The 53,586-nt window shown below is 53.5% G+C and carries 51 protein-coding genes; 34 read left to right on the top strand and 17 right to left on the bottom strand.

Annotation, left to right across the window (positions count from 1 at the left end):
• The first annotated feature begins 313 nt into the window (after window positions 1-313).
• Entirely contained in the window at window positions 314-2,143 is a 1,830-nt protein-coding gene (locus tag VMT71_00695; GenBank protein ID HVN22457.1) for an aldehyde ferredoxin oxidoreductase family protein, read from the top strand.
• Window positions 2,144-2,167: 24 nt separating this feature from the next.
• Complete coding sequence (locus VMT71_00690) at window positions 2,168-2,815, top strand: class I SAM-dependent methyltransferase (GenBank protein HVN22456.1); 648 nt, start codon at window positions 2,168-2,170, stop codon at window positions 2,813-2,815.
• A 68-nt stretch (window positions 2,816-2,883) separates the two neighbouring features.
• Here the strand turns inward: VMT71_00690 and VMT71_00685 are convergent, their stop codons facing one another.
• From VMT71_00685 to VMT71_00675, 3 genes are all read right to left on the bottom strand, one after another.
• Entirely contained in the window at window positions 2,884-3,327 is a 444-nt protein-coding gene (locus VMT71_00685; protein ID HVN22455.1) for a universal stress protein, read from the bottom strand.
• Window positions 3,328-3,457: 130 nt separating this feature from the next.
• Complete coding sequence (locus tag VMT71_00680; GenBank protein HVN22454.1) at window positions 3,458-4,333, bottom strand: tetratricopeptide repeat protein; 876 nt, start codon at window positions 4,331-4,333, stop codon at window positions 3,458-3,460.
• Between the two features lie 279 nt (window positions 4,334-4,612).
• A complete protein-coding gene (locus tag VMT71_00675) occupies window positions 4,613-4,945 on the bottom strand; it encodes a hypothetical protein (protein HVN22453.1) in 333 nt (110 codons plus the stop codon).
• A gap of 207 nt (window positions 4,946-5,152) precedes the next feature.
• On the opposite strand from VMT71_00675, the gene VMT71_00670 reads away from it, so the two are divergent.
• The gene (locus VMT71_00670; protein HVN22452.1) at window positions 5,153-7,288 is read left to right on the top strand and encodes a bifunctional (p)ppGpp synthetase/guanosine-3',5'-bis(diphosphate) 3'-pyrophosphohydrolase; all 2,136 of its coding nucleotides are present in this window, start codon (window positions 5,153-5,155) and stop codon (window positions 7,286-7,288) included.
• Here VMT71_00670 and rpmB read toward each other — a convergent pair.
• Complete coding sequence (gene rpmB, locus VMT71_00665; GenBank protein ID HVN22451.1) at window positions 7,285-7,476, bottom strand: 50S ribosomal protein L28; 192 nt, start codon at window positions 7,474-7,476, stop codon at window positions 7,285-7,287. The genes VMT71_00670 and rpmB overlap by 4 nt on opposite strands.
• A 298-nt stretch (window positions 7,477-7,774) precedes the next feature.
• On the opposite strand from rpmB, the gene acs reads away from it, so the two are divergent.
• From acs to VMT71_00650, 3 genes are all read left to right on the top strand, one after another.
• Window positions 7,775-9,754, top strand: coding sequence for an acetate--CoA ligase (gene acs / locus VMT71_00660; GenBank protein ID HVN22450.1), 1,980 nt, complete (start codon window positions 7,775-7,777; stop codon window positions 9,752-9,754).
• A 130-nt stretch (window positions 9,755-9,884) separates the two neighbouring features.
• Window positions 9,885-10,427, top strand: a complete 543-nt coding sequence (locus VMT71_00655) for a flavodoxin family protein (protein HVN22449.1) — start codon at window positions 9,885-9,887, stop codon at window positions 10,425-10,427.
• Window positions 10,424-11,200 (top strand): ATP-binding protein, encoded by a 777-nt coding sequence (locus tag VMT71_00650; GenBank protein ID HVN22448.1) that lies wholly within the window; start codon window positions 10,424-10,426, stop codon window positions 11,198-11,200. Before VMT71_00655 ends, VMT71_00650 begins: the two co-directional genes overlap by 4 nt.
• A gap of 102 nt (window positions 11,201-11,302) precedes the next feature.
• Here VMT71_00650 and VMT71_00645 read toward each other — a convergent pair whose 3' ends face one another.
• The gene (locus VMT71_00645) at window positions 11,303-12,094 is read right to left on the bottom strand and encodes a 50S ribosomal protein L11 methyltransferase (protein HVN22447.1); all 792 of its coding nucleotides are present in this window, start codon (window positions 12,092-12,094) and stop codon (window positions 11,303-11,305) included.
• Window positions 12,095-12,265: 171 nt separating this feature from the next.
• Between VMT71_00645 and VMT71_00640 the strand changes: the two genes are divergently transcribed.
• From VMT71_00640 to VMT71_00610, 7 genes are all read left to right on the top strand, one after another.
• A complete protein-coding gene (locus VMT71_00640) occupies window positions 12,266-12,454 on the top strand; it encodes a MoaD/ThiS family protein (GenBank protein HVN22446.1) in 189 nt (62 codons plus the stop codon).
• Complete coding sequence (locus VMT71_00635) at window positions 12,451-13,419, top strand: TIGR00269 family protein (protein HVN22445.1); 969 nt, start codon at window positions 12,451-12,453, stop codon at window positions 13,417-13,419. Before VMT71_00640 ends, VMT71_00635 begins: the two co-directional genes overlap by 4 nt.
• Window positions 13,419-14,810 carry a GAF domain-containing protein gene (locus VMT71_00630; GenBank protein ID HVN22444.1) on the top strand — a complete coding sequence of 464 codons (1,392 nt, stop codon included), beginning with the start codon at window positions 13,419-13,421 and terminating at the stop codon, window positions 14,808-14,810. Before VMT71_00635 ends, VMT71_00630 begins: the two co-directional genes overlap by 1 nt.
• Complete coding sequence (locus VMT71_00625; protein ID HVN22443.1) at window positions 14,807-15,844, top strand: rod shape-determining protein; 1,038 nt, start codon at window positions 14,807-14,809, stop codon at window positions 15,842-15,844. The genes VMT71_00630 and VMT71_00625 overlap by 4 nt, the downstream gene beginning before the upstream one ends.
• A gap of 124 nt (window positions 15,845-15,968) precedes the next feature.
• Window positions 15,969-16,340 carry a hypothetical protein gene (locus VMT71_00620; GenBank protein HVN22442.1) on the top strand — a complete coding sequence of 124 codons (372 nt, stop codon included), beginning with the start codon at window positions 15,969-15,971 and terminating at the stop codon, window positions 16,338-16,340.
• Between the two features lie 284 nt (window positions 16,341-16,624).
• Complete coding sequence (locus VMT71_00615) at window positions 16,625-16,834, top strand: hypothetical protein (protein HVN22441.1); 210 nt, start codon at window positions 16,625-16,627, stop codon at window positions 16,832-16,834.
• 159 nt (window positions 16,835-16,993) lie between these two features.
• Window positions 16,994-17,860 (top strand): formyltransferase family protein, encoded by an 867-nt coding sequence (locus tag VMT71_00610; protein ID HVN22440.1) that lies wholly within the window; start codon window positions 16,994-16,996, stop codon window positions 17,858-17,860.
• 182 nt (window positions 17,861-18,042) lie between these two features.
• Here the strand turns inward: VMT71_00610 and VMT71_00605 are convergent, their stop codons facing one another.
• The 8 genes from VMT71_00605 to VMT71_00570 form a co-directional block, all read right to left on the bottom strand.
• Window positions 18,043-19,212 carry an ATP-dependent 6-phosphofructokinase gene (locus VMT71_00605; protein ID HVN22439.1) on the bottom strand — a complete coding sequence of 390 codons (1,170 nt, stop codon included), beginning with the start codon at window positions 19,210-19,212 and terminating at the stop codon, window positions 18,043-18,045.
• Window positions 19,213-19,343: 131 nt separating this feature from the next.
• Window positions 19,344-19,754, bottom strand: coding sequence for a hypothetical protein (locus VMT71_00600; protein ID HVN22438.1), 411 nt, complete (start codon window positions 19,752-19,754; stop codon window positions 19,344-19,346).
• 272 nt (window positions 19,755-20,026) lie between these two features.
• Window positions 20,027-21,334, bottom strand: a complete 1,308-nt coding sequence (locus tag VMT71_00595) for a TRAP transporter large permease (protein HVN22437.1) — start codon at window positions 21,332-21,334, stop codon at window positions 20,027-20,029.
• Window positions 21,335-21,336: 2 nt separating this feature from the next.
• Window positions 21,337-21,822, bottom strand: coding sequence for a TRAP transporter small permease (locus tag VMT71_00590; GenBank protein ID HVN22436.1), 486 nt, complete (start codon window positions 21,820-21,822; stop codon window positions 21,337-21,339).
• Between the two features lie 272 nt (window positions 21,823-22,094).
• Window positions 22,095-23,126, bottom strand: coding sequence for a TRAP transporter substrate-binding protein (locus VMT71_00585; protein ID HVN22435.1), 1,032 nt, complete (start codon window positions 23,124-23,126; stop codon window positions 22,095-22,097).
• A gap of 209 nt (window positions 23,127-23,335) precedes the next feature.
• On the bottom strand, window positions 23,336-25,609 hold the full coding sequence (locus tag VMT71_00580) for a xanthine dehydrogenase family protein molybdopterin-binding subunit (protein ID HVN22434.1): 2,274 nt from the start codon (window positions 25,607-25,609) through the stop codon (window positions 23,336-23,338).
• Window positions 25,610-25,612: 3 nt separating this feature from the next.
• The gene (locus VMT71_00575; GenBank protein HVN22433.1) at window positions 25,613-26,326 is read right to left on the bottom strand and encodes a (2Fe-2S)-binding protein; all 714 of its coding nucleotides are present in this window, start codon (window positions 26,324-26,326) and stop codon (window positions 25,613-25,615) included.
• Window positions 26,310-27,332, bottom strand: coding sequence for an FAD binding domain-containing protein (locus VMT71_00570; GenBank protein HVN22432.1), 1,023 nt, complete (start codon window positions 27,330-27,332; stop codon window positions 26,310-26,312). The genes VMT71_00575 and VMT71_00570 overlap by 17 nt, the downstream gene beginning before the upstream one ends.
• Before the next feature lie 206 nt (window positions 27,333-27,538).
• Between VMT71_00570 and VMT71_00565 the strand changes: the two genes are divergently transcribed.
• The 14 genes from VMT71_00565 (at window position 27,539) to VMT71_00500 (ending at window position 44,415) form a co-directional block, all read left to right on the top strand.
• The gene (locus VMT71_00565; protein ID HVN22431.1) at window positions 27,539-28,729 is read left to right on the top strand and encodes a CoA transferase; all 1,191 of its coding nucleotides are present in this window, start codon (window positions 27,539-27,541) and stop codon (window positions 28,727-28,729) included.
• Window positions 28,730-28,843: 114 nt separating this feature from the next.
• Complete coding sequence (locus tag VMT71_00560) at window positions 28,844-29,626, top strand: electron transfer flavoprotein subunit beta/FixA family protein (protein ID HVN22430.1); 783 nt, start codon at window positions 28,844-28,846, stop codon at window positions 29,624-29,626.
• A gap of 8 nt (window positions 29,627-29,634) precedes the next feature.
• Window positions 29,635-30,609, top strand: coding sequence for an electron transfer flavoprotein subunit alpha/FixB family protein (locus VMT71_00555; GenBank protein HVN22429.1), 975 nt, complete (start codon window positions 29,635-29,637; stop codon window positions 30,607-30,609).
• A 32-nt stretch (window positions 30,610-30,641) separates the two neighbouring features.
• Window positions 30,642-31,937, top strand: coding sequence for an FAD-dependent oxidoreductase (locus VMT71_00550; GenBank protein HVN22428.1), 1,296 nt, complete (start codon window positions 30,642-30,644; stop codon window positions 31,935-31,937).
• 53 nt (window positions 31,938-31,990) lie between these two features.
• Complete coding sequence (locus VMT71_00545; protein HVN22427.1) at window positions 31,991-32,266, top strand: 4Fe-4S dicluster domain-containing protein; 276 nt, start codon at window positions 31,991-31,993, stop codon at window positions 32,264-32,266.
• 20 nt (window positions 32,267-32,286) lie between these two features.
• Entirely contained in the window at window positions 32,287-33,054 is a 768-nt protein-coding gene (locus VMT71_00540) for a GntR family transcriptional regulator (GenBank protein ID HVN22426.1), read from the top strand.
• A 114-nt stretch (window positions 33,055-33,168) separates the two neighbouring features.
• Window positions 33,169-35,265: a hydantoinase/oxoprolinase family protein gene (locus VMT71_00535; GenBank protein HVN22425.1), complete on the top strand. Its 2,097-nt coding sequence runs from the start codon at window positions 33,169-33,171 to the stop codon at window positions 35,263-35,265.
• A 2-nt stretch (window positions 35,266-35,267) separates the two neighbouring features.
• A complete protein-coding gene (locus tag VMT71_00530) occupies window positions 35,268-36,989 on the top strand; it encodes a hydantoinase B/oxoprolinase family protein (GenBank protein HVN22424.1) in 1,722 nt (573 codons plus the stop codon).
• A 145-nt stretch (window positions 36,990-37,134) separates the two neighbouring features.
• Window positions 37,135-38,424, top strand: coding sequence for a phenylacetate--CoA ligase (locus VMT71_00525; protein ID HVN22423.1), 1,290 nt, complete (start codon window positions 37,135-37,137; stop codon window positions 38,422-38,424).
• A gap of 176 nt (window positions 38,425-38,600) precedes the next feature.
• A complete protein-coding gene (locus VMT71_00520; GenBank protein ID HVN22422.1) occupies window positions 38,601-39,563 on the top strand; it encodes an FAD binding domain-containing protein in 963 nt (320 codons plus the stop codon).
• Window positions 39,564-39,734: 171 nt separating this feature from the next.
• The gene (locus tag VMT71_00515) at window positions 39,735-40,205 is read left to right on the top strand and encodes a (2Fe-2S)-binding protein (GenBank protein ID HVN22421.1); all 471 of its coding nucleotides are present in this window, start codon (window positions 39,735-39,737) and stop codon (window positions 40,203-40,205) included.
• 140 nt (window positions 40,206-40,345) lie between these two features.
• A complete protein-coding gene (locus tag VMT71_00510) occupies window positions 40,346-42,616 on the top strand; it encodes a molybdopterin cofactor-binding domain-containing protein (GenBank protein ID HVN22420.1) in 2,271 nt (756 codons plus the stop codon).
• A 228-nt stretch (window positions 42,617-42,844) separates the two neighbouring features.
• Window positions 42,845-43,147, top strand: coding sequence for a hypothetical protein (locus tag VMT71_00505; protein ID HVN22419.1), 303 nt, complete (start codon window positions 42,845-42,847; stop codon window positions 43,145-43,147).
• A gap of 275 nt (window positions 43,148-43,422) precedes the next feature.
• Window positions 43,423-44,415: a hypothetical protein gene (locus tag VMT71_00500; protein ID HVN22418.1), complete on the top strand. Its 993-nt coding sequence runs from the start codon at window positions 43,423-43,425 to the stop codon at window positions 44,413-44,415.
• Window positions 44,416-44,549: 134 nt separating this feature from the next.
• Here the strand turns inward: VMT71_00500 and VMT71_00495 are convergent, their stop codons facing one another.
• From VMT71_00495 to VMT71_00485, 3 genes are all read right to left on the bottom strand, one after another.
• The gene (locus VMT71_00495) at window positions 44,550-45,185 is read right to left on the bottom strand and encodes a SprT family zinc-dependent metalloprotease (GenBank protein HVN22417.1); all 636 of its coding nucleotides are present in this window, start codon (window positions 45,183-45,185) and stop codon (window positions 44,550-44,552) included.
• 112 nt (window positions 45,186-45,297) lie between these two features.
• Window positions 45,298-45,852, bottom strand: coding sequence for an HDIG domain-containing protein (locus VMT71_00490; GenBank protein HVN22416.1), 555 nt, complete (start codon window positions 45,850-45,852; stop codon window positions 45,298-45,300).
• A gap of 72 nt (window positions 45,853-45,924) precedes the next feature.
• The gene (locus VMT71_00485; GenBank protein ID HVN22415.1) at window positions 45,925-46,113 is read right to left on the bottom strand and encodes a hypothetical protein; all 189 of its coding nucleotides are present in this window, start codon (window positions 46,111-46,113) and stop codon (window positions 45,925-45,927) included.
• A gap of 141 nt (window positions 46,114-46,254) precedes the next feature.
• On the opposite strand from VMT71_00485, the gene VMT71_00480 reads away from it, so the two are divergent.
• Together VMT71_00480 and VMT71_00475 are read left to right on the top strand one after the other, a co-directional pair.
• Window positions 46,255-46,617: a nitrous oxide-stimulated promoter family protein gene (locus VMT71_00480; GenBank protein HVN22414.1), complete on the top strand. Its 363-nt coding sequence runs from the start codon at window positions 46,255-46,257 to the stop codon at window positions 46,615-46,617.
• Window positions 46,618-46,729: 112 nt separating this feature from the next.
• Complete coding sequence (locus VMT71_00475) at window positions 46,730-48,076, top strand: radical SAM protein (GenBank protein ID HVN22413.1); 1,347 nt, start codon at window positions 46,730-46,732, stop codon at window positions 48,074-48,076.
• Between the two features lie 19 nt (window positions 48,077-48,095).
• Here VMT71_00475 and VMT71_00470 read toward each other — a convergent pair whose 3' ends face one another.
• Window positions 48,096-48,407: a hypothetical protein gene (locus tag VMT71_00470; protein HVN22412.1), complete on the bottom strand. Its 312-nt coding sequence runs from the start codon at window positions 48,405-48,407 to the stop codon at window positions 48,096-48,098.
• Between the two features lie 230 nt (window positions 48,408-48,637).
• On the opposite strand from VMT71_00470, the gene VMT71_00465 reads away from it, so the two are divergent.
• The 5 genes from VMT71_00465 to VMT71_00445 form a co-directional block, all read left to right on the top strand.
• Complete coding sequence (locus VMT71_00465; protein ID HVN22411.1) at window positions 48,638-49,651, top strand: zinc-dependent alcohol dehydrogenase family protein; 1,014 nt, start codon at window positions 48,638-48,640, stop codon at window positions 49,649-49,651.
• Window positions 49,652-49,885: 234 nt separating this feature from the next.
• Window positions 49,886-50,491, top strand: a complete 606-nt coding sequence (locus VMT71_00460) for a methyltransferase domain-containing protein (protein ID HVN22410.1) — start codon at window positions 49,886-49,888, stop codon at window positions 50,489-50,491.
• A gap of 19 nt (window positions 50,492-50,510) precedes the next feature.
• Window positions 50,511-51,137, top strand: coding sequence for a DsbA family protein (locus VMT71_00455; GenBank protein ID HVN22409.1), 627 nt, complete (start codon window positions 50,511-50,513; stop codon window positions 51,135-51,137).
• Window positions 51,130-51,351 (top strand): hypothetical protein, encoded by a 222-nt coding sequence (locus VMT71_00450; GenBank protein ID HVN22408.1) that lies wholly within the window; start codon window positions 51,130-51,132, stop codon window positions 51,349-51,351. Before VMT71_00455 ends, VMT71_00450 begins: the two co-directional genes overlap by 8 nt.
• Before the next feature lie 130 nt (window positions 51,352-51,481).
• A partial coding sequence (locus VMT71_00445; protein ID HVN22407.1) for a PAS domain S-box protein occupies window positions 51,482-53,586 on the top strand: 2,105 nt, incomplete at its 3' end.

Raw genomic sequence — 53,586 nt, 5'->3', positions numbered from 1 at the left:
TGGCTGCGACCGGTCGCTGCATAAAACGCCCTGAGACGCCGGATGATCTTACCGGTACGATCGTTTTTCTTGCTTCCGACGACAGCGACTTTATAACGGGGCAGACGATCATTGTCGATGGCGGTTCGGCGCTGAACTGAGGGAAAAAACAGACCGCTACGCTCGGGCGATGGAGGGTAGAGGCACGGAAGCGAAGAATGAAGTGCTAAAGGTCTTGTGCTTCTCTGCATAGCGGCCGTCTCAGTGAGAGCAGCGAACGATTGTCCGAGTCGCACAAATGTGCGACGGTCTGGTAATTACGAGGAGGAGTTGCATGTATGGTTACGCGGGAAAGATAGCTTGCATCGATCTTACGACCGGGAAGATCGATGCAGAGGATCTGCCGGAGGATATTGCGAGGAAGTATCTCGGCGGGAAGGGTCTTGGGGCTTACCTGCTCTATACGCGGCTGAAACCTCACACCGATCCCTATGCTCCGGAAAACATCCTGATCTTTGCCGCTGGTCCCATCACCGGCACCTCCTTTCCGTGTTCAGGCAGGGGCGCCGTGATTACGAGATCGCCGCTGACAGGGACATTTCTCGATTCGTACGCCGGGGGCAGCTTCGGCCCGTGGCTCAAGCATGCCGGCTATGATGCACTCGTCATTACCGGCAAGGCACATGCTCCTGTCTATATTTTTGTAGATGACGAAGAGATCTCGATACATGAAGCGGCTCATCTCTGGGGTTTAACCACAATAGAAGCCGAAGAAAAGCTAAAAACAAAACTGCAGGTCGAAAAGGAGGGCAGGGTCAGTGTTGCCACCATCGGCCCCGCGGGCGAGAGATTAGTCCGTTTTGCCAATATTTCGAGTGAGGGAAGGCATTTCGGCCGCGGCGGCTCGGGTGCGGTCATGGGGTCTAAGAACCTGAAGGCGGTGGCATTAAGAGGCTCCAGGAAGGTCGCCGTCGCTGACCCGGAGGCACTGAAAGCGGTCAAGAAGCAAGTTTTTAAGATCCTTTCGGAGCATCCCCAGACGAAGAGAGGCGGAGCCTTTCCCGGTATCGGTACCATGAGCACAATAGATGTCACGCACACCACGGGCACGCTGCCGACCAGCAACTGGAGGGAGAACACGTTTGATCATACGGATGCCGTAAATTCGAGCGCCTTTGTCCCGTACAAGACTCAGACCCGGGGCTGCTATATGTGTCCCATAGGTTGCAGCAGGATAGTGAAGATGACGGCATTCGGGACCGAATATGAAAACGAAGGACCTGAATATGAAACAATGTATGCCTTCGGTCCGCAGTGCGGGATCGCCGACCCCGCGGTCATAAACGCTGCAGATAGACTTTGCGAGGAGTACGGGATGGATACCATCACCTGCGGCGTTACCGTCGGCTACGCTATGGAGTGCTACGAGAAAAAGCTGATCACAAGAGAGGAAACGGGCGGCATTGATGTTGCCTTCGGCAATGGCGAGGCGGTGTTAGCGCTGGTACACCTCATCGGCAAGAAGGAAGGGATTGGCGCTATTCTTTCAGAGGGCACGCGAAGAGCCTCGCAGGAAATCAAAGGCTCCTCCGGTTTCGCTATCCATGTTAAAGGACTGGAACTGCCCGGCTACGATCCCAGGGGCATGAAAGGACAGGCTCTCACGTACGCGCTCGCAGACAGAGGCGCATGTCATGTGCGGTCGAACACGCTGAGAACAGAACTCTTGATGCCGGGCGCAGACCGGTATACCTACGAGGGCAAGCCATTGATGGTGAGCGAGCTGCAGCTCACCTACGCGATCTATGATGTCCTTATCTCGTGTGCCTTCGGTGGTTTCGCGATTACGCCGCCCGATTTTGCGCGGGCAGTGGCGGCTATCACGGGATGGGCATTCACTCTGGAGGATCTGCGCATGGTGGCGCAAAGAGTATGGAATCTCACGCGCCTCTTCAATGTGAGGGAGGGCTTCGGGAGAAAAGACGATATGCTTCCTGAAAGGCTCTTTAGCGAGGCGTCTTCGAAAGGCCCCTCAAGCGGTCAGACTGTCGACAGGAAGATATTCGACAAGATGCTCGATGAATATTACGCAATTGTAGGGTGGGATGTGACTACCGGCGTACCCACAACGAAAAGGCTGGAGGAACTGGGAATTGAGAAATGAGGGAACAACGGGAGGTGGCCTCACGTGGATTGGAACGCCGAGTACGGGAAGAAGGGAAAGATTTGGGGAGACGCGCCGAGCGAGTTGGCCTGCGAGGCGGTGAAGCATCTAGGAAAGCGCTCGAGCGGCCTCGAGGGCGCTACGCTCCTTGACATAGGCTGCGGGTACGGCCGCGATTCTTTCTACCTGTCAGATCAACTCAACGTGCATGTGATCGGGATCGAGAGATCTGCTAACGGGCTTGCGCTCGTCGGTAAGGATCCGAAGAAGGACAAAGTGCGTTTTATCTGCTGTGACTTCAGCGACATAACGGAAATGCAAACCTTTGATCTGTTGTTTGCGTCAAACCTTTACCACACCATGCGACCCGGAGACAGGCTGATGTTAAGGGAAAAGGCTGCGCGGCTTCTGAAACAGGGCGGATATTTCTTCCTCAATGCGCTGTCAGTCAATGATAAAGAAGAGTATGGAAAAGGCGACATTGTCGAGGGAGAAAGCCATTCATTTGTCAAAGGGAAATATTCACATTTTTTCACAGAGAGGGAGCTCAGGCAAGATTTCGGCGCCTTCCTTGAACAGGAGTTATACGAACTTGAATATGAGGAGCACAGGAACGAAGGCAGGAACCACCATCACGTTTCCTGGATCATCATTCTAAGGAAGGCCTGCTAGATTCCTAACGTATACTATTTGGAATCGATCGCTTCAAAAACGGGTCATCCGAGATCCGCGCCCGTTCTTTACTTCGCGACCAGCACCGGGCACTTGGCTTCTTTCACCACGTTTTTTGTCACACTGCCGATGAGGAATCTTTCAATGCCTGACCTGCCAAGAGGGGCGATCACTATGAGATCGATCTTTTTCTCCTGTTGTTCCTTCAGTATTTCGTCCGACGGAAAGCCTCTTCTGACTTCGGTAATCACTTCCACTTCCTTCGCTGCGGGGAATTTTGCGAGCTGTTTCTGAAGATTTTGCTGGGCGGCAGATGTCATCCCGTTCTCCATTTGGCGCATCAGTTCGTCACTCAGGCAATAGTCAGCCGCACACTGATGCATTGCCTCATGAATCACGTGCAGGAGATAGAGCTTCGCTTTACCCTCCTTTGCGATTTCGAGAGCCTGTTTTAACGCCATGTCTGAGTGCTCGGAAAAATCGGTCGGAACGAGAATACTTTTCGCTGTCATCGGCTAAGACCCCCTCCTGAGAAAGTTTGCTCCGTTAGTGGTAAGGTAATTCGCCGGAAGGTATTTTGTCAATCGAGGCTGCTACCCGGCTTTTCGAGTGCCCGCTCCCACGCTTTTTGCTTTTTCGCTCTTAGTTCATTACTTCGTCCATCAAGAGCCCGTGCTCATTGAGAAACTCCTCGGCCTTGGCATGACCGAGCCCGGCGGCACACCTCATGTCTTCGACTGCCTGGCCGACGCTCCCGAGCACCAGATGAGACATGGCACGGTAATAGTAAACATCCCTGTTCTGCGGGTTCAAATCGAGAGCTGCGTCAAAGTCACGCTTTGCGAGCTGGTACTTGCCCAGCTTGGCGTAAGCGATTCCCCTGTTGCAGTAGAGTTCCGGCAGGTGGAGCGCCAGTTCCAGCGCTGCCCCATAATTCTCAATAGCTTCACGCGGCCTGTTGGTCTTCTGACAGAGCACACCCCGATTGTAGTAGACATGGGCGAAGCTTGGGTCGAGTTTCAGCGCTTTGTTATAATCCTCCAGCGCATCCTCGAAGTTACCAAGAAGGAACCTGGCGAGGCCCCGGTTGTAGTAAACCTCAGCAGTGTCTCCGTTCAGTTCTATCGCCCTGTTGAAGTCCTCTATGGCAAGGCCGGGCTTGTTGACCAGCCCATAGGCACTGCCGCGAACCACATAGGCCTTGTGATCTTTGGGCCGCAGTGCTATGGCCTTGTCGCAGGCTTTGATGGCCTCCTCGTAATCAGCAATGGAGCAGAGGGAGTAAGCCAGGTCTATGAAAAGTTCCTGATCGGGTACACCCAATTGGATGGCCCTGTCATAGTCCCTTATTGCTTCCCGGAAAAGACCAAGGAGTGCGTACGTGTCCGCCCGCTTGTGGTATGCCTCAGCGTTCTTGAAGCCTGCTTCAATGGCCCTTGTATAGGTCTCAACTGCTTCCATGTATTTGCCCTCCTCTCTGAGGGCGCAAGCTTTTTTGAAAATGCGTTGGCCTGCCATAGTTTTTCCTGAGGATGATGCGAAGCAAAAACTGTACCATGACAATCGAGGTTACCATGTGCCTGGCAGGGCTTTGGACCATTCGGATTTTTGTGCTGTGAGCCTATAGAGCGAAGATTCGTCTTGCCTTCTTTTCTAGTACCTATGCCCGAGGGAAAAGATTTCCATTCTGGTGGGCCAATTCTGCCCCTTGATCACGCGAACGCCCGCGTCGACACGAGGTATGCGAAAGCTGGGCCGTTCTCCGGCCTATGCTGCTGACTGAGCGGTGTGTACTGGCTACTCTTTTTGCGGGGGATGTAACGTTCTCACTTCTTCTATTTCCCGCTCGATGTCGTTTATCTCCAGTTTCATTCTGGTAATAGAAGCCATTCTTTCCGAAAGAAAGGGCGCCTCCAAGGTGAGCGGTCTTGCCATAGCATATTCGCCGTAGACATACTCACCGATCTCCGTATAAAGCTTCTGGATTTTCCTCTGAATTTTTAAGACGTCCATTCTTCGCTTGGCTATCTTAGCCTGCTTTTCCACGTTAAAGGCTATCTCGCCCGCAGTCTCCTTGAGCGTTTTCAGGCCTTCCTCAGTCTTCTTCTTCAGCTCGTCCATCAATGCCATTGTATCCCCCCTCGAAAACAGTGATCAGCGATTAGTGGCCAGCGTATAGGGCGACAAAATCCCCGTTGGAGTCGCGAGTTACGGGTTCCGTGTTAAAGGGAAAGATCGGATTACGCTGCGGCTGCACTTTTTTACCCGTAACTCTAAATTCGTAGCAAGGTTTTCGGTCACCGAACTCTGTCCGTTTATAGTATACTAATACGGCAGATGGTCCGCTTCAACGACATAGTTGAGGAGATTCTCAAGTACAATCCCCAAGCTGATGTAGACCTGCTCGAGCGGGCGTATGTCTTATCCGCGCAGGTGCACAGGGGAGCCGTCAGGCTTTCCGGAGAACCTTACCTTATTCACCCTCTTGAAGTTGCTTTCATGCTGACGAAGATGAGTCTGGATGTACCGAGCGTGGTCTCAGGCCTTCTTCACGATACCGTCGAAGATTCGTACCTTACCAAGGAGCAGCTGAAGGAGTATTTCGGGACGGAAATCGCCGAACTGGTGGACGGTGTTACCAAGATCAGCAGGATCGAGGTACAGAGTTCTGAAGAATCGCGCGCTGAAACCCTCCGCAAGATGATCCTGGCAATGAGCAAGGATATACGGGTGATCCTGATCAAGCTCGCTGATCGATATCATAATATGCAGACACTGAAATTCCTTTCTCCTGAGAAACAAAAGGAGATAGCTCGCGAGACCCTCGAAATTTACGCGCCGATTGCCCATAGGCTCGGCATTGAGTGGATGAAGGGCGAGCTGGAAGACCTTGCGTTTAAATACCTCGATTCAGATGAGTACAAAACCCTAAAAGAGAACATTGCCAAGAGGAAGAAAGAACGAGATGCTTACATCAGCGAGGTCAAGGAACTCCTCAAAAACCGGCTGGCCGAAGTCAACTTAAAGGCTGAGGTGTCAGGCCGGGCAAAAAGACTCTACAGTATTTACAGGAAGATGCTTCAGGATGACCTGAGTCTTGATGAGATTTCAGACATCACCGCATTCCGCGTGATCGTGGCTACCGTGAAAGAGTGTTACGAGGCGCTCGGCTACATACATGCGCTCTTTAAACCGATCCCCGGAAAATTCAAGGACTATATAGCGTTACCCAAAGCCAATATGTACCAGTCGCTTCACACTTCTGTCATAGGCCCCCATGGGGAGAAGATAGAGATTCAGATACGGACCCCGGAAATGCACCAGATCGCGGAAGAGGGCATTGCCGCCCATTGGAAGTACAAGGAGGGCACTGTTTTTGACCCCAAAGAGGACAGGGTTTTTGGCTGGCTGAGAAGGGTCATTGAATGGCAAAAGGAACTGAAGGACAGCAAGGAGTTCCTGGAAATATTCAAAATCGACCTTTTCCCGGATGAAGTCTACGTGTTCACGCCCAAGGGAGACGTGAGAGAGTTGCCAAAAGGGGCGACGCCTGTCGATTTCGCGTACGCGATCCATTCTGAGCTGGGGCACCGATGCGTAGGTGCGAAGGTGAACGGAAAAATGGTGCCGCTTCGAACGCGACTTCAAAGTGGCGATACGGTGGAGGTGCTCACAAACCCGACGCACAAGCCCAGCAAAGACTGGTTGAAATTTGTTGTTACCTCAAAGGCCAAAACCAAGCTCAGGCAATGGATCAAGGAAGAGCAGCGGGGACGCAGCATCGAATTAGGCAGGACGCTCATCGAGAAAGAAACGGCCAAACATGGTTTGAACTTCTCGAAAATGCTGAAATCGGGCGAACTGGAGGCGCTGGCCAAAGAATTCAGTTTCGACACGACCGATGACCTTTTTGCCGGCGTGGGCTACGGCCTGTATACAGCTCTGCAGGTGCTCGGTAAAGTGTTGCCCGAGTCTGAAAAGGTCAGCAAGATCACCAAAATCATAAGCTCGATAAAGAGGGGTAGGGGTGATGCGGTCAAGATAAAAGGAATCGACGGATTGGTGGTCAGGTTTGCCAAATGCTGCAATCCCATACCGGGTGACAATATTCTCGGCTTCATCTCGCGCGGAAGGGGGCTGACGGTTCACCTTGCCGACTGTCCCAATGTGCATGCGTATGACGATCAGCGGAAGGTGGAAGTCTCATGGCAGGATAATAAAGACTACGCTTACCCGGTGAAGCTGCGCGTGCAGGGCGGGGACAAGAAAGGCCTGCTTTCAGAGGTAACAAATATTATTTCTGCGGGTAAGGCGAATATTCTGAACGCCCAGGTGATGACCTATCCCGACCGTACGGCCACGAGCATCTTCGAGATTGAGATCGTCAACGCCGCACAGCTCCAGAAGATCGTCAAGTCGATTCAGAAAATAAAAGAGGTGAGGTCAGTCGAAAGAATGAGGAGTAACCCCTAGCTTGCCTTGGTAATAAGCCCTTTCTTGATGCACTTTGTGCAGACCTTCGCCTTCACAGTTGAACCGTTCTTGACTATTCTCACCATCTGCAGGTTGGGTAGCCATTGCCTCTTGGTCTTGTTATTCGCATGACTGACGTTATTGCCTACCTGCTTCCCTTTGCCGCATATGTCACAGACCCGTGCCATAACGATCTCCCATCATTAATTACTGCCCGAAGCACCTGCAGCCGGGCTTACGAACAGCGTGAAGGGGTAAGTTTACTAGGTAATGTGCCTAAAGTCAACAGGTTTGCGTTGCCGGGTGCACGCGGACCGCTGGCGCCCTGTTTTCCATCGAGTGAGCGCCCTCGGGATTGTTTGTGATAATATGCACAATATTTTGTTGACAAAGCCCTCGATTTAAAATACAACATTACTTAACTTGTGACTTCCGTAACACTTCCGTAGCAAGTTGTTCGGAAATAAATACAATGAGGAGGCAGGTATGGCAGAGCAAAAAACCATCACCAGCATGATGGCGGAAACCCGTACATTTCCGCCCAGCGCAGAATTCGTGGCCCAAGCTTATATAAAGAGCAGGGCAGAGTACGAGAAGCTCTACAAGCAGTCAATGGACGACCCCGAAGGCTTCTGGGGCGGCGTTGCATCAGAACTGCACTGGTTCAAGAAGTGGGATAAGATCAACGAAGAAGACTTCCAGGATGCAAAAATCAAGTGGTTCCTCAATGGCAAAACCAACATCGCATACAACTGCCTTGATTACCAGGTCGAGAAGGGAAAAGGCGATAAGGTAGCCATCATCTTCCAGGGCGAGCCTGATGAAGATGCGAAAAAATACACCTACAAGGACATGCTGAGAGAGGTCTCCAAATTTGCCAACGTCCTTAAGAAAAAAGGCGTGAAGAAGGGTGACAGGGTTGCCATCTATCTGCCCATGATCGCTGAGCTGCCTATTGCTATGCTTGCCTGCGCGAGGATTGGGGCAGTGCATACAATCGTGTTCGGCGGCTTCTCCGCAGAAGCTTTGAGAGACAGGATTATTGATGGTGGGGCAAAGATTCTGGTCACCGCTAACGGTTACTGGAGATCAGGCAAGATGGTCAGCTCGAAGGCATCTGCCGACCAGGCCCTTGACCTTTGTGAGAAGGCAGGCCACAAGGTTGAACAGGCTATCGTGGTGAAAAGACTCGACAAGTTTGATGTTCCCATGAAAGCGGGAAGAGACTCGTGGTGGCATGAAGAGATGGCTGGTGCAGATGACAAGTGTCCTGTGGAGCAGATGGATGCTGAGGATCCTCTCTTCATTCTCTACACGTCAGGGTCTACCGGCAAGCCGAAAGGTGTTATGCACACCGTAGGCGGCTACATGGTCTATACGTATCTCACCTTCAAGTGGATATTCGACTACAAGGACAAGGATATTTTCTGGTGCACCGCCGACATCGGCTGGGTAACCGGGCACTCCTACATTGTGTACGGTCCTCTCAGCAACGGCGCAACATCGATCGTCTTCGAGAGCGTTCCCACCTTTCCGCAGCCCGACAGGTTCTGGCAGATCGTCGAGAAATTCAAAGTCAGCATTTTCTACACGGCGCCGACAGCCATCAGGGCGATCATGAGGGAAGGCGATCAGTGGCCTGCAAAGAGAGACCTTTCTTCGCTGAGACTCCTTGGTTCTGTGGGCGAGCCGATTAACCCGGAAGCGTGGATATGGTACTACAAGGTGATCGGCAAGGAACGCTGCCCGATCGTGGATACCTGGTGGCAGACAGAAACGGGCGGCATCCTGATCACGCCGCTCCCCGGCGCCTGGTTCCTCAAGCCCGGTTCGGCAACACTGCCCTTCCCGGGCGTCGCGGCAGAAACGATACGGCAGGACGGAACCCCGACGGCGGTTAACGAGGGCGGCTACCTGGTTATTAAGAGATCATGGCCCGGCATCATGAGAGGCGTGTACGGTGAGCCGGACAGATTCAAACAGACGTACTTTGTGCAGTACCCGGGCGTCTATTTCACGGGTGACGGCGCAAGAAAAGACGAAGACGGCTATTTCTGGCTGATGGGACGCGTCGACGACGTGGTCAATGTGTCCGGGCACCGTATCGGCACGGCCGAGGTCGAGAGCGCGCTTGTTTCGCACAAGTCGGTTGCAGAAGCAGCAGTCGTTGGATTCCCGCACGATCTGAAGGGCGAGGATCTCTACGCATTCGTCATCCTGAAGGCCGGCTTCTCGCCGAGCGATGATCTCAAGAAAGAACTCGTCGCCCACGTGAGAAAAGAGATCGGGCCGATCGCATCCCCTGGAAAACTGCAGTTCTCCCCTGGTCTGCCCAAGACGAGGTCGGGCAAGATCATGAGAAGAATCCTGAGAAAGATCGCCTCCGGCGAGATTGACCAGTTGGGCGATACCACGACGCTGGCTGATCCGTCCGTTGTGGACGACCTGGTAAAGCACAGGCTGTAGTTTGCATACGAAGTGCATTAAAAGGGGCATCCTCGGATGCCCCTTTTTGTCTTTTGCGCCTGGATCATTTGACCGCTTCAGTGGCGCCACTCTATAATAACTAATCATTCCTGAAACGGAGGTGCTTTGAATGAAAACAGTAATTCTCTTCGGAAGCCCGCGAAAAAAAGGCAATACGCGACGGCTCGTCGATGCGTTCTCCGAAACCATGAAGAAGAACGGCCATGATGTCAGGCTTCTTAACCTGAACGACATGAATGTGCGCCCCTGCCAGGGGTGCCTCGCGTGCGCCAAGGAAGGTAAATGCAGAATCAACGACGACATGAAGGATTTGCGAAAATATATGATGGAATCGGAGCTTATTGTATATGCGACGCCGACGTACTGGTGGGGCCCCTCTTCCCAGTTGAAGCTGGTGATTGACCGCTCGATCGTTTTCTTTGACGAGAATATGGATTCGAGAATCAAAGGCAAGAAGGTTATCACCCTGATGACTTGCGCGGATAAGTCTCTTGACACGTTCAGCCCTGCCCTCGACTCGTTCAAAAGAACATTCGATGCCCTGTCGATGACCTATCTCGGGGGTGTTGAGGCTGCGGGTTGCGAAGGAATGGGGGAAGTGAGTAAGAAAGCTTTGGAACAAACGAGAAAACTGGCAGCGTCTTTAACATGAAAGAAGATACTAAAGGCCTCTCCTACTTTGTCACCAAGAAGGTGGGGAAGGCTATATGGGACTACAGGATGATTCAGGATGGCGATCGGATTTTGATCGCGGTCTCCGGGGGAAAAGACAGCCTTTCTCTTCTCAGGATCATGAAGGAACGGATGAAGTTCGTGCCGATACAGTACGAAATAATCGCGTGCCACGTGGACATGGGCTTTGAATGGATAAGAACAGATCTGTTGACCAGACACTTTGAAGACGAGGGCGTGCGCTATGTAATGACCCATCCCACGGATCCTTTGCATAAAGAGGGCGAAACCTTCGGCTGCTTCTGGTGCAGTTGGACCAGACGCAAAAGGTTCTATGCTGTGGCGAAAGAACTGGGTTGTTCCAAGATTGCCTTAGGACACCACATGGACGATATAACGGAAACGCTTCTCCTGAATCTTCTCTTCAACGGGGAGATTTGTACGATGAGGCCCTATCAGGAGATGTTCGGAGGCGAAGTAGCGTTGATCAGACCCCTGGCTTACGTGGAAGAGCAGGAGCTGGTGAGACTCGCCGAACGACTTGATCTCCCGGTCATCAAGTCTCGATGCCCTCACGCGAAGACGTCAAAGCGCAGACTCGCGAAAAGCTTGATACAGGAGGCGGAGCAGCACAGCAGGGCTGTTAAGAAAAATCTTTTCAGGAGCTTGCAGCGAGTGCGCAAGGAGTACCTGCTCGGCTATGAAAACATACCGGTGACACCGCGCTCAGGCAGGGCGAATACGAAATCTTAAGCGCCAAGCCCGAAAAAACATCGAACCTCAAATACTTACTTAGAAATGTTGGTTTTCAATTTTTGAACATTTGGATCTGTTTGGAATTTAGAAATTTGAACATTAGAGTTTGCTCTTAAAGAGGTGGCTGAACCAGAAGTTATCAGCCCAGGTGTCAACGAGCGTTAGCCTTTCTCTCAGGCGCTCAGATATTTTGTAACTCTCGCTGGCGAGGAGACCTGAAAGCAGGTAATACCTCTTCGTGTAGAAGGCTTCGAGTCGCGTTATCTCATCTATGACCGCATAGTGCATGTTGGCAACGAGGAGTTCGGCCGGAAGGCACACGAGATCCAATGCATCAGCCATGACGATGTGCATCTGTTCCGTGACGCTGTTGAGGCGCCTGTTCAAACGTGCCATCTCAATCGAAAGGTTATTGTTGTCAACAGCGCAGGCACGCATTGAGCCCAACTTGAGACAGACTATCGAGAGCAGGCCTGTACCTGTGCCCAGGTCGAGCACTGTTTCGGGTGCTGAGTGACTGAATAAATTCTGAAGGAGCAGCAGGCAGCCCTTGGTGCTTGGGTGATATCCCGAACCGAATGCCATGCCGGGATCAATGCAGATGTGCAAGCCCTCACTCTTCGACGGAGTTTCCCACGGGGGATGAAGCGTTATGTTGCCCACCTTAATCATGCGGAGCGGTGCACCCGACTCCCAGTCCTCATGCCTGATGGTCAACTCAGAACGAATGGGTATCGAAAGTTTTTCCAGGTACTGTCGCTTTGGTTGTTTGAAAAATAGAAATGAGTATCCCGATTCCTTCCAGAATCCGACATAGTCTGCATCCTTGATCCCCGCAATCTCACGACTCAGGTCTCCTTTGAACTCGTAAATGTAGATGAGATCGTACATGCCGGGACAGTCAACCGTAAGCAGTGAGCGTAAGCAGTAAACCGCTTGAAATATACTATAAATAACAGACGAGATCAGCTTCTAGCACTGCTTACTGCCTACTGCTCACTGCTCACGAGCACTTGTAACTGTTCTTTGACTTACCTCTCTCGTTGTGCTATCTAATTGCCAATGAAAGTGGCGTGGGAAGGGAAAATATACGAGGTTGATAAACCGCTGACTGCGGGTAAGCTTCTGGAAAAATTTTCGTTGAACCCTGAAGCCCATATTGTTGTGGCAAACGAGAGGCTGGTCACCGAAGACTCCAGGCTCTCTCACGAGGACAGCGTAAGAATAATCAGGGTGATATCAGGCGGATGAAGTGCAGGGTATGCGGCAAGGAAGCAAACATACGCCTGAGTGCCTACAATACAGCCCTCTGCGCTGAAGATTTCCTGGCCTTTTTTGAGAGGAGAGTTGCTCGCACCATCCAGAAGTATAAGCTGATCACGGAAGCAGATGTGCCTCTCGTAGCGGTGTCAGGGGGTAAGGACAGCCTCTCTCTCTGGTATATCCTCGACAGCGCGGGCTTCCCCGCCGACGGCATATACATCGATCTGGGTATCGACGAGTACTCACACATCTCTTTCGATAAGGCGAGGATGATGGCCGCCCGTCTGGGTAGAAAGCTCTACAGGTTTTCACTGCCCGCGCTCTTTCGCAAAGGCATCGGCGATCTTTCAAAGCTCATGAAGAGAGCGCCGTGTTCTCTGTGCGGCGTGTTGAAGAGATACCTTATGAACAAAGCGTGCCTCGATTGTGGTTACACAGTGCTTGCCACAGGCCACAATCTTGATGATGAAGCATCTGCGCTCTTCGGCAATCTTCTCTACTGGAAAGAAGAGTACCTCTTCAAGAAGGACGTCGCACTGCAGGGAAAGGGCGATTATCTCGCAAAAAAAGTGAAGCCGTTCTTCCTGTGCTCCGAGAGAGAGGCAGCAGCGTATGCCTTGCTTCGGCAAATAGATTATGTGTATGAAGAGTGCCCCTATTCGATCGGTGCGAAAAGCCTGCTCTACAAGGAGTTGCTCAACAAGATAGAAATGACCTCTCCTGCGACGAAGATCAGGTTCGTGAAAGGCTATCTCGATAGAGTGAAAGAACAGGAAGTGCGAGTCGATCCCAAAAGGTGCGCACGCTGTGGCTATCCTTCGTACACAGATATTTGCAATGTCTGCTCGCTTTTTGAGCGATTCGGGACGGGAGACGGGCTTCACGTAGAGTGTTATGGGCAGACGGGTGAAACCCCCGGGCAGGAGACTTCATTCGAGGCTGACCGCGTGTGATGAGCCTGATAGATAGTTTTACGGAACTTGTTTTTAACGTGTATGAGGCGTTCACTGTAGCCTTGCTCATCAAGCAGGAAGAGAATTTTCGCTGTTTTTCCTCGGTTACTTTTGCGAAAAGTTTTGACCGCAGTCGATCCATCCCCATCGAAAGCTCGCTTGCTGGCTGGGTGCTCAAGCATAATGAGCCTCTCATCATCCCCAACTTTGACAAGGACGAATCGACCCTTGGATACTATGGATCCGAGGAAGGCATAAAATCGTTTATGGCGTACCCCCTGAGCGCCCAGGGGGTCATCGTGGTGGACAGCAAAAAGCGCTACGTCTTCACCGATAAGGAAAAGAAGCTTCTTGGCCATTTCGTGACGATGATAGGAAAGGAACTGGAGAGGGAAAAGAGGTTGCAGGAACTTGAAGACAAGAACGAGGAACTTTCCATCGAGCGCAGGATTATCCGGTTCCTTCTGTCAACTGATCCTTCGGGAGTACTGCTCGAAGAGATACTGGACGAATGCCTCGCGCTGTGCCGTGCGGATTTCGCCTTTATCGGCCTGGAACGGAACGGCAAACTTGTGGTTGTCGACTGCGCAGGGAGTCAAGCCGCGAGCCTCCGGCGAAAGGAATGCCCGGTGACAGGGACCATCGCTTCCATGGTGCTGCAGGGAAAGAAGGAGCTTCTCCTTCCGCATGCGAGCGGTTACCTCAGGGAAAAACCACTCCTTTCAGCGGATGAAGATATGAAGGCAAAGCAATTCTTCGGGTTTCCCCTTCTCTTCGATGAAGAGGCATTCGGTCTTACCGGTTTTGCGACGCTCTCGGATGTGGTTTTAAGGGATAGCGTCATAGGCCTGCTGAGAGACATCTCTTCGCTACTGTCGCTCTATTTTATCCGGACGTGGACGAAGGGAACTCTCGAGAGAGGAAGGCACGTTGATCCGGTAACAGGTGCGCTGCTTTTTGCCTCATTCTTCAAGAGCGCTGAGGCGTGGATCGAAGAGCGAAAGGATTTCTCACTGGTCTCTGTGAATGTGCCGGGTTTCCATCACTACAACCGGATGCTCGGCGTAGAGGCTGCCGAGAGGGTGCTCAGGAGAATAGCGCAGAGCGTCAAGGAGTGTCTGGGCAAGGCAGCGCTTGTGACGAGGGACGGGGGAAGCCATTTCTACGCTGTCACCCGGGACCCTCACGCGCTGGAGCCGGAAAACCTTGCACGCGTGCTCAACTATACGATCCAGAGTGCTATGGCAGACAGCAGGATTGAACCAAAAGGGGCTTTGCAGATAGGCGTGGTCGAGTTTCCGGGAGATGGCTTGGACCTCTGGGGACTGCTTGACCGGGCGGATGAAAGAGGAGAACGACACTCTTATACCAATAAGGGGGCACACGTATGAGTTTTATTTCAAAGCTGATGAGCATGGTTTCTTCATTCTCTACACATTGCGCCATGGACCTCGGTACGGCCAACACGCTGATCTACCTCAAGGGAGAAGGTATCGTCCTGAACGAACCGTCTGTCGTCGCGCTCGAGAGGGACACCGGTAGAGTCATTGCCGTGGGGCGGGAGGCAAAGGAGTTCATTGGTAAGACCCCTCAGCACATCAGCGCTATACGGCCGCTGAAAGACGGCGTGATCGCCGACTTCGATGTGGCCAAAGCGATGATAAAGTATTTTCTGAATGTGGTCAAAGAAACCAGGAAGATTTCCAAGCCGAAGATGGTGGTCTGCGTACCGTCCGGAATCACGCAGGTCGAGAAAAAAGCGGTTGTCGATGCCTGTTTCCAGGTAGGCATCCGGGATATTCATCTTATCGAAGAGCCGATGGCGGCTGCGATCGGGGCCAGCCTGCCCATCGAGCTTCCGAAAGGTAACATGGTGTGTGATATCGGGGGTGGCACCACCGAGGTGGCCATCATCAGCCTTTCTGCGAATGCATATAGCGAGTCCCTGCGCGTCGCCGGTGATGAAATGGATGAAGCGATTGTGAGGCACCTCCAGAAAAAGTATCAGGTTGCGGTGGGTGTGAACGCTGCGGAGAGAATCAAAATGGAGGTCGGGTCTGCGTATCCGGGTAGTGCTTCCGGAACGACAAACGTGGTGGGCAAGGACCTTGTCAATGGTGTTCCCAAAACCATAGCGGTTACAGCCGACGACGTGAGGGAAGCTATAGAAGAACCAGTGGAGGCGATCATTGACTCGGTGAAAAGAGCGCTGGAGAAACTTCCCCCGGAGCTGGTGTCAGACCTGCAAGATTCGGGATTGGTCTTGACCGGCGGTGGCGCGCTTCTCAGAGGACTGGATAAGAGGATATCTGAACGCACAAGCCTTGTGGTTCACGTGCCGGAGGACCCCCTGATCTGCGTGGTGATGGGAAGCGGCAGGGCGTTGGAAGAGATACAGAGGTACAAAAAGGTGTTTATTAATTAGTCGTGCACGGGAGCCGGGCTGGCTTAACCCAAGGTACTAACCGGTTGTTCCTACAAAAAATAGCCTTCGGATCGGTTGACTTTTTTTATGGGGCTCTGATAACCTAGTATATGAAGGTTATGGAATGATGAAACAGCAATTCGAGCCAGTCTTTAATACCCCCAACAGTGCAGGCCAATCCAAAGCAACCTGCAAGATTCTGCCGTTCAGAAAGCCCGATTTTCGGCGGTCACCCGAGCACGATGAAGCGGTTTCCCCAGATTTGACAATAGAGCCTGAGAACGATTGCTGTCCGGTAGAAGAAAGGAGTTTTATTCCGGTCTTTTCCTCGGAGCATTCTAACGTAATTCCCTGCCACGCCTGGGTTGAGAGGGCGGAAGAGCCCTCTGAGACCGTTTCCCCTCACGCGCACAGGTGGTTTAAGAAGGCACTGCTGCTGGGTGCATTTACTGCGTGGACTGTGGCGGCCATCGCCATAAGTATCGCTCTCGGCTAATACTCGTACGGATTCAAGCGTATACCTTCGTTGCCCTTACAGGATGCTGCGCTATCGCTGCGTCGCTTTTCCTCGACGTACTTTAGTACGCCTCCGGCAAGCTCCTCGCTGCCGCCTCGGTCTCCATCCTGAACCCGTACGAGTATTAGGCCGGATTCCAAAGAGCGAAGGAGATTGCTGATTAGCTTCATTGCCGCAACTCTCTCAACAGCCAAACTGGCAAAGTGCTTATGTATGCTGGGAAACCGCCGATAATATAAGCTAGAGATACCAAAAGGTGGGGTATGAAGATAAGTAATCTGTCTGGAGGACTCGGGATTTTTGATATCATGGCTCGCCACGGTACTGCATTGATACCAAACAGACCAAGGGTTCAACGAGATCCGAAAATGGTCAAGGTGAATAATTCCGAAGCCAAAGAGAAGAGCGGGACCTCCACGGACAAAAACCAGGACTCAATCCGGAAGGTTAACAAAACTCAGACAGGCCGCTAAGCATAGGGCCGGCTTGTGAGCAAGCCCGAGCGTGTTTCACTCGCAGGCATTACGTAGACTCTGCTCCAGCGTCTCTCCTTGACACACAAATAACCTTTTTGTTATTCATAACATGTTCATTGCAGAACGTTTCTACTGAATACCAACGAGGTGTGAAGCATGGCGACAAAGCTTATTTACGATCCTTCTTCCGGGCCCATGAAGTATGCGTGCGGCGTTTCAGGGTCCGGTACGAATTACGACAGAATATATGAGCGGAATCCCGGCATCTACCATGTTGTCTTCAGCAATGCACCCGGTTGCGTAGCTGTGGCGAAAGCTGTGGAACGAGCGGTTCCCATCGCCTTGCTCGACTCACGGAAATATTTCAGAGAAATGTGGGCGCTCGAAAAGGTCCCGAGGTACGGTGTCGAGAGAAACAGCTATGACATGGCACTGATGACGCTTGTCGAACAGATACTCGATGGCCGCCCGGACCTGATCTGCCTGGCCGGTTACGATCTCTGGATAGGGGAATGGATGGCCAACAGATACTTTCCAACCATTCTTAACGTACATCCAGGTGACGCAAGAAAATATACGGGGCTGGGATGGAGGCCCACTGCCAAGGCAATACTCGCGGAAGAAACCGGTGTGCGATCGACGGTATTTTTTGTGGACAAGAGCGATGATGGTGGGCCCATACTGATCCAGTCAAAATCGTTGCCGCTATCAAGGTGGGACAATGAATTGCGTGACATAAGAAAATTTGCCGAACGATGCGATGCAAGGACGATCGAGCAATTTAGAACCGCAGCGCAGGAAGAGGCAAGTAATCTATTTAGAGCGCTGGAGCAGGTTTCTACATCTATTCAGGACGTGCTGAGGACGGAGGGAGATTGGGAGGTATATCCATTCGCGGTGCACGATCTTATAGCAAAAGGCAGAGTTGCGCTTGACGGCAGAACAGTCTACATCGACGGTGTGCAGATGCCTGATGAGGGATGGCAGGTGGACACGTACGGCTTCGCCCCGAGCATCCGCTAGATGCCAATTCGTATTCAAGCGTATACCGAGGCGGCAGCGATTGGACCTTCTGCTAGGCCAATGTGCAGCCAAGATGGAGGCCGAGGCGATCCGAGGACTGGGCTACGCAGGCGTACCGGGCGGTACGTCGAGTAGAACAGGCCGAAGGGTAACGAAGGCATACGCTTGAATGCACATTGGCATCAGTAGAGGAACATCGGCTTGCCCAACATATTCCGCACCTTGGGCCGGTAATTCTGTGAATCATAAAGCGCCGTGACGTCCACATGTTTTTTAGCGGCCGTGACCAGTTCCAGGGGAACCGTTGTGTAGATGCCCTGGTGGAGCGCGACCATGCGACCCATGTGGCCGGTGGCCACCTGGTCCAGAGCCAAATTGCCGTACGAAACAGCTACCATGCGGTCGAGGGAGTCGGGTGCTCCTGAACGCATGATGTAGGCGAGCTGCTGGTAGATTATATTTACACCGGTTCTTTTTTTGATCTCGTCGGCCACTATCGAACCAATGCCGCCGAGCTTCTTGTGACCATACGCATCTTCCTTCCCGGTCTCGATGATCATGCCGCCCACCGGATAAGCACCTTCCGATATGGTCAGCACTGCGTAATTCGAAGGATTCCTTTGGCGGTCCTCGACGAGAAATTTGCAGAGGCGGTCCAGGTCGAAGGGCACCTCAGAAATGACCGCGCGGTCCACGTCAGCAAGATATGCGGCAAAAAGGGAGGTCTCGCCTGAATTGCGTCCGAAAAGTTCGACGACGCCTATGCGCTCGTGTGAGCCCATGGTTGTGCGCAGCGCATGAATCGTGTCAACCGAACGGGTAACGGCTGTCGAGAAACCTATGCAAAAATCTGTGCCGAAGACATCATTGTCCATGGTCTTGGGGATAGCCACAATCTGCATACCCTGTTTGTGCAGGTGGCAGGCGAAGCTGAGCGTGTCATCGCCGCCGATAGGTATAATGGCATCCAGTTTAAGGGATTCAATGACTCTCAGTACATGACGGGTGCAATCAATCTTGCCTTTATCCGTCGGTGAGCGATCTTCCGCGCGGACAAACTCCGGCACTTCGTCTTGCGTCACGCTGCTTGGGTTGGTCCGGGAGGTGTGCAGAAATGTTCCACCCGTCCGATCGATGGTCCTCACGGTCTCAGTGGTTAGAGGATAGGTGTACCTTTTTGCTGTAATTGGATCGTCAGGATTGACGCATAACAGGCCCTGCCATCCGGTCCTGATGCCTACGATGTCGATATCATGCTGGGGCGCCTGAGTGACAACGGCCTTTATTGCTACGTTCAGGCCTGGGACGTCGCCTCCACCCGTAAGGATACCAACCCTTCTCCTTGCTCCCATGGTTCCCTCCCCTTTAGCGCTACGCCCGCGCTATCCCTGACTCGCTCACTCTGCCTTGCATGCGGTAAATTGCGTGAAAGTATGAGCCCCGGCGTATTTTTTGTCAAGCTCGTGCCCGGCTGGAATATCAGTCATGCCGATTCGTATGTTACGGGCTTTCCTTCCTCAAGATAGGCTCTTGCGGCCTCCCAACGCCCTTTAGATCTGTCCCCCAGCAGGGCCATGAAGCTGCTGAGGGGAACGTTTTCATCTTTGAGGAATAGCTGGATGTCTTCCAACAAACCGGCTGTGAGAAGCGTGTCAACCTCGGCGCCTTCATTGCAGTACAGTTCCTCTATAGCATCCAGTATCCTTTGCAGAACGTCCAAGTGCTTACCGAGGTATAGATTTACCATGTATCCTGCAAACGAGGTCATCAGAACAAGATAGGGCAGCCCTTTCTTGTCGTTAGACCACTCACCGTAGAAGTCGAGCCATATCTGCCTCATCGGTTCGGATGTTTCGATCAGCCTATCAACGGCTATCTGCATTACCCCTTTCATACCGTCGCCCAACGATTATGCAAGTCTGGTGCCGTTTTTGTCACGGTGACCGTACCGCGCGCTGAGTCCTGACCTCACGAGAACGGTCAGTGCAAGATTGGTCTGAGGCCAAGTTTTCTACTGAAGCACATCGTTAGCAGATTTTACGTAATGCAATTACCAGCCCCGAAGGGCGGCTCCGAGCCGTGGCGGACGCAGGCGTACCTTGCGGTACGTCGAGGACAGACGCGGTGACAGGCGACAAAGCAGATGGACCTTTAACTCATCGCCCCCTATCTGACGAGGTTAGACAAACACAGAACAGTCCAATACGGTGAAACCATCAAACATATGATTGACAGTAGATACGACGGTATGTAATAGAGGCCGCCTCTAAAAACCGTGCCCAGCGGAATATCTTTGGCCATGCCCGCGACGACATAGCAGCATATACCGATCGGCGGCATGATAGAGCCCATGGTGGTGACGATCGTAATCACCTGGCCGAACCAGACGGGGTCATAGCCCATATGCGTGACAATAGGATAAAAGATCGGAAGCGACACAAGCAGGAACGCAAGCGCGTCCATTACGCATCCTCCAATGATGTAGCAGAACAGGACCACCCAGAGAAGGATCCAGTTCGGAAGGGCAAGGCCGCTGATCCAGTCTGCTGCCTCGAAAGGAAGACGTGTCACGGTTAGAAAGCGTCCAAATATAACAGCGCCTGCCACTATCATGAACACGAGACAGGAGATACGTAAGGTATCGACGATTGAGAGGATGAAATGATTCCACGTCAGCTTCCGTCGCACGAGGCATATGATGAGGCCCAGAGCACAGCTCGCCGCGGCCGCTTCGGTTGCGGTGACAACGCCGGTAAAAAGCGCGTACATGATGATTGCAAAGAGTATGAGGATATCGATGATGTCAGGCAGTGCCTTGAACCTTTCACGCCACGTGCTTCTGGCGCCGGCGGGTCCCCAGTCAGGATGGCGCCAGCAGATATAGCCAACGGTTGCCGCAATCAGAACAGTGAGTATGGCGCTTGGTATCACATTGCCAAAGAAGAGCTTGCCTATGGATTGGCCCGTGTAAAGGCCGTAAACCACCAGAACGATGCTGGGCGGTATGAGCACGCCGAGTGTGGCGCCGGCAGCAACTGATCCTGCATTAAGCTGGGGGTGGTAATTATACTTCCGCATCGCAGGAATGGCCACCTGGCTCATGGTCGCAGCCGTCGCGGTATTGCTTCCGCTTATTGCCGAGAAGGCGGCACACGCCATAATCGTGGTGATCGCCAGACCGCCCTTGTAATGGCCGAACCATTTGTATGTCGCGAAATAGAGCCCGTCGTTGTAACCCGCGTAGTGGACAAATTCACCCACGAGGATAAACATGGGGATAACGGTGAGCCCGTAGTTTGAAAAAATGTTCCACATGTCCGTACCGATCATGCCGAGCGCTGCCTGAAAGGAGGTCACGTACGCAAAGCCGAGGAATCCCACGATGGCCATGGTGAAGCCCGCAGGTATTCTGAACAGGAAAAGCACGGCAAACATAATCACTATCCCGTACACGCCGACGATGGGACCTTGCATGATTACTCCTCTCCTGGGGCGAATATGTTTTTCAGGAAGTCAACAAAAGCGGTGAGAGCCATGATGGCGAACGCCAGGGCGACAAGAAATACAAAGGGATGGTAAATCACTTTCAGGGTCTCCGACACCTCGCGTGATTGATAGATCTTCATGGCCCAGACGAAAATCTGCCATGAAACGACCGCGAAAAATATGGTGATGACAAAGTACGCGAAGGTGTCAACGACCAGTTGCAGCTTCTTGGGGTACCGCTCCGCAAGAATTTCCACGATAATATGGTCTTTTCTTCTTTGCGTGTAGCCCAGGGCAAAGGCTATGACAATTGCACCCAGGAAAGAGACAATCTCGTACGCGCCCCGAAAAGGGAAGTGAAATATTCTGAGTACGACATTGCCGGTGGCAAGGACCATCAGCGCCAGCACCGCAACGCCGCCCATGATCATGAGGATCTTGTTGAGTACATTTGTCAGTGACACGAGAAACTTCATGCTGTCCTCCGTTGAAATACGCAGACCGTCGCACCGTTGGTGCGACTGGGACGACCGCTTCGCTAGGAAGACCGTCCGCCAAGGCGCGGACTACGAAGACCGCTTCCACCCTTGCGGGCACCTAGCGTGCTGGGAAGCAACTGCTAACATCGATGATTCTGATGTTGGGTCTTTTCCTCTTCCATCTTCCTCGTGACCCCGGACTCTGATCCGGGAGAACGATCTTCCCCCTTCGGGGACTTCGCCTCTTCCTAGTGAAGCGGTCCGGCTCGTTACTTAAACTGCTTTTCGTATTTTTCCTTGAGCTTGTAAAGCTCCGCGAGTACCTGTTCACCGGGTGTGCCCTGCGGGGTTACTCTCTTGACATACTCGTCCATCATCGGTTTGACGAGTTTCGGGATTTCAGCGTATTCCGCGGCAGGTAATTTGAGAACCTGGTGGTTATACTTCTCCTTTGACCATGCGAGTGCTTCCTTCACGTGGTCGTCCACGTACTTGCCGGTCCATTCCGCCTGCTCACGCCTCAGGTCATCCAGCACCTTCTTCACGTTTGCAGGCATTGCATTCCATTTATCCTTGTTCATCACAACGGCAAACGTCACCACGAAAAGGTTGGCTTCAGTCGCGTAAGGACAATATGCGGCAAAGTTGAAGTCTTTCAATATCTCCATCGAGGAGACGATGCCTTTTACCACGCCTTTCTGAATAGCCTCGGGTGTTTCAGACTGCGGCATGGCCACCGGAGTGCCGCCGAGACGGGTAATGACCTCTGCCCCGGTTCCGGAAACGCGAAGTTCCATCCCTTTGAGGTCTTTCAGGGATTTGACCGGGTTCTTCGTCATGAAGTCTGCGGGCGGGCAGGTAAAGAGCGTCAGAATCTTCACCTTGTCGAATTCCTTGGGATATTTCTCAACGATGTCATAAAGCGCTAAGCTCGCGGCCCTGGCGCTGTTGAATCCGACGGGAAGATCGACCGCCTCAGAGACCGGAAAGCGGCCCGGCTGGTAGCTCATTGCGAAGTTGCCGATGTCTGCGGTGCCGGTGATCACGCCGTCAAATATATTCTTGGCAGCCAGCAGCGTGCCTCCCGGGAAGGTCTTTACCGATACCGCATTGTTCGTTCTTTTTTCCACTTCTTTTGCCCATCTCTCCATTTGCACGCAGGGGAAGGTTGTGGCCGGAGGGAAGTTGGCGTAGGTCAGCGTTATTTTCTGCTGTGCGTCGGCTAGACGCGGCACCAACAGGCTCGCACCCACCAATAGACTGATCCCTAACATCACGACGAACATCTTCTTGATATACATGGCTAACCCCCTTTGCTTTAATCGGCCTCCCGGTGCCGTTCGATGTAGCGTGTCGACTAAAAAAAGACCATGGGCAGCCGGGAACCGCCCATGGTCTTTACCTGACCTGCTTCACGACTAAGAACGTGACCCTTATCATGTGCACTTCTATTCGCTGTCGTGAGCCCTGTGTCTCGGTACGCTCTTTTAACATAAGGAATTTTTTTCTGTCAAGCCTTCTTTCTCTTCAGCGCTTCCAGTACCTTGTCCGGTGTGATGGGAAAATCATTAATGTAAACGCCGATGGCGTTGCAAACGGCCGCCGCGTAGGCCTGTGCAGCCGACATGGCTATGGACATTGCTGCTTCTTTCGCGCCGTACGGACCGTTCGGATCAATTGTCTCCACAATGATGTTGTGTATCTTCGGCATGTCGCAGGCGAGCGGCAGTTTGTAGTCAAGCTGCGTGGGATTAAGGACCCGTCCACGGTCAAAGACATGGTACTCAGTGAGCATGCCTCCCTGGCCACCCATCGCCAGCCCCCCCTCAAACTGGCTCTCGATGATCTTCGGGTTCAGGGCGCGGCCAACGTCCTGGGCTGCCCACGTTTCGAGCACGGTCACCTGCCCCGTATCCGGGTCCACTTTTACTTCCACGATTGTTGTCCCGAATGAAAAAGCCTCTGAGAGCTGACCGGTTGGATTTTCCACCCATTCCCGTCTCGAATCAACCCTGGGCCAGTAAGCGCCTTCTCCGCTAATCGACTGACCGCGCGAAAGCCCCATGCGTACTACCTTGGTCAACGGCAGGCTCCGCTCCGGTTCTCCTTTAACCATGATCTTTCTGTCTTTCGCGATAAGGTCTTCCGGCTTTGCCTCCAGGGCCTTTGCCGCAATCACAAAAAGCTTCTTCTTTGCGTCCTGTGCCGCCAGCCGTACCGCGTTTCCGCCGACAAAGGTGGAGACCATGGAATAGGAACCGGGATCGCTCGGTGTAACTTCCGTATCAGCTGAGACGAGTTGCACGTCGTCGGATGAGAGCCCCAGTTCTTCTGCCGCAATCTGCACGAGCATAGTCTCGTTGCCCTGCCCGTTGTCCACCACACCCGAGATGACCGTGATGCCCCCGTCTTCATTAAACTTGACGAACGCCTCTGAGCCGCCCCTGATGCCCATCGGGAACCCGGTCTGGACAGAGTTACAGCCCACGCCGATACCATGGTACGGGGGAAGTTTTCCAAATTTCTCTTTCCAGCCTGCCGCCTCGGCTGACCGCTCGATCGTCTCGACCATACCACAGCTTCCCACGTATGACTTGGTCGGCGTGTAATCGCCCGGCTGACGGGCATTCCTGAGCCGCATGATCACAGGATCAATGTGCAGCTCTTCTCCCAGCATATCGAGCTGCAGATCCACCCCGCAGGCGAAGGCCCTGCCGTGGCAGCGATACATGCCCCGGATCGGTTTATTCGTGAAGACGCGATACCCGTTGTACCGCACATTCTCCATGCGGTAGGCCTGCTCCATACAGAGAAAAGGCACGCTGGTGGCGATAGGCCCGGTGCTTGAGTAAGCGCCGCCATCCATGTAACAGGTGATATCACGTGCCTGCACCCGTCCCTCGCGGTCCACGCCGGTCTTGATGATTGCTTTCATCGAATGGGCCTGGCGCGTTGCGATGGTGTTCTCTTCGCGGGTATAGACGATCTTGACCGGCTTGCCCGACTTCCGTGCAAGAAGCGCGCATATTACATCCGCCGGAGAGATCTCAGACCTTCCGCCGAATGCGCCTCCTATGGTGATCTTGCGCACCCGCACCTTGTTGAGGGGGATGCCGAAGACGTTTGCCAGAGGTTTCGACTTGAGATGCGGTCCGCCGTTGGGCATCCATATTTCCAGGCAGCCGCCATTGTCAAATTGCGCGACAACTGCGTAGGGTTCGGCCTGAAAATAGGATTCTTCGGGGGCGATAAAGGTATCCTCTCTGACGATGTATGATTCTTTGAAGCCCTTCTCCACGTCTCCCACGTCTATTTTTACGTGTATGTTGATGTTGCCTCGATAACCTTCGTGGAGGATTGGCGCGTCCGGTTTGAGCGCATCCTCTACGGTGAACACAGAGGGCAGCTCTTCATACTCGACTCTTATGAGGTCGAGCGCTTCCAGAGCCGTATCTTCATCAACCGCTGCAACCGCCGCGACCTCTTCGCCGATGAAACGGACCTTGTCCACAGGCAGAAAGCGCTGATCCTGCGTATAGCGGAAGACTCCCCACTTTTCGTCGGAACTGTCACGCCCGGTTACCACGGCCTTTACGCCTGGCAATTTAGAGGCGCGGGAGGTGTCTATGTGGACGATCTTTGCGTGAGTGTGGGGTGAGCGAAGCACTTTACCGAAGAGCATTCTGGGCAGCGCCAAGTCTGCCGAGAAGAGGGCCTGCCCCGTGGCCTTGGCGATGGCGTCGACCCGCTGCATCCCCTTGCCTATGAGCGAATATTCTGCCATAAGTTACCTCTGTGCTTCCGAGGCCGCCTTTATGGCCTCCACAATCTTCGTGTAGCCTGTGCAACGACATACATTGCCGGCAATCGCGCTGCGGATCTCCTCTTCCGTCGGATGGGGATTCTTGTCGAGCAGGGCCTTTGCAGTAAGGATCATCCCGGGGGTGCAGAAACCGCACTGTATAGCATAGTACTCCACGAAGGCGGCCTGGATGGGGTGGAGCTTGCCGCTTTCGGCCAGCCCCTCGATGGTGGTTATCTCCTTGTCTTCCGCGTCTGCCGCCAGCAGAAGACACGAGCGTATTGGCGCGCCTTCGAGCAGCACCGTACACGTGCCGCACGCGCCCTCATTACAACTCTGTTTTGTGCCGGTCAGGTGCAGCTCGTCTCTCAGCACTTCCGCGAGGGTGCGGTGCGGGTAAATGAAAAGTTCATACTCCTCTTTGTTGACGCGCAACCTCACTCTCTTCTTTTCTATAGTGGTGGGTAATGCCAAGGTCCGACCGCGAGCTTTTTTAGCGCTATGCTTCTGAGCCGCTGACGCGGCTGCTTTTTTCGTCCTGTGCTCCTGGGCACCTTTGGTGGCTGGCCTCGATACCTTTTTTTTAGCCCGTTGCGCTACACGTTTCGGGTCCTGCCGTGAAGCCTGCTTCGACGTCAGCTTTCCCGGTCGCTTCCCTTTTTGTGCCCTGTTGGATGGTTTCTTACGCTCTGCGCGCATGGTCCACCTCCCTCAGGCTGGCCAGCGCCTCACCCAGGGCTCTCGCCGTCATGACCGCAGCCAGTTCCCTCCTGTATGAGGCGGGCAGGATAAGATTATCCACTGCCTCCATTCCTTTGACCGCGAGGGACGCTGCCTGCTGCACGTCCACATCCGAAACATCTTCCGGCCGCTTCCCCTTGATCATGTTCGCCGCTTCCTGCGCGATCCTGGGTCCTGACCCGCAAGCACCCATAACTATGCGCGCTCGGTCAATTGTATCGTCCTTTCCCACCGTGAGAAATGCTGCGGCTGAAGCGAGCGGGTAATCGATGGAGCCCCGCATCGCGAATCTCCGGTAGGCGGAGGCCGTTCTTTGTGGGCTCACAGGGATGATGATCTCTGTGAGGAGCTCGCCCCGGCCGATGCTGAGTGGGTTTGTTCCCTTACCTGTGAAGAGTTCCTCTACGGGCAGTGTGCGGACGGCGCGACTATTCTGCAGCCTCACTTTTGCGCCAACAGCGATAAGGGCGGACGCGGTGTCGCCCTGATAGACGCTGAAGCAGCGATTGAGGCCGCGTGCAGCGTGGCAGGTTGCCCCGCCGAGCTTATAGCAAGGCCCCAGCCTTTTTCTTGGAAGCTCAGACTGGTTGTAATAGAGGCAGCGATTCTCCTGCAGCAGATTGCCCCCGAGTGTCGCCATGTTCCGGATCGCGGGAGCGGCAACATGGCGTGCCGCGTCGCTGACTGATTTGGATAGATGGGCTACAATCCTGGATTCGGCGAGATCGGTTAACGTCGTGGCCGCGCCGACCACCAGATCATCCTTTTTCTGTTTTATCCCACCGAGCCCCTTTACCTTCTTGAGACTCAAAATGCATGGTGGGGACAAGAGACGATGTTTCAAACGCCCGGTGATTTCAGTGCCTCCGGCGAGCACTCGAACCTTCTCTCCGTATGTGGTCATCAAGGAGAGCGCCTCCTTGAGTGTCGAGGGACCAAGGAGCTGGAAACGAGGAAGATTCATCAGTCCTCCTTCACGCGATCAGCTGACACCAAAAGTTGTTGACAAAGAAAGAACCCTTTCTCTATACTGCTCGTAGTATACAGTATACCGTATACCTTTTATCTACTAGGTATCATCCATGCGTGTCAATAAAAAAATGGCCCACGTGTTAATACTTACCAGCGTTCTCTCATTTAGTAAACAGAATTCTTTTGCAGGAGGATATCATGGACATGTTCAATGAACTGACGATGCTGTCGCTGGAACAGGCAACCGTCCTTCCATATCTGAGCTACAGGCTTGCAATGGATGGTATGCGGGTCATACGCCTGGAACATCCTGTGTATGGTGATCCCAACCGGATGATAGGCGAGAACCGGCTGGGCGAAGAGCGCATGAATACGTATTTCATGGCGATCAATGCGGGTAAGAAAGCCGTCACGCTGAACCTGGGCGAACCGCAGGGCCAGGAGATCCTGAAAGAATTGATCCGGAAAATGAAGGTTGACATTTTCGCGACAAATCAACTACCGAGGAACTACGAGAAGCTCGGCATAGATTACGCAACCCTGAAGTCCGTCAAGCCGGACATCATCTGGGTAGGGCTTACCGGCTTTGGCCCTGAGAGCAACGAAGCTGCCTACGACCCCATTTTGCAGGCGAGGGGCGGACTCATGGAGCTTACGGGCAATGCAGGCGAGGACCCCCAGGTGTTGGGCATTCCTCTGCCGGACATGGGGACCAGCGAGCACGCTTACGGCCAGATCATGAAGGCTCTGTTCAAACGGGCAAAGACCGGCGAGGGAACACGGATCGATCTTTCCATGTTCATGTCCACCACCTCGTGGCTCACTGTAGCAATAACCCTCACGAAGTCCTTCGGCCAGAAGATCACCAGACGGGGGAACACTCACGAGTTCTTTGCGCCGGTATCGGTGTATGAAACGAAGGATGGCTATGTCTACATAGCTCTCGGTAACGACCGCCAATGGGTTTCCTTTACCCAGCTGCCGGGATTCGAAGGGCTTGCAAAGCCAGAATATGAGAAGAACAGTGGCCGCATCAAAGATGTGAAGAACCTCAACAATCAGATTAATGAAGCCACCAAGAAAAAGACGACTGATGAGATGATCGAACTTTGCAACAAAGCAACGATAGCCATATCGAGAGTCAACACCATAGGGGAGGTGCTGGAAGACCCGTACGTGAAGGAATCCATGCTGAGCGCGCAGGATCCGAAAACCAAGACGCAGATATGGATGGCTCCCCCTCCTTACATGACTCCCTTCCTGAAGGCCTCAGACAAGAAGATGACCTTTCCTCCAAGATTTGGTGAGCACAACGAAGAGATTTATGGTGGTCTACTGGGTTACTCCAGCGAGACGCTGAAAGGGTTGAAGGAGAAGGGAATAATATAGGGGCGGGTTTGCGGCGGGAGGAACAAATGTGTTATTCATACAGCCAATGCCCGTTACGCGCGTACGAGCTGTACTAGCTATGCGCGTTGCGGGTTCTTCGCACAGGAGGAGCCTATGAATATTGTGGTGCTCGCCAAACAGGTTCCTGACCCTGAGGCCATCGTGGATATACGGGGCGACGGTACCGGGTTAGAGATCGAGCCGAAATTTGCCACCAACCTCTTTGACGAGTTTGCTATCGAAGAAGCCCTGCGCGTTCGTCAGAAACACGGCGGCAAGGTAAAAGTGATCACGCTGGGCGGGGCAAAGGCCACCGAAGTTTTGAGGACAGGCATTGCGATGGGTGCCGATGAGGCACTGCTTCTCGACGATCCCTCTCTTGCCGACGGTGACGGCTTCACCACTGCGCTGGCCCTGAGCAGAGCCATGGCAAAGGAACCCTTCGATCTCGTGCTCTGCGGCAAGCAGGCGACGGATGACGATCGGGGCGAAGTAGGTCCCATGGTGGCGCAACTACTGAACCTGCCCCACGTGGGCGGAATCACGAAGCTGGAAATTGCCGATGGAAAAGCCGTTGTTGAATCTCCCGTGGAAGGGCGCAAAGTAACGGTGGAGGTTTCGCTCCCCGCGGTTTTCACTGCTACCAAGGGATTGAATGAACCGCGGGTGCCCCTGATCACCGGTGTGATGAAAGCAATGAAGGTGCAGATTCCGAAAATGAGCGCACAGGATCTCGGGCTTTCTCAGGAGGAAACAGGGAAGGCCGGTTCAAAGGTGCGGATTGAACGGTATCGTGCCCCCAAGAAAAGGGCGGGCGTGCATCTAATCCCAGGGGACGCAAGAGAAGCGGCAGCCGAAGCAGTGCGCATCCTCTCTGACGAAGTGCGGGTCTTATAGGAGGCGCCATGGAGAAACTACTCATTTTCGTTGAGCCGAAAGGTGAACAGGCGCGAAAGGTTTCCATGGAGCTTCTGGGGCAAGGGCAGAAACTGAGGGCAGAAGGCTACGATGTGGAAGCTGTCGTTATGGGCAAGGCGTCCGATGCGCTCAAGCGGGAAGTTCTTCCTTGTGTGAGCAGATTGACCTGCGCCACGGACGCAGTCCTCGAGCACTACACTGCCGAAGGCTACGCGATGGCATTGGCCAACCTTGCCCGTTCTTTGAATCCAAAAATCATACTCGCGGGCGCGACGCAGATAGCGAGAGATTTTATGCCCCGCGTTGCGGTGATATTGGGCGCTGGCATTGCGTCAGATGCGACGGAAATCCACTGGAAGGAGGAGCCGCTGAAAGTCGTCCGTCCTGTGCAAGGTGGCAGGGCGCTCTCGGAAATCTCCTTTACCGCCTACCCGGCCATCGTCACAACCAGACCCAACGCCTTTCCCCTGGAAGCGCAAGCAGGCTCGCCGGGTGAGTTTGTGGAGAAAGATCTTGGGGTGTCTGCGACGGACGTGAAGGCTCGAGTAGTAAAGGTCGAAGAGGTGACAAAGGGCAAGGTGGACGTGACGGAAGCAGACATCATTGTCACCGGAGGACGCGGGATGAAAGCGCCTGAGAACTTCGCTTTGCTCGAGGAACTTGCAGGGCTGCTCGGCGGTGTGGTGGGTGCAACACGCTCCGTGGTCGACGCAAAATGGCGTGACCAGGAGGACCAAGTGGGGAAGAGCGGAAAGACGGTTTCGCCCAAGCTGTACGTAGCAGTCGGGCTTTCCGGAGCGATCCACCACATCATGGGCATGGATACTTCGAAAGTGATCCTTGCAATAAACAAAGACTCGAACGCAAACATTTTCAACTACGCGGATTACGGCATCGTCGGAGATCTTTTCGAAGTTCTTCCGGCGATCACCGAGGATATCAAAAAGAGGCTCGGCAAATAGATTTGCGAAGCGAGCCCGTGAAAGTATAACAGATGGCGGAAGAGAAACTGGACGCGGTGGTAGTCGGGGGAGGTCTTGCAGGCCTGGCAGCCGCATACCGCCTGGCCGAGGCAGGGAAACAGGTCCTCCTGCTGGAGCGCGGTGATGCGCCCGGCAGCAAGAATGTGACTGGCGGCCGCATCTACGTCGAGCCTATCAAGGCCTTTCTTCCTTCAATTGTTGACGAGGCTCCCTTTGAACGCCACGTAGTCAAAGAGATGATCACGGTCGTTGATGAGGAAAGTTCCGTGCAGTTGGAATACGCTAGAGACGCCTGGCGCAAGGCACCTTACATGAGCTACACGGTGCTGCGCGCCAGCCTCGACAAGTGGTTTTCCGAAAAGGTTGCAGAGAAGGGCGGCTTTGTAATCCCCAACAGGAAGGTTGACGATCTCCTCTGGGAGGACGGCCGGGTAGCAGGTGTGAAAGCAGGAGGCGAAGAGATCGGGGCGCACATCGTCATTGCAGCCGACGGCGCGCTCTCATTCCTTGCGGAGAAGGCGGGGCTGCGCACGCCGCTAAAGCCTGCCAATTATGCCCTTGCCATGAAAGAAATACACAAGCTGGATGAGGAACGCATAGAGGAACGTTTTGGAGTGGAGAAAGGTGAGGGCGCGGCTAACCTCTTTGTCGGAGCATTGACAAAAGGTATGTTCGGTGGAGGATTTCTCTATACCAACAGGGATACCCTGTCACTCGGCATTGTGGTCGGCATTGACGCGCTCATGCAGAAACGTCCGCAGATAGAGGCATACCGGCTGATGGATGAATTCAAAGCCCGGCCCGAGGTTGCCCGCTGGATACAGGGCGGCGAAATGAAGGAGTATGCTGCCCACATCATCTCGGAGGCTGGTATAGGCGGCATTTCAAAGCTCTACACGGACGGCATGCTCGTAGCCGGGGATGCGGCCGGGTTTGCTCTCAACATGGGGATCACGGTACGGGGGATGGAGTTTGCGGTTGCTTCAGGCGTAATCGCGGCTGAAGTAGCCACAGATGCCCTCAACAAAGGTGATATTTCAAAAAGATATCTTGCGGAGTATGAAAAGAGGCTCGCATCAAGTTTCGTGCTGCGCGACCTGGAAACGTTCCGCCATTCAAAGGAGGTACTGGAGAACCCCCGTCTTTTCAACGTGTACCCCAAGTTTCTGTCGAGTCTTCTGAATGTGCTGTTTACCGTATCAGACACGCCCAAGAAAAATCTCTACAGGAGCGCCATGACTCTGGCGAAACAATACATCCTCAACTGGGAAGGCATGAAAGACTTCTGGAGCTTGAGGAAGCTGTGAGTGAGACAGGAAAAAGATAAGACAGGTCAAGGTTGTGAGGTAGGACTGACACTATGAAGATAGAAGAGAAGATCGCCTGCAATGCGATCAAGAATGACAAAGAGAGCCATATAAAACTTACACAAAACGTCTGCAAAGCCTGCAAGGAGCGTTTTTGCATCTATGCGTGTCCCGGGCACCTCTATTCGTTGAGTGAAGAAACAGGAGAGATGGTTGTAGAGTACGCTGGTTGCCTTGAATGCGGCACCTGCAGGATTGCCTGCGTGTATGGCTCTGTCGCTTGGGAATATCCGGGCGGCGAGTATGGTGTGCAGTACAGGTACGGATAAGACAGCCACAAGGATGCAGGATGAAGGCACAAGGAAGAGTGCCTGATTTTCCCTTGAACCTAGGGTGGAGCGCGGCCGTGCAGAGAGACACCAAGCCGAAGTCAGTCAAACCTCTTAAGGGTATCAGGCCTGTCGGTAAACCCCGGTCGGTGGGGGACGCTGTGTATGACGCACTGAAAACCGCTATCACCAAGGGTGATCTTTCTCCCGGGCAACGCCTCATCGAACGACAGCTCTCCACGCAGTTGCGTACAAGCCGCATTCCCATCAGGGAAGCCATAAAGAAGCTCGAGAAAGATGGTCTCGTCGAGAAACTTCTCAAAAGAGGGTTTATCGTAAAAAGCGTAACAGAAGCGGAGATAGAGGAGACCTTTGGTATCAGGGCGGTGCTGGAGAGTTACGCTGCATATCTTGCCACCGGCAGAGTGACGGATGCTCTGATGAAACGGCTAGAGCGCACTGTGCAGGTGTACCGAGAGGCTCTCACGGCAAAGAACGTAGAGCAGATGATGGCTGCTAATGCTCAGTTCCACGAAGCTATCTATAAAGCATCGGGAAGTGAGAAGCTCTATACCCTCATCAACAACTTCAGAGATTATATCTCCCGTTACCGCAAGACCCTCCTTACTACCCACGAGTTTGCAAAGGTCTCTCTGGAAGACCACGTGCGCATGCTCGAAGCGATGCGCGACGGCAACAAGGAGAAAGTGGAAGAGTTGGTGAAGAAGCATATTCTGCGCGGCAAGGCCATCATCGCGGGGGAAATGAAAGCAGGAAGACTTGTATAGGACAGGAAAAAGATAAAGAAGGTTAAGGCTGAGGTTGAGAGAAGACAACGCATATCCGTTGTTGCATCGCTTAATCTTGACCTCAACCTTAACCTAGTGGCTTGGGAGGAACAGATGGCGGACAAGTATTACCGTCTCGGCTGTGACATAGGCGGCACATTCACCGATTTCGTTCTGCTTAACGATCAAACGGGAGAGATAAAGACCGGCAAGTGTCTGACCACGCCGCAAGACCCCTCCGATGCCGTCGAGGAAGGCATAAGAGTTCTGGAGAAAAGCACGCCCGACTTTGTCGGGAGCCTCGACGAACTGATACACGGCACGACTCTTGTCATCAATTCGATCATCGAGAGAAAGGGCGCGAGGACCGGGCTTATCACTACCAGGGGTTTTAAGGATGTTCTCGAAATAGGCCGTGAGATACGTTACGCGCCCTACGATGTCTTCGCAGAATTTCCAACGCCTCTGATCCCCAGAAGATACCGGATCGAGGTTGATGAGCGGGTCCGCAGCGACGGCACTGTGCTGAAGCCTCTCGACAAAGAAGAAGCGGGGAAAGCAGTTCGGTCCCTTGTTGCCATGGGTGTCGAATCGATTGCCGTCTGTCTCATCAATTCCTTTGAAAACCCCGCACATGAACTGATGCTGGAAGAGATTATCATGCGCGATGCACCTGGAGTATCGGTCTCCATCTCCTACCGCGTTCTTCCACAGATAAAAGAATACGAGAGAACGAGCACCACTGTCACCAACGCGTACGTCAAGCCGCTCACGGGAAGGTACCTCTCGAAGCTTGCCGGCCGGCTGGCCTCGATCGGCTTTAAGGGTAAGTTGTTTATCATGCTTTCCAGCGGCGGCGTCACTTCTGTTGAAACCGCAGCCGAGTTCCCGGTCAGGATTATCGAGTCGGGCCCGACTGCGGCGGTGATCGCGGGGCAATACTATGGCAAGCACTTCAGCATCCCGGAGATGTTCTGTTTTGACATGGGAGGCACAACGGCCAAGTCGTGCCTTATCCAGAAAGGTATCGCAGGCGTTGTGCCGACATTCGAGGTGGGGCGTGTCCAGAGATTCATGAAGGGAAGCGGCCTCACTATCCAGGTGCCGGTCGTCGACCTGATGGAAATCGGCGCCGGAGGCGGCAGCGTAGCGAAGGTGAGTAAGATGGGCACGCTCCAGGTCGGGCCCGAAAGCTCCGGAGCGGCGCCCGGACCGATCTGTTACGGAAGGGGAGGCGCCGATCCCTGCGTGACTGATGCGGATCTCTTGCTGGGATACCTGGACCCTGACTATTTTCTCGGCGGCGAGATGAAACTGGACATCGAAGGGGCGCGGCGCGGTGTCGAGGAGAAGATTGCGAAGCCTCTGGGAGTCTCCTTCATTCAGGCCATATGGGGCATCCACGATCTCATCAACGAGACCATGGCAGCCGCAGCGAAAACGCATATCGCGGAAAAAGGCGGCAATCCAAAGATCGTTACCATTGCAGCGTTCGGCGGCGCAGGGCCGGTGCATGCATTCGGACTTGCAAGGAAGCTGGGCTCGCCCCGTTTACTTGTGCCGCCAAATGCGGGTGTCGGTTCCGCTCTCGGTTTTTTCACGGCGCCCAGAGCATTCGATCTTCTGCGGAGCCACAAGGTTTCTCTGACGAAAGCGGACTTTGGTGAGATCGAACGTATTTTCGGCGAACTGGAGGCCGAGGCAGGCAAGATACTGGAAAAGGAAGCCGGCAGAGAGACCATCCGCTACGAACGCTCTCTGGATATGCGGTTTGTGGGGCAGGGCTCGGAAGTGAACGTGCCTCTTCCCGCAGGAGGCTTCACGAAAATGGCGAAGGGGGATGTCCGGCGGGCCTTTGACGAGATCTACGAGAAACTCTACGGCCGTACGTATCCCGATTCTGAGGCGGAGTTCATCAATTTCAAGGTGAGAGCCACTCTCCCCGAGAGGCTCCTCCAGTTACCGAAGCTGGATGGCGGCAGCGGGCGGTCCGTTGATGCGGCTGTAAAAGGGAAGCGGCCCGCTTACTCGCCGATGGCGAGGGATTTCATTCCCTATACCGTCTACGATCGCTACAAACTTTTTCCCGGCGCACGCTTCTCGGGTCCGGCTATTATCGAGGAGCGGGAATCAACGCTCATCGTGGGTGAAGATGCGAGTGTATCCACGGACGACTTCGGTTTCCTGTGGATTGATATGAAGGGAGCATAAACATGGGGCGCACCTTTGACCCGATCACATTGGAGATTCTCTGGCGGAGACTCATATCTATTGTCGACGAGGCTGATTCGAGCGTTGCCCGTACGGCCTTCTCCAGCCTGCTTCGGGATGCGCACGACTACACGTGCATGTTCACAGACCGGAAGGGCAGGGAACTGGCGCAGGGAAGTTTTGCAACTCCCGGCCAGTCAGGAGCGATGGCGCTCGGGGTGAAGAACCTGGTCAACAGTTTTCCTGCGGATTACTACCAGCCCGGAGATGTTTTTATCACGAACGACCCGTGGGCACTGGCAGGTCATCTGAATGACGTCTGCGTGTGGAGCCCAATATTCCACGAAGGACAGTTGGTTGCCTTCACTGCATGCGTTTTTCATCATTCTGACATCGGCGGCCGTGTCTCCTCGGACAATCACGACGTGTTTGAGGAGGGGCTCTTCATCCCGCTGGTGAAACTCTATGACAAGGGGGTCCTTAATCAGTCTGTTCTGGATATGATCCGGTGGAATGTGCGGACGCCGGACGAAGTGGTCGGCGACATCCGCTCCCAGATCGCAGCCAACCACGTGTGCGCTGAGAAGATATGCCAGATGCTCAAAGAGAGCGGGCTCGACAGCCTCGATGACCTTGCGGACCAGGTCATTGCCTTGACTGAAAAAAGCATTAGGGAAGAAATTGAGAAGGTCCCGGATGGCATCTACCGCGCCAGGGGCATTATTGAGCAGATGAAGGGTGACGATCTGGTCATTCACGCAGCGGTCGAAGTAAAGGGAAGCGATGTGCTCGTGGACCTTGCGGGTTCTTCAGGACAGGTCAACTGGGGCGGCAATGTCGTTTTCAATTTCACGTATGCTTACGTATTCATGGCTATCAAGAGCATGTTTGCAGCGGACATTCCCAATAATGAAGGCTGTGCACGGCCGATCCGGCTCACGGCACCTGAGGGCAGTGTTGTGAACTGCAAATTTCCTGCTGCCGTGGCTGCGCGTATGGGCATCGGTCACTTTATGACTGAGGTCATCTACCGTGCCCTGGCCAATGTTGTTCCCGGTAAGGTAATCGCCGGCTCAGGCGGTACACCGGCAGCGATGAACGTGTTTTACGGGAAAAGAAAAGATGCGAGGCCATGGCACTCGGTTATCATCAGAGGGGGCGGCATGGGGGCAGGTGCTGCCAACGACGGAAACTACGTCTACATTTTCCCGGCCAATGGCGCCAACACACCGGTGGAGATATTTGAAAGTGACACACCCCTCATTGTCGAAAAGAGAGAACTCGTCATCGATTCCGGCGGTCCCGGCAAAATGAAAGGCGGGCTCGGCAAAAGAGAGCTCTTCCGGATACCGGACGATCAGTATGCACCGATGGCACCTGTCAACCTGGGAATCCAGGCCGGCAGGTATGTCTATCCAGCGGAAGGCCTCTTCGGAGGGAAAGAGGGCTCGAAAGCGCAATTTCTCGTCAATGGAACACAGGGGAACCCATACGGCTTGACCCAGCTGAAGCCGGGCGATATCGTCACCATTGATGCTCCCGGCGGCGGCGGTCACGGCGACCCCTTTGAGCGTGAGGCCGAGATGGTGCGGCAGGATGTGATGGAGGGTTACGTCAGTCTTGAACGTGCAAGGAACGACTACGGTGTGGTGCTCAAGCCAGCGACCTATGAAGTGGACGTGGAACAAACTAGAAGGGTAAGAGGATCGAAGGGTGGAAAATAAAATTCTAAATCCGAATATCGAAACTCTAAACAAATCCAAAATCAGAATGTTCAAAAAGGAGCGTCGAAAGCGTCTTCAATTTTGGTCGTTTGATATTGTTTAGAATTTAGGATTTCGACATCAGGATTTCCTGGCAGGAGGAATTATGGCTAAGACATTTATGCCGAGTGTGAAAACGAAAGAGGAGCTGGAGGCGCTCCAGTTGAAAGGCCTCAAATGGACAGTAAAACACGCGTACAACGGCTCGCCTTTCTACAGGCGCAAGTTCGAAGAGACAGGCGTCAAGCCTGCGCAGATCAAGACTATGGACGACATCAGGCGTCTTCCATTCACGACCGCAGACGACCTGAAAGCCGGCTATCCTTTCCCGTTGCTCAGCGTGCCCATGGAAAAGGTAGTGAGAATCCATGCATCCAGCGGCACTACAGGCAAGAGAAAGGTGCTCGCCTATTCTGCCAAGGACATTGATGACTGGGCGAACTTTTTTGCCCGCTGTTACGAAATGGCTGGATTGACCCAACTCGACCGCGTGCAGATAGCGGTGGGTTACGGATTGTGGACAGCAGGAGCGGGCTTCCAGGCAGGCGTGGAGCGTCTAGGCGCCATGGCGATACCGATAGGCCCCGGAAGCCTTGACATGCAGACTGAATTCCTCGTTGATTTTCAAACCACGGTACTCTGCTGCACTGCTTCCATGGGTCTTCTCATGGCAGAAGAAGTGGAGAAGAGAGGCATACGCGATCAGATCAATCTCCAGAAGGTGATCTTCGGGTCTGAGCGAAGCAGCGATGCGATGCGAGCGCGAATACGCGATCTGCTCGGGGTGGAACATATATTCGATATTCCCGGCATGACCGAGCTCTATGGACCGGGAACAGGCCTCGACTGTGTTCATCACACGGGCATTCACTACTGGGCAGACTATTTCATTGTGGAGTTCCTCGATCCTGAGACGCTCGAGCCTGTGCCTGAAGGCGAGATTGGAGAGATGGTAGTGACAACGCTCAGAAAAGAGGCGGCTCCGCTGGTGCGCTACCGGACGAGAGATCTGACACGGGCCATTGCGAGTGACTGTCCGTGCGGCTCCATACTCCCGCGCCATGACCGGTTCCTGGGGCGATCGGATGACATGTTCATTTTCCGGGCAGTCAATGTGTACCCCGGCCAGGTTGACCACGTGCTCTCGCGCATCGAGGGAATAGGCAGCGAATACCAGATTCATCTCGACCGGCGCGCAGACGGCAAAGATTATATGCTTGTTAGAGTCGAAAGAGCCATCGGCTGCCCTGCAGACAGGGATGAACAGTGCAAGATTACGATCCAGAAAGGAATAAAGAACAACATATTTGTCAGCTGTGATTGTGAAATAGTCAACCACGGCGAATTGCCGCGGTCGGAAAGAAAAACAAAACGAGTGTTTGACAAGAGAGACTAGGATTGACATTACGGGGTGAAATTTGTCTGAAATCCTAATCTCTAATATCGAGATTCTAAACAATTTCAAAGACCCCAATCCTCGAAAAGGGAAGCCGTCACTCTTTGAAATTTGGGTAATTAGGATACTGTTTGGGATTTAGAAATTGGATATTCGGATTTAAAAGGGAGGTTCTCATGCTTAGCTACGACTACCACAAGCCTGATTCCTTAAAGGAAGCCCTGGAACTGATGGTGCAATACAAGAATGAAGCGGCCTTTATAGCAGGGGGCACCGATGTCATGGTGCAGATAGAACAGAGAAAGCTGAAACCAAAGGCGCTCATATCGTTGCGCAACATCGCCGAGCTCAAGAGGAGCGATGTGACTGGCATAGGCGGCGGTGTTACCCACCGGCAGCTGCAGAACGATCCGATTGTCCAGAAAGAGCTATCGGCCCTTCATGATGCGGTGTGCAATCTCGGTTCCACCCAAATACGCAATGTTGCCACGATCGGCGGAAACATCTGTACGGCAGCGCCATCAGCAGATACAGCGTGCCCGCTTCTGGTGCTCGATGCCAGGGTAGTTCTGGTGAGTGCAACCGGCGAACGTGAAATCGATCTTGACGAGTTCTTTGTAGGGCCGGGCAAAACAGCCTTACAGAAGGGCGAGATCCTCAAGGAGTTCAGGATCAGGCGTTTTAACGAGAAAACAGGATCGGTATACATAAAACATACCCGGCGGGCCGCGATGGATCTTCCGATTATCGGAGTCGCGGTGCGCATCAGTCTCAACCGCAACGATGTCAAATGCAGAGACGCGCTTTGCGCCACCGAGCCTATATCAAAGATCATGGGGTATTTCGAGAACGAGGAGCTGAAGTGTGAAGATGCACGCATTGCCATGGGTGTTGTGGCGCCACGGCCGATCCGGGCCAAGCAGGCTGAAGCGTCACTCACGGGAAAGGTGCTCTCCGAAAAACTCGTTGCAGAAATAGGCGAGATTGCGGCTTCAGAGTCGTCTCCGAGGGACAGCGTCAGGGGGGAAGCGTGGTATCGGCGGGAAATGGTGCAGGTACTCGTGCGAAGGGGTATCATGAAGGCGATTGAGCGCGTGGTGAGACCGGAGGCAGTTTTTTATCCGGAGAGGCTGTGGTGAAGAAAGCAGGGTCACGGGACGAGGAAATCCAGAGAGGCGGGGCATGGGTCACGGGTCGCGAAAATCTCACAGAAGGATATCAAGAAGCAAGTCCAGAGACTGTGATCTGTTTCTTGTGTCTTTCCGTGACCCATGCCCCGTGACCCATGACCCTAAACCTAAGGAGTCAACATGAAAAGAGAGATGCAATTCACGTTGAATGGAGAACAGGTGAAAGTGGAGGTCGAGCCTACGTGGACGTTACTCTATCTGCTGCGTGAAAAGCTCGAGCTGACAGGCACAAAGCTCGGCTGCGGCTACGGCGAATGCGGCGCCTGCACGGTGATCATGGACGGCCGGGCAGTGAATGCCTGCCTGGTGCCTGTTCTCGAGGCGGAAGGAACGAGCGTGACCAGCATAGAAGGACTGGCAGAGCCCAGCGGGCAACTGCATCCTCTGCAAAAGGCCTTCATAGACCACGGGGCTGTCCAGTGCGGTTTCTGCACGCCAGGTATGATCATGTCTGCGAAAGCACTCCTCGACGAGAAGCAGAGCCCTACAGAGGATGAAATAAAAGAAAGCATCGCAGGTAACCTGTGCAGGTGTACCGGCTACGTGAAGATCATAGAAGCAGTTAAAGCTGCAGCGACGGAACAAAGATAGTATGAAAAGAGCTTCATCAGGCATGAACCAGTCGTCTAGAGCCCTTAGTGAGCACGGCTCGCGAGAGGGGGAGGCTCCAAGTGGCTTTGCAACTGGAGGGGGCGACGTGAGCCCCATTAAATAGCAGGGAGGTAGCTGCCATGGCGGAACTGACATTCGTTGGCAAACCGATACCAAAAAAAGATGCGCCGGCAAAAGTTGTGGGCGAAGCCGGCTACATACAAGACCTCAAAGTGCCGGGAATGCTCCACGGAAAGATACTCTACAGCACGCATCCACACGCGAAGATAACGCGTCTGGATACTTCAAAAGCTGAAAAACTTGCCGGTGTGAAAGCCGTGCTCACGGGCTCGACTATCCCTGCTTTCAAATTTGGCGTGTACAAGGATAACCCGCCGCTCAAGGTCGGCAAAGTCTGTTCGCTCAGGGACGAGATAGCTGCCGTGGCAGCGGTGAGCCCCGAAGTTGCGCAGGAGGCCCTGGACCTGATCGAAGTGGAATACGAAGAACTGCCTGCCATATTCGATCCGATTGAAGCCATGAAGGAAGGCGCGCCTCTCATTCACGAGGAGCATAAGACCAATGTGCTGAAGATGCCGTGGAAGCTCATCGTGGGTGATATCGATGCAGCGAAAAAGGAGTCGGCGTATGTGGTGGAGGATACGTACCGCACACAGTGGGTCACTCATTGCTGCCTCAGCGCGAGCGGATGTATCGCGAGTTTCGACGTAAATAATAATCTTACGCTATACAGCAACACGCAAATCCCGTATCTGGCGCAGAAAGATTTCATGGGAGCACTGGGCACTTTCGGGCTGAAGAATAAACGCGTCCGCATTCTGCAGAGCACCATCGGCGGCGGCTTCGGCAGCAAGCTCGATACCTATGCCTACGAGTACATAGCCATTCTGCTCGCACTGAAAGTGCGCAAACCAGTGAAAATAGTGTTCGGCCGCGAGGAAGAATTCTTCGCGACATCGCCCCGCCAGTGTACCATCACGAAGATATCGCAGGGCTGCGACAAGAACGGCAAGCTCCTTTTCAGAGACATGGAGATGATTCTTGACAACGGAGCTTACACGTCGTGGGGTGCAACGACGCCGTCAGTGATGATGCTGCCCATTTCCTCGCTCTACAAAGTGCCGAATGTGAAGTACATAGCCAAGTGCGTCTACACGAATAACACCTATAGCCAGGCCATGCGTGGTTACGGGAACCCGCAGGCTACGTTCGCGATAGAATGCTCGCTGGAGCAGTTGGCTGAAGCTGCAGGCATCGATCCCTATGAATTCAGGTTGATGAATGCAAATGAGCCGGGAGAGATCACGCCTCAGAAATTCAAGATCACCACCTGCGGTGTAAGGGAGTGCATGGAGGCGGTCAAGGGCCGTCTTGGCTGGACAGGCAAACGCAAGCAGAAGGAGGGGCGCGGCTTCGGTATGGCCGCACTCGTGCACGTGGGTGGCGGCGCGCGAGTCTACAACTCGGATGGTTGCGGGACTATCATCAAAATAGATGATTTCGGTAAAGTCGATGTATTCACGGGCTCATCAGAGATCGGCCAGGGCTCGGACACGGTCGTGGCGCAGATTGTAGCCGAAGTTCTCGGTGTTCCCATCGAAGACATTAATGTAATCAACAACGACACAGATGTTTGCCCCTGGGATGTGGGTGTACACGCGTCAAGGACGACCTTCGTTGCGGGTAATGCTGCGCTTGGAGCAGCGAATAAGCTCAGAGAGCAGATACTTGATCTGGCTGCGGCGACTCTGAATGAAGACCCGAGTGCGCTCGACATAAAGAACGGCACGATCTTCTCGCGGCGCGACAAAGAAAAGAATATCTCCCTCGGGAAAATTTTGAGATCGGCTCACTACTCAGCGGGCGGCAGAGTGCTCATGGCAGAATATTTTTACGATCCGCCTAATGAAAATTTCGATAAGGAGTTCAAGGGAAACCTCTCGGTTGCCTACGCATACGGCGCGCATGGCGTCGAAGTCGAGGTGGACAAAGAGACGGGGCAGGTCAAGATTATCAAGTACGTGGCGGCCCATGACGTGGGCAAGGCCATAAACCCCATGCTGCTTGAAGGGCAGATTTACGGCGGTGGCGTGATGGGGCTCGGGTATGCGCTGAGCGAGAACATGGTCTACAAGAACGGAAAGATAATGAACCCGAATTTCCTCGACTATAAACTGCTCACCGCCAAGGATATCCCACCCGTCGAAGCAGTCATTGTTGAGACGGATGAACAGGCAGGCCCCTTCGGTGCAAAAGGTATCGGTGAACCGGGTCTTGTTCCGACAGCGCCCGCGATAGCCAATGCAATCTATGACGCGGTGGGCATCAGAATGAAGGATCTGCCGATCACGCCGGAGAAAGTGCTGAAGGCGCTGAAAGAAAAGGGGTGAGAGGCAATAGGCGCATGCTTCCTCTGTCAGGGAAAAGAGTCAGGCTTTTGCTGGCTGATTCTTTTCCCTCAACCGACCAACACTGAAATTCACTCCAATAACCCAGCCCCTACATGGACACTGTTTCGGCCCAAATCTTGCATAAATTCTCGTAATATCGCAACCGAAGGGGTTAAGAAGACGACTGTTTCGGCCGATGAATATTTACTAACGAAAAAGGCGGGCGGGATGGAACAAAGAGCACAAGCAATGCAGGAGCTTTCGATTTATTCGATAGAGGGGGACACCCCCGACATGCTCAAGCAGCTTGCTAAGGAACATTGGGCCAAGTATCGGCCCAAAATGTACCAGAGATTGCAGACGAGCGGGGTTCTTGAGGATCTGCTTGAGCGTGCAGTCGAATTTACGCGCGAAGATATGCGCCACCTCGAAAAGCAGCTCAGACAGCAAGGCTACACTGAGGTGGAGGCGCGTGAACAGGCCTGGCAGGAGTTGAGAGCCAAATGGATCCTTCTCCCAAAGGAAAAGTAAAGGCTTAGCTCCCTCTCATTAGTTCCGTTGATTCAATAAATTCGATGTCTTCTGTCAATTCTACACGTATGCCGTATAAGCTGCAGTTCTGAACGAATTGCAACCTGTCAAGCTGGTAACGCTATCGATTAGCACGTACCGCAAGCGAGGTTGCGTCTTGCGGCGCTGCGTATTCTCCTTGACAAGCAAAACCCCTCCATGGCATACATGCAAAACGTCATCACACCCGAAGATTGTGAAACGTCATAAATGCGGCAACGAGGAGGTACACTGTTATGGGCATGCTGAGGTTTACGTTCGCCTGTTCTTCTTATGATCGCATGCAGGCTCTGTTGAACGGAACTATTGTCCCGGAAGGGCTGGATTTCAATTTCATCCCGCTGGAGGTGGAGGAGATCTTCTGGCGGCAGCTGAGGCATCAGGAATTTGACGCCTGTGAAATCTCGTTTTCATCGTACATGATGTCCAAGTCCCGTGGAGATGAACGGTTCATTGCAATCCCTGTCTTTACATCGAGGATGTTCCGTCACTCGTCTGCCTACATCAATGTGAACAAGGGAATCAAGAGCCCCGCTGACCTGAAAGGTAAAACGGTAGGTGTTCCTGAATATCAGATAACTGCGGCTGTGTGGTTGAGGGGTCTCCTGCAGCACGAATATGGAGTTCACCCGAGGGATGTCCATTGGCGGAGTGGAGGGGAAGAAACGCCGGGTCGCGTGGAGAAAGTGAAACTGGAATTGCCGCCTGATATTGACTATCAATCGATCCCCGCCGACAAAACACTTTCCCGCATGCTCGATGAAGGAGAGATTGACGCCCTTCTCACTGCAAGAGCTCCTTCCTCATTTACTTCAGGATCACCCAACGTGAAGCGTCTCTTTGACCGGTACTGGGAAGCAGAAGAGGAGTACTTCCGAAGAACGGGCATTTTTCCCATTATGCATGCTGTTGCAATAAAGAGAAGCGTCTATGACCAAAACCCGTGGGTCGCCATGTCTCTGTATAAGGCGCTTCTTGCTTCTAAAAGCATGACTCTGAAGAATCTTCAGCACACATTTGCCCTCCATGCCACGCTGCCCTGGCTGGTGCGCCATGTGGACGAAACGAGAAAGGTGATGGGCGATGACTGGTGGCCATATGGCATCGAGAAAAACAGAAAGGCCATCGAGGCGCTCTGCCAGTATTCCTTTGAACAGGGTTTGTCTGCGCGGAAGATGACCATAGAAGATCTGTTTGCGCCGGAGACATTCGACGAATTCAAGATCTGAGCCCCGGCGCCATTCAAGCGTATACCTTCGTTGCCCTTCAACCTGTTATTGCTCAGCGCACCGCAGTACGCCTGCGCATCCCAGGCCTCGGCGCGCCTCGGTCTCCATCTTGACTGGTGCTGGGGCTTGGTCCGTCATAGGTTGAGCAAATGTCCGTTCTCATCAAGCCAGGCCTTCCGTTCCTTATAGTCGGGCATGAAGGACTCAAGATCCGTCCAGAATTTCCGGGAATGATTCTTCTCTCTGATGTGAAGAAGCTCGTGAGCAACCACGTAGTCGATAAAGGTGTCGGCCGCCATGACAAGCTTCCAATTGAAGGAGAGACGATTATCCGGCGAGCAGGAGCCCCACTGAGTGCGGGCGGTCATAAGGCGGATTTCCTGTGGCACGAGGTTGAGTCTGCGGCCAAACTCGCGAACCCGTTCCGTGATTTTCTGCAAGGCCATTTTCTTGTACCATCTGACGAAGATTTCTCGCGCCTTGGCTGCATGGTTCCATGGCAAAGAGAATCCATCCGGACAGAAAGAGAGGGTGGGGGCTTTGCCGGTCACGTCCAGGTAGATTAGTGGATAGGATTTACCAAGGAACAGGAATTCCTCACCCGGCAGAAAGCGTTTCGGCTTGCACATGCTTTGTATGGTCAGCCGTTCGGCCAGCTTCCTGGCAACCCATGCTTTGTTCTGCTCGAAGAAGCTTTCTATATCGCATGTGGCAGTGCGCAGCGGCACCCTCATGACTACCCTTCCGTGCCGGTCAATTCGCAAGGACATCGTTCTTCTGCGTTGCCTACTCCTCACCACTAGATAGTCAGTGACGCTAGAGGCCTCTTCCTGCTGGCTGAAAGGCTGATTCTTCTGCGGCATTCTTGCTCTAATCTTTTCTTCAGAGTCCAATTTCTGCCGCGATACCTTTCATCGCGTCAAGGCTGAGCTGCACAAATTCCTCCAGGGGCAGACCGATAGTCTCACACTCCATGATGATATCTCTATTGACTGACGCCGCAAACGCCTTCTCCTTCATTCTTTTCGTTATCGATTTGGGTTTGACGCTCTCCAGCTTTTTGTCCGGATAGACGAGCGCGGTAGCCACTATCAGTCCTGTAATGGTCTCGCCTGCAGCGAGAGCGTGCTGGATCTGGGTTGCCCGTTTTTTCCCTGTAAATGTCTCATTATGCATGGCGACGGCGTCAATGATTTCTTCATCGACATCTCGCGCTCTCAGGATCTTTTCTGCTTCCTTGCCGTGGACCTTCAGGTCGGCGTTACTGAGTTCCACGTCGAGGTCATGCAGCAGCCCTGCCAGAGCCCACCGCTCTTCGTCACCACCCAGTTTTCGGGCTAATGCCCTCATCACTGCTTCAGTGGCATAGCAGTGGTTCAGCATACGTTCGTTCTTGACGTACGTCTGAAGAAGTTGGATCGCCTCCTGCCTTGTCATGAGTGTTTGCCTCCCTCAGATGCAGTTCCCTACCCATACCCGCACGCGGGTACCCGGCTTGCCCGTGGGAATCTATTGGCGCATCTGCTTCTGGCTGCAGGCCAGGTTCTTTGGGACAAATGTCTTCCTGCGGTTGCAGTACACAGCGATAAAAGTCCGGCAGCTTCCAGAGCCGTCGAGCGCTCCATCTTTCGGCAATTCGGCATATTTGCACATGAGGTCACAGAACCCTGTTATAGAGCTCTTTGAGGCCTTTTTCACGGCAACATCCTATCGGGCATTGATTCCTTTGTCAACTCAATCCCTGAGTGCTGAACTCACGCAAGCTGCATAAACGCAATGATACTTGACCTAAATCAAAGCGAAAGCCGGAAGGAAGGTGTATAGTAACAAAGGAAGGCTATGGATAGGAATAGAATTTCCCCGAAGGAAAAATCCGACATCAGCACATTGATGCGCTTTGTCGCAATCTATTGCCGTGAGCACCACCAGGGGGAAAAGGCTCCTTTTTCACTGAAGCAGTTTGACATCAAGCAGATTACGAAAAGAGATATCCCTGTCTGTCCGGAGTGCAGAAGACTCCTCGCCTACGGTATAGGCATGCGCCTTGCCTGCCCGCATGATCCAAAGCCCATGTGTAAAAAGTGCGAAAGCCAGTGCTACAAGGGAGAGTATAAGACCCAAATCAAGGAGATCATGAAGTTCTCGGGAATCTATTTGGTCAAACATGGGCGCATCGATTTGCTCTATCACTATTTCAGGTAACTTCGGACAAGACTGCTCCACTCGACCGCGCCCACCGTCTCAAGCCCCTCTTTTTTGTCTCGGGCCGGTTGCTGCGCTATACTAACCAAAACAGGGACGACGGCCAAGACCAATGGAGACAGCCCGTAGGTTCGCGTATATCGAACCCTTCGAGATCTGTTCGATCAGACCTCCCACAGAGAACTACAGCCTGACCTTCAGGGTGAGCCGCAATTGCGCGTGGAACCGTTGCTTGTTCTGTCCTGTCTACAAGCTCGGAGCGCGCTTCAGTAAAAGACCCCTCGAAGAAGTGAAGAGAGATATAGATAGGGCAGCCATACTTGATGAGGTGGTACGGGAGCGTGTCAGTGGAATAGCAGGCTCGATTGAAGGGGGTTACACGCAGGCAGAGCGGCTCATACGAGAGATCGAGTCTGCGAAGGGTAGGTCCACACCAGAAGGAGAGGATCTGGAGGCACTGGGCTCCAAAGCAACGTCAATACCTCAGTCTTTGACGGTACAGCAAAGATCCGCAGAAGAAGATGATGACGATGAGCGCCTCGTCTGGTTTGCCTCATGGTTCAAAGAGAAACCGAGCATCACGGATAGCGTCTACCATCTGCTCGCCTGGCGGCAAAGCGGGGCACGCACCTGCTTTCTGGGCGATGCCAATCTCCTTTTGCTCTCTGGCGATTACGTGAGTGAGGTGTTGAGCCACATTCGCTGCAGATTCCCAACGCTGGAGCGCTTTACTGCGTATGGACGCACCCAGTCCGCGGCACGTAAGGATGTGGAGGAACTGGCTCTCTTTGCGCGTGCAGGCCTGAACAGGATCCATTTCGGTGTGGAGAGCGGAAGTGACAGGGTACTCCGCTATATGAAGAAAGGCGTGACAGCATCCCAGCACATCGAAGCGTGCAGAAAGACCAGGGAAGCGGGCATTTCGTGCTCTGTTTATGTGATGCCCGGCCTTGGAGGGGCGAGCCTGTCAGAGGAGCATGCAATCGAGACTGCCCGGGTACTCACTGAGGGTGGGCCCGATTTTGTGCGTTTGAGGAGTCTCGAAATATTTCCCCGGACCGGTCTTGCCGCAGCGAAGGCAACAGGCGAATTTGTCGAAGCATCTGAGGAACAGGTAGCAAGAGAAATGAGAGCGCTCATCGAGAACACGAAGTGTGCGATCACTGTCGTGAGCGACAGCGCCTCAAATCTGCTGGATGTGAACGGCCGGTTGCCCGAGGACAGGGCTCGGATGCTTGCGACCATTGACGAATATCTCTCGCTCTCTCCCAGGGATAAACTCGTGTTCAGTCTTCACGCCCGTCTGCAATCTTTTATCGGACAGTACGGGGGTGTTACAGAGGACATACTCAATTTGTTGAGACCGCACTTGCACGGCGGAGGGATCGATCCGGAATCGATGTCCGACTATGAACTGGAGAGGGCAACCAGGTTTATACGTTCAAAGCTGATGCCGTGACCCCGTGTTGACAGTCGGACTACTTCGGCTTGATGAGCGCGCACACCTGATCGGCAAAGGTTTCGCGCGCAGCAGCATCAGAAGGCCCTGTGCCGTCTGTTCCTTCGCAAGCTGCTACCAGCGAGCTCAAAACAGGCTGACGTTTTGCCCAGTTCCACAGTTTGGGAAAGTCCTCATCATTGGAAAAATCATTATTACCGAGGATAAATGCCTTGCACTTCTCGCAGACGTAAGCTATCAGGGAATAGGTCATGAGCGGCTTTTCTTCGTTGTACTGATGCCAGCAGGCGCCCATGGCCTCGGTGAGGTATTTGTCTCTTTGCTCGTTCATGATCAATAAACATGGCATGGAATGGCACGAAAATCAAATTCACACGTTTCGTTTTTCGAGTACCGTATTGAATCTTTGTGTTCGGTCTATATCTACGCTACAATTAACGATGCGTTACACAAGAAGCACGAAGATCGAGGAATTCCCGCGTCGCTTTTCTAATGCGAGCGAAGCAAACCCTAATTCTGGCGACTTCGACGAACACTTAAAAAGAAAAGAAGAGTGAGAAGATGACAATTCCGAAAACGATGCGCGCCATGATACTGGAGCAGCAGGGGAGACCGCTGGTGCTCAAGGAAGTTCCTGTCCCGTTGCCCGGGCCGAATGATGTACTGGTCAAGGTCGATGCCTGCGGGGTCTGCAGGACGGACTTACATGTACTTGACGGCGAACTGCCGCATCCGAAGCTGCCGCTGGTCCTGGGGCACGAAATCGTAGGTACCGTGGTTGCAATCGGTACTGCTGTCACAGCGTTTTCTTTGAGAGACCGCGTTGGAGTACCGTGGCTCGGTTATACCTGCGGCACGTGCCGCTATTGTGTGCGCGACCAGGAGAATCTCTGTGACCATGCTCTCTTTACAGGCTATACCAGAGACGGAGGGTACGCCGAGTATACGGCTGCAGACCAGCGGTACTGTTTTAAACTGCCCAATGCCTATGGCGACCTCGAGGCAGCTCCGCTGCTTTGCGCCGGGCTGATCGGCTATCGCTCCTATCGCATGGCTGGAACTCACGTCAAGACCCTCGGTATTTACGGGTTTGGTGCGGCTGCGCACCTGATAGCACAGGCGGCAGTTGCGCAAGGTAAAACCGTATTTGCCTTCACAAAACCCGGTGACGTCGAAGGTCAGTCGTTCGCCCGCCAGGTCGGCGCTGCCTGGGCGGGGGATTCGGATGTGCTGCCTCCGGAGAGACTGGATGCTGCAATCATTTTTGCGCCGGTGGGCGCTCTGCTGCCTGAAGCTCTTCGGGCGACAGACAAAGGTGGGGTAGTGGTCTGCGGGGGCATACACATGAGCGATATCCCATCCTTCCCCTACCGCCTGCTCTGGGAGGAGAGAGTTGTCAGATCGGTAGCTAACCTGAGCCGAATCGACGCTGAAGAGTTCCTCGCCATTGCGGCCCAGGTCCCGCTCAAAGTTGAATCACGACCGTTTTCTCTCGAACAGGCAAATGAAGCCTTGGAAGCGCTACGGCGTGGGGCTCTCACAGGCGCAGCGGTGCTAGTGATCGGCAGGCGCTGATTTGCCTTCAAGCGTATACCTTCGTTGTCCATCGGCCTGTTCTTACTCCTGCCACCCGCGGATGAAAGGTTTGGCGGGCCGCGGGTGCCCGGCTAAAACAATTGGTACCGCGCAGCCCATGCCTTGGAGCGCCTGGAGAGCGAAGAAAAGGTCTTTCCGTCTCGCTCAACTCCCAATTGACTTCCGAGTGTAGCGTGCCTTATGCTTTACTGCATTTTAGGTGTATGAATAGATATGAATCCTGACAACTTGGCACTCATACAGCAAATAAACAGGCTGTGGAAACCGGTCTATCCTCATCTCGCGAAGCACATAGAAGAGATCTACGGCCGCACTGATGGAAAGCTACTGGAGATCGGACCTTTTTCAGGAGTCATTTTTTCCATCTTGAAGGATGGCATCGGCAGTTCTCATGCAATAGCCTCTTTCCCCCCAGGCATGGCTGAATCGTACTTCCAGGAAGCACAAGAGGAGGGCGTGGTCAACCGCATTCAAATTATCGAGAGCAACCCTTCCCTGGCCGCTGTTGAGACTGCATCAATGGACCTCGCCGTGTTTCGCGGCGCCTTCTTTTTCCCTTCCCTCTTTGAAGCGGACTTGACTGCGGCTTATCGAGTGCTTCGGCCCGGAGGTTTGGCATTTGTGGGCGGTGGATTCGGAAAGTACACGCCCAACAATGTGCTTTTGGCCCTGGGAAAGCAATCGAAGGAACTCAATTTAAGCATAGGAAAGATCGAGATCACCGAGCAATGGGTGCGCAAGCTCGTGATCGACAGCGGCCTTGCAGGCAGGATCACTATCATTGACGAAGGCGGATTGTGGATCATCATAAAGAAATAAGAGCGCCGGAGTGGGAGGAATGGCTGTGAATGAATTACACGTGACGACTGAAGTCCTGGAAATATTCTCTGACTTTGGGTGACCCTGGTGCTACTTCAGTACCGTGCGTATTGATGAGCTGCGGAAGAAGTTCAACATCGTAACAAAGTGGGTAGCTTTCCCGCTCCATCCTGAAATTCCCGAAGAAGGTCTGGCGCTGACCGAGCTCTTCAAGGGCGCTCATATAGACATAAACAAGGTACAGGCACGGCTGAAAGAAGCGGCGGCGGAGCTCGGCCTGCCTCTCGGCGAACGCACCAAGACCTACAACACCCGTCACGCCCAGGAACTGGCAAAGTGGGCTGAGACGCAGGGAGTCGGTGAGGCCTTCCACCGGGCTGTCTTCAAGGCCTACTTCGTCGACGGCGTAAACATAGGAAAACTGGATGAGCTGGTCAAGATTGCCGAGGGCCTTGGACTTTCAGGGGAGGCAGCCAGGAAAGCCCTTCTGTTGAGAACCTATCAATTTGCTGTTGACGATGACTGGGCGCGAGCAAGAGAGATGGGTATCACGGCTGTCCCGACCTTTGTAGTGGGAAGAAACAGGGTCACCGGCGCTCAGCCCTACAAAGTGATGGAAAAATTCGTGAGGGAGAACCTTGAATAAACCGAATACGCACAAGACCTTACCCTTTACGTGCCCCATCTGCGGTCGCAAGACTGAACACCCGATCGAGGCTCTCACGGAAGGAGCTTCACTCACCTGCCCCTTTTGCAAGCTTACACTTACGTTACATGGCCACATGTGGCAAGAGGTGCAGCAGGAGTTGGCCAAGATCGGGTCCGGCATCCAGGGACCCGGGTCCGGCAAGAAGAAGTAGCGTTCAGGCAGTAACAGCGCTCGGCATGCCGCGATCTGTGCGACAGAGGGCCGAATGCGGTTCCCTTTTCTTTGTGCCGTCAGCGGAAAATATCTTATAATAATAATTTACCCTTGCTGGAATACGTACGATGCAGGAAAAAGAAAAAGTAAAAGACGATCTTCTTCGCGAGTTGGGCCGGCAGGAGGAGCCGGTTTCAACACTGGAGATCTGCGAACTGGAACGCGAGGAAGCCCAGACAGAGCTCAAGAAAAGCGAAGATGATGTCCGCGCGCTTCTCAATGCCACTACCGACATCGCATTTCTTATGGATAAGAATGGTGTCATTCTTGCTGCCAACGAAAGTGCTGCCAGGGCTTACCATACAGAGTTACAGAATCTTCTCGGCACTGCTGTCTACGATCTGATTCCACCCTCACTCGCACAATATGCCAGGACAAAAGCGGATGAAGCAATCAGGCTGGGAGTGCCGGTGCGATTCGTGGCGGAATGGAGAGGCCGTTTCCTGGATCACAGCCTTTACATCGTCTCGGACGACAAAGGTGAGGTCACGCGCATTGCTGTCTATGTGCGGGATGTGACGAGACGCAGGCAAACGGAGGAGAAACTCCAGCAGGCTGAAGAAAAATATCGCAAGATCTATGAGAATGCGACCGAGGGCATCTTTCAGGCGACCCTCGATGGTAGATTCATCACGGCAAACCCCGCCCTGGCGCGCACTCATGGCTATGACTCGCCAGAAGAACTGATAGAATCGATTACCGATATCGGCACGCAGCTTTATGTTGATCCGGCTGATCGGGACGATCTTCTGGAGACACTCCGCATCCGCGGCGCAGTACAGAACTACGAAGTGAAAATGCGCCGTCGCGACGGCAGTACGCATTGGGTTTCGATCAATTCCCGTGTCACGCGCGGGGGTCCGGGCGGGTTTATCTACCACGAAGGAACCATGCGCGACATCAGCAAGCGCAAGGAGGCTGAAGAGGCCCTTGCGGAAAGCGAGGAACGGTATCGCACAGCAATTGAGCACTCCAACGATGGGGTGGCGATCATAAAGAAGGGGTTTCACCAGTACGTTAATAGAAGATTCGTCGAAATGTTCGGCTACGATTCTTATAAAGACATCATGGGTACTCCGATCACTATTGTCGTCCATCCCGATGACAAGGAACGGGTCGAAGACATCAATGGAAGACGGTGGAAGGGCGGGACTGTTCCCTCTCGTTATGAATTCAAAGGCATCACAAGAGACGGGAGGACGATCTACATCGAAGTTTCGGCCACGGACACTGTATACCGGAACGAGCCGGTGTCCTTGGTCTATCTTCGTGATGTCACCGAACGAAAGATGGCGGAGGAAGCGCTGCTGCGCTCTCACAGGGAGTTGGAGCAGCTCAACAGGGTGAAAACAAAGGCGGTAAATCATATCTCCCACGAACTGAAAACCCCCCTCGCAGTCATTCAGGGTAACCTCAGGGTACTGAGACGGAAGATGGAAGCAGTTTCGACGGACACGAATATCAAAGGGATCATGGCCGCTCTCGAAAGAAACACAGAGCGTCTTTTGAGAATCCAGCGAGAGGCTGATGAGATATTCATTGCATCACGTGAACTGGAAGCCGCTTCCTTGACGGATGAGCTGGATGTGCTCAAACAGCGTTTGGACGTTTTGGGAAATGTGCCTGCCGAGGTGTGGTCGCATTGGGGGGCCCTGAAAGAATGGCTTAGCCAGTACATCTCCGGCGGTACGGATTTGTTTCAGGCCATCGACCTGTATCCTTTTGTCCAGATGGCAGTGGAGAAGATCAAGCAGAGAGCTGGCCACAGACAGGTGGAACTCCGCGTGGAAGGAGAGAACGACCTTTACATCTACATGGATCCGCGCGTGCTCGCCGAGGTGGTTGACGGTCTCGTGAAGAATGCCATCGAAAATACTCCCGACGGAGGACTGGTGACGGTCACGGTTGAGGAGAAGGAGAACAGGGTCTGGATTCACGTTACCGACACCGGCGTGGGTATCGCAGATGAAGCCCAGCCCTATGTGTTTGACGGCCTCTTTCATGCGGAAGAGACAGAGCTTTATTCATCCAAGAACCCTTACGATTTTGGGGCAGGAGGAAAAGGGCTTGAACTCTTCAGGATGAAGCTTTATGCGAGACGCTTCGGTTTTGAAATTTCGATGAAGAGCAAGCGCTGTTGCTACATACCTACCGAACAGGGCCTCTGCCCCGG

The sequence above is a fragment of the Syntrophorhabdales bacterium genome (genome assembly GCA_035541455.1).
GTDB lineage: Bacteria > Desulfobacterota > Syntrophorhabdia > Syntrophorhabdales > WCHB1-27 > JADGQN01.
This window is presented reverse-complemented; position numbering and strand designations above follow the sequence as displayed.

Bases quoted from the DNA above. Each gene is read 5' to 3' on its own strand.
- VMT71_00695 (HVN22457.1), top strand. From the start codon at position 314: ATGTATGGTTACGCGGGAAAGATAGCTTGCATCGATCTTACGACCGGG.
- VMT71_00565 (HVN22431.1), top strand. From the start codon at position 27,539: ATGGACATGTTCAATGAACTGACGATGCTGTCGCTGGAACAGGCAACC.
- VMT71_00545 (HVN22427.1), top strand. From the start codon at position 31,991: ATGAAGATAGAAGAGAAGATCGCCTGCAATGCGATCAAGAATGACAAA.
- VMT71_00475 (HVN22413.1), top strand. From the start codon at position 46,730: ATGGAGACAGCCCGTAGGTTCGCGTATATCGAACCCTTCGAGATCTGT.
- VMT71_00620 (HVN22442.1), top strand. From the start codon at position 15,969: ATGATGAAACAGCAATTCGAGCCAGTCTTTAATACCCCCAACAGTGCA.
- VMT71_00555 (HVN22429.1), top strand. From the start codon at position 29,635: ATGGAGAAACTACTCATTTTCGTTGAGCCGAAAGGTGAACAGGCGCGA.
- VMT71_00615 (HVN22441.1), top strand. From the start codon at position 16,625: ATGAAGATAAGTAATCTGTCTGGAGGACTCGGGATTTTTGATATCATG.
- VMT71_00535 (HVN22425.1), top strand. From the start codon at position 33,169: ATGGCGGACAAGTATTACCGTCTCGGCTGTGACATAGGCGGCACATTC.
- VMT71_00625 (HVN22443.1), top strand. From the start codon at position 14,807: ATGAGTTTTATTTCAAAGCTGATGAGCATGGTTTCTTCATTCTCTACA.
- VMT71_00520 (HVN22422.1), top strand. From the start codon at position 38,601: ATGCTTAGCTACGACTACCACAAGCCTGATTCCTTAAAGGAAGCCCTG.
- VMT71_00640 (HVN22446.1), top strand. From the start codon at position 12,266: ATGAAAGTGGCGTGGGAAGGGAAAATATACGAGGTTGATAAACCGCTG.
- VMT71_00560 (HVN22430.1), top strand. From the start codon at position 28,844: ATGAATATTGTGGTGCTCGCCAAACAGGTTCCTGACCCTGAGGCCATC.
- VMT71_00505 (HVN22419.1), top strand. From the start codon at position 42,845: ATGGAACAAAGAGCACAAGCAATGCAGGAGCTTTCGATTTATTCGATA.
- VMT71_00530 (HVN22424.1), top strand. From the start codon at position 35,268: ATGGGGCGCACCTTTGACCCGATCACATTGGAGATTCTCTGGCGGAGA.
- VMT71_00515 (HVN22421.1), top strand. From the start codon at position 39,735: ATGAAAAGAGAGATGCAATTCACGTTGAATGGAGAACAGGTGAAAGTG.
- VMT71_00570 (HVN22432.1), bottom strand. From the start codon at position 27,332: ATGAATCTTCCTCGTTTCCAGCTCCTTGGTCCCTCGACACTCAAGGAG.
- VMT71_00605 (HVN22439.1), bottom strand. From the start codon at position 19,212: ATGGGAGCAAGGAGAAGGGTTGGTATCCTTACGGGTGGAGGCGACGTC.
- VMT71_00495 (HVN22417.1), bottom strand. From the start codon at position 45,185: ATGTCCTTGCGAATTGACCGGCACGGAAGGGTAGTCATGAGGGTGCCG.
- VMT71_00580 (HVN22434.1), bottom strand. From the start codon at position 25,609: ATGGCAGAATATTCGCTCATAGGCAAGGGGATGCAGCGGGTCGACGCC.
- VMT71_00645 (HVN22447.1), bottom strand. From the start codon at position 12,094: ATGTACGATCTCATCTACATTTACGAGTTCAAAGGAGACCTGAGTCGT.
- VMT71_00595 (HVN22437.1), bottom strand. From the start codon at position 21,334: ATGCAAGGTCCCATCGTCGGCGTGTACGGGATAGTGATTATGTTTGCC.
- VMT71_00465 (HVN22411.1), top strand. From the start codon at position 48,638: ATGACAATTCCGAAAACGATGCGCGCCATGATACTGGAGCAGCAGGGG.
- VMT71_00670 (HVN22452.1), top strand. From the start codon at position 5,153: ATGGTCCGCTTCAACGACATAGTTGAGGAGATTCTCAAGTACAATCCC.
- VMT71_00550 (HVN22428.1), top strand. From the start codon at position 30,642: ATGGCGGAAGAGAAACTGGACGCGGTGGTAGTCGGGGGAGGTCTTGCA.
- VMT71_00650 (HVN22448.1), top strand. From the start codon at position 10,424: ATGAAAGAAGATACTAAAGGCCTCTCCTACTTTGTCACCAAGAAGGTG.
- VMT71_00630 (HVN22444.1), top strand. From the start codon at position 13,419: ATGAGCCTGATAGATAGTTTTACGGAACTTGTTTTTAACGTGTATGAG.
- acs (HVN22450.1), top strand. From the start codon at position 7,775: ATGGCAGAGCAAAAAACCATCACCAGCATGATGGCGGAAACCCGTACA.
- rpmB (HVN22451.1), bottom strand. From the start codon at position 7,476: ATGGCACGGGTCTGTGACATATGCGGCAAAGGGAAGCAGGTAGGCAAT.
- VMT71_00585 (HVN22435.1), bottom strand. From the start codon at position 23,126: ATGTATATCAAGAAGATGTTCGTCGTGATGTTAGGGATCAGTCTATTG.
- VMT71_00510 (HVN22420.1), top strand. From the start codon at position 40,346: ATGGCGGAACTGACATTCGTTGGCAAACCGATACCAAAAAAAGATGCG.
- VMT71_00590 (HVN22436.1), bottom strand. From the start codon at position 21,822: ATGAAGTTTCTCGTGTCACTGACAAATGTACTCAACAAGATCCTCATG.
- VMT71_00460 (HVN22410.1), top strand. From the start codon at position 49,886: ATGAATCCTGACAACTTGGCACTCATACAGCAAATAAACAGGCTGTGG.
- VMT71_00635 (HVN22445.1), top strand. From the start codon at position 12,451: ATGAAGTGCAGGGTATGCGGCAAGGAAGCAAACATACGCCTGAGTGCC.
- VMT71_00680 (HVN22454.1), bottom strand. From the start codon at position 4,333: ATGGCAGGCCAACGCATTTTCAAAAAAGCTTGCGCCCTCAGAGAGGAG.
- VMT71_00525 (HVN22423.1), top strand. From the start codon at position 37,135: ATGGCTAAGACATTTATGCCGAGTGTGAAAACGAAAGAGGAGCTGGAG.
- VMT71_00600 (HVN22438.1), bottom strand. From the start codon at position 19,754: ATGAAAGGGGTAATGCAGATAGCCGTTGATAGGCTGATCGAAACATCC.
- VMT71_00470 (HVN22412.1), bottom strand. From the start codon at position 48,407: ATGAACGAGCAAAGAGACAAATACCTCACCGAGGCCATGGGCGCCTGC.
- VMT71_00490 (HVN22416.1), bottom strand. From the start codon at position 45,852: ATGACAAGGCAGGAGGCGATCCAACTTCTTCAGACGTACGTCAAGAAC.
- VMT71_00575 (HVN22433.1), bottom strand. From the start codon at position 26,326: ATGCGCGCAGAGCGTAAGAAACCATCCAACAGGGCACAAAAAGGGAAG.
- VMT71_00685 (HVN22455.1), bottom strand. From the start codon at position 3,327: ATGACAGCGAAAAGTATTCTCGTTCCGACCGATTTTTCCGAGCACTCA.
- VMT71_00655 (HVN22449.1), top strand. From the start codon at position 9,885: ATGAAAACAGTAATTCTCTTCGGAAGCCCGCGAAAAAAAGGCAATACG.
- VMT71_00500 (HVN22418.1), top strand. From the start codon at position 43,423: ATGGGCATGCTGAGGTTTACGTTCGCCTGTTCTTCTTATGATCGCATG.
- VMT71_00610 (HVN22440.1), top strand. From the start codon at position 16,994: ATGGCGACAAAGCTTATTTACGATCCTTCTTCCGGGCCCATGAAGTAT.
- VMT71_00540 (HVN22426.1), top strand. From the start codon at position 32,287: ATGAAGGCACAAGGAAGAGTGCCTGATTTTCCCTTGAACCTAGGGTGG.
- VMT71_00675 (HVN22453.1), bottom strand. From the start codon at position 4,945: ATGGCATTGATGGACGAGCTGAAGAAGAAGACTGAGGAAGGCCTGAAA.
- VMT71_00480 (HVN22414.1), top strand. From the start codon at position 46,255: ATGGATAGGAATAGAATTTCCCCGAAGGAAAAATCCGACATCAGCACA.